The sequence below is a fragment of the Rhizobium favelukesii genome, assembly GCF_000577275.2.
GTDB classification, from domain to species: Bacteria; Pseudomonadota; Alphaproteobacteria; order Rhizobiales; family Rhizobiaceae; genus Rhizobium; species Rhizobium favelukesii.
The window spans coordinates 1,429,040-1,486,489 of record NZ_HG916855.1 but is presented as its reverse complement, the minus strand read 5'-3'; the positions used below and the strand labels follow the sequence as shown (position 1 = coordinate 1,486,489).

Annotated in this window: 51 protein-coding genes and 5 pseudogenes (1 of these 56 running past the window's edge); 25 read left to right on the top strand and 31 right to left on the bottom strand. The window is 59.8% G+C overall.

The window, feature by feature from the left end:
* Positions 1–484 precede the first annotated feature (484 nt).
* Both LPU83_RS70500 and LPU83_RS70495 read left to right on the top strand, forming a co-directional pair.
* Positions 485–685: a DUF2735 domain-containing protein gene (locus tag LPU83_RS70500; RefSeq protein ID WP_024317216.1), complete on the top strand. Its 201-nt coding sequence runs from the start codon at positions 485–487 to the stop codon at positions 683–685.
* Between the two features lie 209 nt (positions 686–894).
* A pseudogene (locus tag LPU83_RS70495) lies at positions 895–1,922 on the top strand (TIGR03862 family flavoprotein).
* A gap of 270 nt (positions 1,923–2,192) precedes the next feature.
* Here LPU83_RS70495 and panB read toward each other — a convergent pair.
* A complete protein-coding gene (gene panB / locus LPU83_RS70490) occupies positions 2,193–3,014 on the bottom strand; it encodes a 3-methyl-2-oxobutanoate hydroxymethyltransferase (RefSeq protein ID WP_024317218.1) in 822 nt (273 codons plus the stop codon).
* Positions 3,014–3,889, bottom strand: a complete 876-nt coding sequence (gene panC / locus LPU83_RS70485) for a pantoate--beta-alanine ligase (RefSeq protein ID WP_024317219.1) — start codon at positions 3,887–3,889, stop codon at positions 3,014–3,016. The genes panB and panC overlap by 1 nt, the downstream gene beginning before the upstream one ends.
* Before the next feature lie 541 nt (positions 3,890–4,430).
* Between panC and istA the strand changes: the two are divergent.
* Positions 4,431–5,186, top strand: a pseudogene (gene istA / locus LPU83_RS70480) (IS21 family transposase); the annotation flags it as partial.
* A gap of 3 nt (positions 5,187–5,189) precedes the next feature.
* Here istA and LPU83_RS70475 read toward each other — a convergent pair.
* From LPU83_RS70475 to LPU83_RS70465, 3 genes are all read right to left on the bottom strand, one after another.
* Positions 5,190–7,274 carry a recombinase family protein gene (locus LPU83_RS70475; RefSeq protein WP_037068928.1) on the bottom strand — a complete coding sequence of 695 codons (2,085 nt, stop codon included), beginning with the start codon at positions 7,272–7,274 and terminating at the stop codon, positions 5,190–5,192.
* Complete coding sequence (locus LPU83_RS70470) at positions 7,264–8,004, bottom strand: helix-turn-helix domain-containing protein (protein WP_082321367.1); 741 nt, start codon at positions 8,002–8,004, stop codon at positions 7,264–7,266. Before LPU83_RS70470 ends, LPU83_RS70475 begins: the two co-directional genes overlap by 11 nt.
* A gap of 182 nt (positions 8,005–8,186) precedes the next feature.
* The gene (locus tag LPU83_RS70465; RefSeq protein WP_231052163.1) at positions 8,187–8,396 is read right to left on the bottom strand and encodes a DUF5372 family protein; all 210 of its coding nucleotides are present in this window, start codon (positions 8,394–8,396) and stop codon (positions 8,187–8,189) included.
* 98 nt (positions 8,397–8,494) lie between these two features.
* On the opposite strand from LPU83_RS70465, the pseudogene LPU83_RS70460 reads away from it, so the two are divergent.
* From LPU83_RS70460 to LPU83_RS70450, 3 genes and pseudogenes are all read left to right on the top strand, one after another.
* Positions 8,495–9,277 (top strand): annotated as a pseudogene (locus LPU83_RS70460) (Mu transposase domain-containing protein); the annotation flags it as partial.
* Between the two features lie 11 nt (positions 9,278–9,288).
* Complete coding sequence (istB, locus tag LPU83_RS70455; protein ID WP_024317380.1) at positions 9,289–10,026, top strand: IS21-like element ISRel16 family helper ATPase IstB; 738 nt, start codon at positions 9,289–9,291, stop codon at positions 10,024–10,026.
* A gap of 294 nt (positions 10,027–10,320) precedes the next feature.
* Positions 10,321–10,986, top strand: coding sequence for a J domain-containing protein (locus LPU83_RS70450; RefSeq protein WP_024317381.1), 666 nt, complete (start codon positions 10,321–10,323; stop codon positions 10,984–10,986).
* Positions 10,987–11,006: 20 nt separating this feature from the next.
* Here LPU83_RS70450 and LPU83_RS70445 read toward each other — a convergent pair whose 3' ends face one another.
* From LPU83_RS70445 to LPU83_RS70435, 3 genes are all read right to left on the bottom strand, one after another.
* A complete protein-coding gene (locus LPU83_RS70445) occupies positions 11,007–12,002 on the bottom strand; it encodes a Tim44 domain-containing protein (RefSeq protein WP_024317382.1) in 996 nt (331 codons plus the stop codon).
* An 88-nt stretch (positions 12,003–12,090) separates the two neighbouring features.
* Entirely contained in the window at positions 12,091–12,549 is a 459-nt protein-coding gene (locus LPU83_RS70440; RefSeq protein ID WP_024317383.1) for a YbaK/EbsC family protein, read from the bottom strand.
* Between the two features lie 52 nt (positions 12,550–12,601).
* Positions 12,602–13,375 (bottom strand): DeoR/GlpR family DNA-binding transcription regulator, encoded by a 774-nt coding sequence (locus LPU83_RS70435; protein WP_024317384.1) that lies wholly within the window; start codon positions 13,373–13,375, stop codon positions 12,602–12,604.
* 501 nt (positions 13,376–13,876) lie between these two features.
* On the opposite strand from LPU83_RS70435, the gene LPU83_RS70430 reads away from it, so the two are divergent.
* The 6 genes from LPU83_RS70430 (at position 13,877) to LPU83_RS70405 (ending at position 20,094) form a co-directional block, all read left to right on the top strand.
* On the top strand, positions 13,877–14,656 hold the full coding sequence (locus LPU83_RS70430; protein ID WP_051166725.1) for a glycosyltransferase family 25 protein: 780 nt from the start codon (positions 13,877–13,879) through the stop codon (positions 14,654–14,656).
* Positions 14,653–16,023, top strand: coding sequence for an O-antigen ligase family protein (locus tag LPU83_RS70425; RefSeq protein ID WP_024317387.1), 1,371 nt, complete (start codon positions 14,653–14,655; stop codon positions 16,021–16,023). Before LPU83_RS70430 ends, LPU83_RS70425 begins: the two co-directional genes overlap by 4 nt.
* 5 nt (positions 16,024–16,028) lie before the next feature.
* Positions 16,029–17,954, top strand: coding sequence for a polysaccharide biosynthesis protein (locus LPU83_RS70420; RefSeq protein WP_024317388.1), 1,926 nt, complete (start codon positions 16,029–16,031; stop codon positions 17,952–17,954).
* Between the two features lie 46 nt (positions 17,955–18,000).
* Positions 18,001–18,912 carry an NAD-dependent epimerase/dehydratase family protein gene (locus tag LPU83_RS70415; RefSeq protein ID WP_024317389.1) on the top strand — a complete coding sequence of 304 codons (912 nt, stop codon included), beginning with the start codon at positions 18,001–18,003 and terminating at the stop codon, positions 18,910–18,912.
* 45 nt (positions 18,913–18,957) lie between these two features.
* A complete protein-coding gene (locus tag LPU83_RS70410) occupies positions 18,958–19,536 on the top strand; it encodes a sugar transferase (RefSeq protein ID WP_024317390.1) in 579 nt (192 codons plus the stop codon).
* A 120-nt stretch (positions 19,537–19,656) separates the two neighbouring features.
* Positions 19,657–20,094: a GFA family protein gene (locus LPU83_RS70405; protein WP_024317391.1), complete on the top strand. Its 438-nt coding sequence runs from the start codon at positions 19,657–19,659 to the stop codon at positions 20,092–20,094.
* A 32-nt stretch (positions 20,095–20,126) separates the two neighbouring features.
* Here the strand turns inward: LPU83_RS70405 and LPU83_RS70400 are convergent, their stop codons facing one another.
* Positions 20,127–21,185 (bottom strand): adenylate/guanylate cyclase domain-containing protein, encoded by a 1,059-nt coding sequence (locus LPU83_RS70400; protein WP_024317392.1) that lies wholly within the window; start codon positions 21,183–21,185, stop codon positions 20,127–20,129.
* 86 nt (positions 21,186–21,271) lie between these two features.
* Positions 21,272–21,718 (bottom strand): SRPBCC family protein, encoded by a 447-nt coding sequence (locus LPU83_RS70395; RefSeq protein ID WP_024317393.1) that lies wholly within the window; start codon positions 21,716–21,718, stop codon positions 21,272–21,274.
* Between the two features lie 306 nt (positions 21,719–22,024).
* Here LPU83_RS70395 and LPU83_RS70390 point away from each other — a divergent pair, with 306 nt between their 5' ends.
* From LPU83_RS70390 to LPU83_RS70370, 5 genes and pseudogenes are all read left to right on the top strand, one after another.
* Positions 22,025–22,852 (top strand): metallophosphoesterase family protein, encoded by an 828-nt coding sequence (locus LPU83_RS70390; protein WP_024317394.1) that lies wholly within the window; start codon positions 22,025–22,027, stop codon positions 22,850–22,852.
* Positions 22,849–24,021: an ABC transporter ATP-binding protein gene (locus LPU83_RS70385; protein ID WP_029710304.1), complete on the top strand. Its 1,173-nt coding sequence runs from the start codon at positions 22,849–22,851 to the stop codon at positions 24,019–24,021. Before LPU83_RS70390 ends, LPU83_RS70385 begins: the two co-directional genes overlap by 4 nt.
* Positions 24,011–24,940 carry a carbohydrate ABC transporter permease gene (locus LPU83_RS70380; protein ID WP_024317397.1) on the top strand — a complete coding sequence of 310 codons (930 nt, stop codon included), beginning with the start codon at positions 24,011–24,013 and terminating at the stop codon, positions 24,938–24,940. The genes LPU83_RS70385 and LPU83_RS70380 overlap by 11 nt, the downstream gene beginning before the upstream one ends.
* Positions 24,937–25,773: a carbohydrate ABC transporter permease gene (locus LPU83_RS70375; protein ID WP_024317398.1), complete on the top strand. Its 837-nt coding sequence runs from the start codon at positions 24,937–24,939 to the stop codon at positions 25,771–25,773. Before LPU83_RS70380 ends, LPU83_RS70375 begins: the two co-directional genes overlap by 4 nt.
* Positions 25,774–25,798: 25 nt before the next feature.
* Positions 25,799–27,063: pseudogene (locus LPU83_RS70370) on the top strand (ABC transporter substrate-binding protein).
* Positions 27,064–27,120: 57 nt separating this feature from the next.
* Here the strand turns inward: LPU83_RS70370 and LPU83_RS70365 are convergent.
* Positions 27,121–28,097, bottom strand: a pseudogene (locus LPU83_RS70365) (substrate-binding domain-containing protein).
* 216 nt (positions 28,098–28,313) lie between these two features.
* Between LPU83_RS70365 and LPU83_RS70360 the strand changes: the two are divergent.
* A complete protein-coding gene (locus tag LPU83_RS70360) occupies positions 28,314–29,444 on the top strand; it encodes a calcium:cation antiporter (protein WP_024317399.1) in 1,131 nt (376 codons plus the stop codon).
* A 179-nt stretch (positions 29,445–29,623) separates the two neighbouring features.
* On the opposite strand, the gene LPU83_RS70355 is transcribed toward LPU83_RS70360, so the two are convergent.
* From LPU83_RS70355 to LPU83_RS70340, 4 genes are all read right to left on the bottom strand, one after another.
* Positions 29,624–29,983 (bottom strand): SPW repeat protein, encoded by a 360-nt coding sequence (locus tag LPU83_RS70355; protein WP_024317400.1) that lies wholly within the window; start codon positions 29,981–29,983, stop codon positions 29,624–29,626.
* A 349-nt stretch (positions 29,984–30,332) separates the two neighbouring features.
* Positions 30,333–32,126, bottom strand: coding sequence for an alpha/beta hydrolase family protein (locus tag LPU83_RS70350; protein WP_024317401.1), 1,794 nt, complete (start codon positions 32,124–32,126; stop codon positions 30,333–30,335).
* Between the two features lie 148 nt (positions 32,127–32,274).
* Positions 32,275–33,693 carry a lipopolysaccharide biosynthesis protein gene (locus LPU83_RS70345; RefSeq protein WP_024317402.1) on the bottom strand — a complete coding sequence of 473 codons (1,419 nt, stop codon included), beginning with the start codon at positions 33,691–33,693 and terminating at the stop codon, positions 32,275–32,277.
* Positions 33,690–34,772, bottom strand: a complete 1,083-nt coding sequence (locus LPU83_RS70340) for an endo-1,4-beta-xylanase (protein ID WP_024317403.1) — start codon at positions 34,770–34,772, stop codon at positions 33,690–33,692. Before LPU83_RS70340 ends, LPU83_RS70345 begins: the two co-directional genes overlap by 4 nt.
* Before the next feature lie 200 nt (positions 34,773–34,972).
* Here LPU83_RS70340 and LPU83_RS70335 point away from each other — a divergent pair, with 200 nt between their 5' ends.
* From LPU83_RS70335 to LPU83_RS70325, 3 genes are all read left to right on the top strand, one after another.
* Positions 34,973–36,454 carry a GumC family protein gene (locus LPU83_RS70335; protein WP_024317404.1) on the top strand — a complete coding sequence of 494 codons (1,482 nt, stop codon included), beginning with the start codon at positions 34,973–34,975 and terminating at the stop codon, positions 36,452–36,454.
* Entirely contained in the window at positions 36,447–37,811 is a 1,365-nt protein-coding gene (locus LPU83_RS70330; RefSeq protein WP_024317405.1) for an O-antigen ligase family protein, read from the top strand. The genes LPU83_RS70335 and LPU83_RS70330 overlap by 8 nt, the downstream gene beginning before the upstream one ends.
* Before the next feature lie 123 nt (positions 37,812–37,934).
* A complete protein-coding gene (locus LPU83_RS70325) occupies positions 37,935–38,867 on the top strand; it encodes a glycosyltransferase family 2 protein (RefSeq protein ID WP_024317406.1) in 933 nt (310 codons plus the stop codon).
* An 11-nt stretch (positions 38,868–38,878) separates the two neighbouring features.
* Here the strand turns inward: LPU83_RS70325 and LPU83_RS70320 are convergent, their stop codons facing one another.
* The gene (locus tag LPU83_RS70320; RefSeq protein WP_024317407.1) at positions 38,879–39,739 is read right to left on the bottom strand and encodes a DUF6492 family protein; all 861 of its coding nucleotides are present in this window, start codon (positions 39,737–39,739) and stop codon (positions 38,879–38,881) included.
* Positions 39,740–39,756: 17 nt separating this feature from the next.
* Positions 39,757–40,536 (bottom strand): WecB/TagA/CpsF family glycosyltransferase, encoded by a 780-nt coding sequence (locus tag LPU83_RS70315; RefSeq protein WP_024317408.1) that lies wholly within the window; start codon positions 40,534–40,536, stop codon positions 39,757–39,759.
* Between the two features lie 265 nt (positions 40,537–40,801).
* Here LPU83_RS70315 and LPU83_RS70310 point away from each other — a divergent pair, with 265 nt between their 5' ends.
* Both LPU83_RS70310 and LPU83_RS70305 read left to right on the top strand, forming a co-directional pair.
* The gene (locus tag LPU83_RS70310; RefSeq protein ID WP_024317409.1) at positions 40,802–41,932 is read left to right on the top strand and encodes a glycosyltransferase; all 1,131 of its coding nucleotides are present in this window, start codon (positions 40,802–40,804) and stop codon (positions 41,930–41,932) included.
* Positions 41,933–41,989: 57 nt separating this feature from the next.
* Positions 41,990–42,202 carry a hypothetical protein gene (locus tag LPU83_RS70305; protein ID WP_024317410.1) on the top strand — a complete coding sequence of 71 codons (213 nt, stop codon included), beginning with the start codon at positions 41,990–41,992 and terminating at the stop codon, positions 42,200–42,202.
* Between the two features lie 138 nt (positions 42,203–42,340).
* Here the strand turns inward: LPU83_RS70305 and kduD are convergent, their stop codons facing one another.
* From kduD to kduI, 3 genes are read right to left on the bottom strand one after another with little or no spacing between them, the layout of a single operon-like run.
* Complete coding sequence (gene kduD / locus LPU83_RS70300; RefSeq protein ID WP_024317411.1) at positions 42,341–43,093, bottom strand: 2-dehydro-3-deoxy-D-gluconate 5-dehydrogenase KduD; 753 nt, start codon at positions 43,091–43,093, stop codon at positions 42,341–42,343.
* A 7-nt stretch (positions 43,094–43,100) separates the two neighbouring features.
* Positions 43,101–43,439, bottom strand: a complete 339-nt coding sequence (locus tag LPU83_RS70295; protein WP_024317412.1) for a cupin domain-containing protein — start codon at positions 43,437–43,439, stop codon at positions 43,101–43,103.
* Between the two features lie 9 nt (positions 43,440–43,448).
* Entirely contained in the window at positions 43,449–44,291 is an 843-nt protein-coding gene (gene kduI, locus LPU83_RS70290; protein ID WP_024317413.1) for a 5-dehydro-4-deoxy-D-glucuronate isomerase, read from the bottom strand.
* 245 nt (positions 44,292–44,536) lie between these two features.
* On the opposite strand from kduI, the gene LPU83_RS70285 reads away from it, so the two are divergent.
* Positions 44,537–45,304, top strand: coding sequence for a FadR/GntR family transcriptional regulator (locus LPU83_RS70285; RefSeq protein ID WP_024317414.1), 768 nt, complete (start codon positions 44,537–44,539; stop codon positions 45,302–45,304).
* 67 nt (positions 45,305–45,371) lie between these two features.
* On the opposite strand, the gene eglC is transcribed toward LPU83_RS70285, so the two are convergent.
* Genes eglC through LPU83_RS70270 form a run of 3 tightly spaced genes read right to left on the bottom strand, consistent with a single transcriptional unit; the run spans position 45,372 to position 49,922 of the window.
* On the bottom strand, positions 45,372–46,808 hold the full coding sequence (gene eglC / locus LPU83_RS70280) for an endo-1,3-1,4-beta-glycanase EglC (RefSeq protein WP_040680973.1): 1,437 nt from the start codon (positions 46,806–46,808) through the stop codon (positions 45,372–45,374).
* Between the two features lie 58 nt (positions 46,809–46,866).
* Positions 46,867–48,174 carry an HlyD family type I secretion periplasmic adaptor subunit gene (locus LPU83_RS70275; RefSeq protein WP_024317416.1) on the bottom strand — a complete coding sequence of 436 codons (1,308 nt, stop codon included), beginning with the start codon at positions 48,172–48,174 and terminating at the stop codon, positions 46,867–46,869.
* Positions 48,171–49,922: a type I secretion system permease/ATPase gene (locus LPU83_RS70270; protein WP_024317417.1), complete on the bottom strand. Its 1,752-nt coding sequence runs from the start codon at positions 49,920–49,922 to the stop codon at positions 48,171–48,173. The genes LPU83_RS70275 and LPU83_RS70270 overlap by 4 nt, the downstream gene beginning before the upstream one ends.
* A 685-nt stretch (positions 49,923–50,607) precedes the next feature.
* Between LPU83_RS70270 and LPU83_RS70265 the strand changes: the two genes are divergently transcribed.
* Complete coding sequence (locus tag LPU83_RS70265; RefSeq protein WP_024317418.1) at positions 50,608–51,189, top strand: L,D-transpeptidase; 582 nt, start codon at positions 50,608–50,610, stop codon at positions 51,187–51,189.
* A gap of 175 nt (positions 51,190–51,364) precedes the next feature.
* On the opposite strand, the gene LPU83_RS70260 is transcribed toward LPU83_RS70265, so the two are convergent.
* From LPU83_RS70260 to LPU83_RS70225, 8 genes are all read right to left on the bottom strand, one after another.
* On the bottom strand, positions 51,365–52,216 hold the full coding sequence (locus LPU83_RS70260; RefSeq protein WP_040680971.1) for a glycerophosphodiester phosphodiesterase: 852 nt from the start codon (positions 52,214–52,216) through the stop codon (positions 51,365–51,367).
* The gene (locus tag LPU83_RS70255; RefSeq protein WP_024318581.1) at positions 52,209–52,745 is read right to left on the bottom strand and encodes a TOBE domain-containing protein; all 537 of its coding nucleotides are present in this window, start codon (positions 52,743–52,745) and stop codon (positions 52,209–52,211) included. Before LPU83_RS70255 ends, LPU83_RS70260 begins: the two co-directional genes overlap by 8 nt.
* Complete coding sequence (locus LPU83_RS70250) at positions 52,732–53,073, bottom strand: helix-turn-helix transcriptional regulator (protein WP_024318580.1); 342 nt, start codon at positions 53,071–53,073, stop codon at positions 52,732–52,734. The genes LPU83_RS70255 and LPU83_RS70250 overlap by 14 nt, the downstream gene beginning before the upstream one ends.
* Positions 53,074–53,411: 338 nt before the next feature.
* On the bottom strand, positions 53,412–53,915 hold the full coding sequence (locus tag LPU83_RS70245) for a GNAT family N-acetyltransferase (protein WP_024318579.1): 504 nt from the start codon (positions 53,913–53,915) through the stop codon (positions 53,412–53,414).
* A 20-nt stretch (positions 53,916–53,935) separates the two neighbouring features.
* A complete protein-coding gene (locus LPU83_RS70240; RefSeq protein WP_024318578.1) occupies positions 53,936–54,814 on the bottom strand; it encodes a carbohydrate ABC transporter permease in 879 nt (292 codons plus the stop codon).
* Between the two features lie 2 nt (positions 54,815–54,816).
* Entirely contained in the window at positions 54,817–55,707 is an 891-nt protein-coding gene (locus LPU83_RS70235; RefSeq protein WP_024318577.1) for a carbohydrate ABC transporter permease, read from the bottom strand.
* Positions 55,704–56,813 carry an ABC transporter ATP-binding protein gene (locus LPU83_RS70230; RefSeq protein WP_024318576.1) on the bottom strand — a complete coding sequence of 370 codons (1,110 nt, stop codon included), beginning with the start codon at positions 56,811–56,813 and terminating at the stop codon, positions 55,704–55,706. Before LPU83_RS70230 ends, LPU83_RS70235 begins: the two co-directional genes overlap by 4 nt.
* A 94-nt stretch (positions 56,814–56,907) precedes the next feature.
* Positions 56,908–57,450: the final stretch of an ABC transporter substrate-binding protein gene (locus tag LPU83_RS70225; protein WP_024318575.1), read on the bottom strand. The gene runs 714 nt beyond the window's last position; the window shows 543 of its 1,257 coding nt (coding positions 715–1,257); its start codon lies off the right edge, out of view — the gene reads right to left on this strand; it ends in the stop codon at positions 56,908–56,910.

Sequence of the window (57,450 nt, the reverse complement as noted above, 5' to 3'; positions counted from 1 at the left end):
TTGCGATTCTCTCAAACATAAATCGTGAGCAAATCCTCAAGCGAACCCGACCGTTGAGGCGACCGGACCGCGAAGGGATGCCAAATCATATGCACGTTGCGTGCCAGTTTATCACGGGTAATTTGGGATCGTCCGATCGAGCCTGAGGGCGGGTCTGGCCGGCGTCAATTGCGGAGCGCGGAACTGACTGTAGACTCAATCAGTTAGTCACCGGAGGAATTTGTCGCGCGCGAGTCTTCCCACGCGCCAGCGAGAGCCGACCAAGGCTCGCAACATTTTTTCGCAAGTCCACTCAACTGATTCTTATTTGTGCAGATGATGATATTTTATGCTCCGTGAGATTCTGATTCAAACGACAGCAGAATTGCGTGCCCATAATTGCGACAAATATTGCATTTTTTTCAATCAGATCGCGCAATTCCTGTGCAAAGCTGCTATAGTCATGGCAACGTCCTTTGGCGTGGGATGAACAAGGAGGCATGGTATGGCCATTGGTGTGCATCACGAGACGGCAAAGATTTACGCCTTTCCGAAGCGCTTCGCTGCGACAGAGCGTCGCCCGGCGGTTGATATTGAACGGGATATCATCCCGTCCGTCTACGATAGTTGCTGGTATCACGACGAGGCGATCAAAGAAGCCGCAGATCCTGCACAGCCGAAGTTCACGCCTCGCATCGTGGATTGATCTTCCCTCTGATCGTGCCGTCGCCATGGTGACGGCAGATAAATTCCAGGCTCGACGCCTTGTCTTCCTTGAGAGTGGGCGCCGGGAACAATCTGCACATAGCACCTGAGAACCCGAGCGCGGGAGGTCGATCCCCGCGACGATACTCTTGCACATGGCGCTTTGGCGGGCCATGAGAGACCTTCGATATCGATCCTGGGCGATTTTTGATGGTCAAGAAGCAAATCGCGATCCTCGGCGGCGGCCCGGCAGGCCTGACTGCCGCCGAAAGCCTGTCATCGCTCGGGCACACGGTCACCGTCTATGAAGCCATGCCGACGGTTGCACGGAAATTTCTCCTTGCCGGCAAGTCCGGGCTGAACATTACCCATTCCGAGGATTACGACGGCTTCGCATCACGCTTCGGCGCGTCGAACGCCCGCCTTCGCGACGCACTGGATGGCTTCGAGCCGTCCGCGGTTAGGGCCTGGGCGGCAGGACTCGGTGCCGAAACGTTCGTGGGATCTTCGGGGCGGGTGTTTCCGACGGCGATGAAAGCGTCACCGCTTCTTCGCGCCTGGCTGCGAAGACTTGAGGCACAGGGCGTTCGGATCCTGACCCGGCATCGCTGGCTGGGATTTTCGGACGAGGGCTACGTGATCGCAACGCCCGAGGGTGCAAATGTGATCCAGCCGGACGCAGCCCTGCTGGCGCTTGGCGGGAAGAGCTGGCCGCGGCTCGGCTCCGATGCCGGCTGGCTGCCTTGGCTCCGAGCGAAAGGCATCGCAGTCGATGACTTTCAGCCCGCCAATTGCGGCTTCGATGTCGATTGGAGCGACTATCTGCGGCAGCAGTTTTCCGGTGAGCCGGTCAAATCGGTCGCGGCGACCTCGACGGCGGGCACCATTCCAGGAGAATTCGTCGTCACCCGGCATGGCATCGAAGGCAGCCTCGTCTACGCTCACGCTGCGGCGTTGAGAAAGAGCTTGGCGGCCGGGCAAACCACAACCCTTGACGTCGACTTGACGCCTGGACGCGCACAGGATCGCATCGCCCGTGCGCTTGGAAGGCAAGATCCGAAAGCTAGTTTGTCAAACCGGCTTCGAAAGGCTGCCGGGATCGACGGTGTGAAGGCGGCTCTTCTACGCGAGCTCGCAGGTGCCGGGAAGCCCCCACCGGTGGCTATCTGTTGACGGCATGCTTCGCCAGCGGGCGGGCCGCCGCCCTTGGGATCGGGGCCTGGCTCAGCAGGGGCTAAATTGTCCGACATTGGCTGCGGGCCAAGGGCCGCGTTCTCGCTTACATGACCTCCGGCAGGCGCTGAGACACCCTGAAGATAGTGGGCCATCGCCGGGCACTGCCCTTGCCATCGATGACATGGCAAGACTGGAGATTGAAGGCCGGCGTCTGCTTCTGAAGCGTCGCGGCTTGCCAGTGACATCGACGTGGTCATGATCAACGGCCATAGCTTCCCCGCCCACAAGGGCGGACCGTGCTCGTCGCTACAATCCGACCTGAGGCGAGAGCCCTACCGCTTCGGTTGAAACGTATGCTCCTTGGCTGGAAATTTCCCAGTTCGGACCTCCTCGGCGTAGGCCTCAGCGGCTTGAGAGACGAGCGGGCCAAGATTAGCAAAGCGTTTGACGAAACGCGGCATGAAATCGTTGAAAAGACCGAGCATGTCGTCCGATACCAGCACCTGCCCGTCGCAGGCAGGCGACGCGCCAATGCCGATGGTTGGCACGCCAAGCGAAGCAGTGATGTCGCGGGCAACGGGTTCGACAGTTCCCTCGACAACAACCGCGAAGGCACCGGCCTCGGCGACCGCCAGAGCGTCGCGCCGAATCTTTGCCGCCTCCTCATCTGAGTGTCCGAGCGAGCGAAAGCCACCGGCCGTGTTGACAAGCTGCGGCATAAGCCCAACGTGAGCGAAAACTGGAACCCCTCTTGCAGTCAGGAAGGCGATCGTCGCCGCCATTTCCTCCCCGCCCTCCAGCTTGACGCCATCACAGCCGGTCTCCTGCATCAGCCGCACGGCGCTGCGAAACGCCTGTTCCTTTGATTCCTGATAACTGCCGAAAGGGAGATCAACGATGACGCAGGCATGCGACGCGCCGCGCATGACGGCACGGCCGTGGGCAACCATCATGTCGAGGGTCACGCCAACTGTCGTTTCCATGCCGTAAAGCACCATGCCGAGCGAATCGCCGACAAGGAGAAGGTCGCAGTGGGGATCGAGCAGGCGGGCGATCGGCGTCGTGTAGGCCGTCAGGCAGACGACGCGGTCCTTGCCCTTCATCGCGCGGATCGAGGCCGTCGTTAGCCGCTTCTGCTTGCTATGGGTGCTCACTATGCCGCCCTCGAATTCTTGATCGATTTGGTCCCGATGACCCTGTTGTCGAGAAGCCGCGTGGTGCCGATGCGCACAAAAAGTGCAACAAGCGCAGACCCCGATTGCAGCGAGGACAAGCTCTCAAGGGTTTCAGGATGGCGTACGGCGACCACTTCGGGTGTGGCAAGCGGCTCTGCCGCGATGAACTGCCTCAAGGCGGCCTCCAATTCCTCGGGGCTATCGCAGCCCTTCGCATAAAGCCGCTCGGCTTCTGCCAGGGCATTTGGAACGACAACGGCCGCGGCCCGTTCGCGCGCGCTGAGGTAGACATTGCGCGACGAGCAAGCAAGCCCGTCCGCTTCGCGCACAGTCGGCACGGCAACGATGCCAACCGGCTGAGCGAGATCCTCGGTCATCCGCTTGATCAGCGCCACCTGCTGATAGTCCTTCTCGCCAAAATAGGCGCGATCGGGCTGCACGAGGTTGAAAAGTTTCGTGACGACGGTCGCCACACCCGCGAAATGTCCTGGCCGGACCTCCCCTTCCAGCTGGTTTCCGAGCGTTGGGACATCGACGAGCGTCAGCATCGGTCGTGGATACATTTCGCCGGCGTCAGGTGCAAACAGGACATCGACGCCGGCAGCCTCGAGCATTGCGCTGTCACGGGCCAGATCGCGCGGATATTGGGTCAGGTCTTCGTTGGCGCCGAACTGCAGCGGGTTAACGAAGATCGATACAACGCTCACTTCGTTTTCGGCGCGCGCGCAAGCGACCAACTCCATGTGACCGACATGCAGGAATCCCATGGTCGGCACAAAGCCGATCGTCTTGCCGTTACGCCGATAGGTGTCAAGCTGATCACGCAATTCTGCGATCGTGCGGATCGTGCGCATAAAAACCTCCTCCGAATTCCCCGAAGCCTGAGAGCAGGCCGGACAAATGGTGGCGGATAGAACGCGATTTGACGAAAAGCGTCAACGCGACTGCGTCATTATAACGATTAAGCAGCTGGCTGGGCATGTGTTATTCTTCCTATTTCGGCACTGGCCCCTCAGCTAGCCGTCGAGCTGGCGCACTCCATCACTCTTTCATGCGAATCGGCGACATTGCTGATGATCTGCCACGGCGCATCGGATGCCCGATCCGTTGTGGCGGCGTGACCTCCCGGACGAGGCATTGCGGCGATGGTCGCGCTAATCTGATGCAATTACGGGCAGTTCAAGCTTTTTGACATCTCGGACTGCAGATTCCGAGGCAATCCGCCCCCGCATTCCGAAATAATGCCGCCCCCCAATTCCGAGAATTAACCGCCCCCTTGTTCCGAGATGATGCCGCCCTCTGATTGGGGTGTTTGTCGGGGTGTTCTGCTGGTGAGACGTTCGTCCTTTCAGTTGCCTGAGAGGAAGGAACGCGATGCCAGCGGAGAGACTGAAGATGCGGCGTGTCCGCGAGATACTGAGATACAGATTTGAGGAAGGCCTTGGCCACAAGTCGATTGCGGTGCGCGTTGGTGCGGCGCCGTCGACGGTGCGTGAGACGCTGCGCCGTGTGGACATTGCTGGGCTTTCCTGGCCGTTGGGCGAGGACGTCAGCGATGCGATGTTGGAAGCGGCTCTCTACAAGGCTGCCGGCACGAAGACCGGTCATCGCCGCAGCGCTGAGCCGGATTGGGCTCTTGTTCACCGGGAACTGAAGCGCAAGCATGTGACGCTGCAGATCCTCTGGGACGAGTATATCGGCCTTCATCCCGAGGGATATCGCTACAGCCGTTACTGTGATTTGTATCGCGGCTGGGCGCTGAAGCTGCCGGTGACAACGCGCCAAAACCATGCGGCCGGCGACAAGCTGTTCGTCGATTATGCCGGCGACACGGTCACGGTGGTCGTCGACAGATTGTCGGGAAAGACGCGGCAAGCCCACCTGTTCGTCGCAGTGCTCGGCGCATCGAGCCTTTCATTTGCACATGCTCGCTGGAGCGAAACGTTGCCCGACTGGATCGAATGTCACCTGCTTGCGCTTGAGGCGTTCGGTGGCGCACCGGCGTTGCTGGTTCCCGACAACGCCAAGGTCGCCGTCATCAAGGCCTGCCATTTTGATCCGCAGGTCAATCGCACCTATGCCGGGATGGCGGCTCATTACGGAAGCGCTGTTCTTCCGGCACGACCGCGCCGCCCGCGCGACAAGGAGCGGACATCACGATGCACCTTGTTGGATTTGTTGAGCGCCAATCAACCGGGGTTGGCGGCTACCATAGCGACCGCCGACGCCTTTTGCGAGTCTGACGTTGCCTGGAGGCTCATACAGGTAACGATGGTTGGTAGCGTAGCGGTGGCGCTTGAGAACGCCATCGCGTCCGAGTTGGTGGACGGTTGTGGTGCTGACGCCAAGCTGGCGGGCGACTTCCTCGCCGGTAAGCATGCCGCTCTCGCGCAACCGTTCGAACCGGGTCTTCAGCCCATAGGCTCGACGAACGAGCATGACCTTCTTCAGCGTAAAAGGCTCACCGCGCCAGTTACGATGCCCGAGCGTATTGAGACGACTGGCAATCTGCTGGTCGTTGTCGGTCTCCAGCAGTTCGTTGATCAACGCTACGACCGCTTCCGGGGTCTTGCGGATCACTGCCATGGGCCGGGGACGAGCGACTGCCAGGCTTTGCGTGCGCCCTCCGCGCCAGCGTATGTGCATGTTGATCTGCTCGTCGACCAGCAGCGTCACGTCTTCGATGAGGAGACCAAGCATGCGTTTGCGCTCGACAGCGCTTGTATGTTCGTGGTTCCAGATGCGAGGAAAATCGGCGGCCAGCGCCCGAATCCGTTCCTGCGTAGGGCCATTCAACAATAACTGGTCTGTCTCGTTTTGACGCTCATGTTCGCGCTGAAGCGCATCGAGGTCGCGTAGTTTGCCATTCCAGTCCGCTTCGAGTGCGTCGACAACCAAGCGGTTGTCGGGATCGACCTTCAGATAGCGGCGACGTGCGAGTTCAGCCTCATACCGGGCGCGCTGTAGCTGCTTGTCGCGCAGCGAGGCGGCTTGCTCGACACGTTGTGAGATCTCCTGCTGTACCGCCAGCGCGACTTCTATCGCCGTCGGTGCCATTGCTTCAAGCAGCAACGCGCTGACCGCTTCATCGATCGCAGGTCCTCTTGCCCATTGGCAGGTCTTTCCAGCGTGACGAACGACGGCCTCGTTGCAGACGTAATAGGGACGAAGCTTGTCCTCGAACTGTTCATAATGGACCCGCATGCGGGCGCCGCATCGACCGCACAAAACTCGACCTTGCAACAAGCCGCTGCCCTGGCGAGGCATACGACCCCGCAGGCCCGGAGAAAAACCGACTGCATTTTGTTCCAGGCTTGATTGATTACGCTCGAACTCATCCCATGAGATATAGCCTTCGTGGGCCTGAGGGATGAGCACCTGCCAGTCGGACCTCGGCATCTTCTGCTGTACGGACTTCAGCTTGGCATTGTAGACAGTGCGTGTGCGTCCGTACGCGAAAGCGCCAGCGTATCGGGGATTGTGCAAAATCTGAAGCAGACGGGAGTGGTCTATCTCGCTCCAAAGGACATCACCCTTGCCGAGACCGCGCCGAATGCGCCGAGGAAACAGGATCTTCTCGCTACGCAGGCGGCGCACGACCGCACAAGCTGAGCCCGCCTCCCGGAAGGTATCGAACAGCATGCGCACCGTGTCCTGGATCTGGCGATCCGGATCGAGCACCACGCGCGTATCAGGCGTGTAAACGAATCCGATCGGCAACGGTAACTCGAGCTCCCCACGACGCGCCTTATTAAGAATGCCACCTTGCAGTCGAGACTTCAGGATGTGCAGTTCGGCCTCACTCATCGTGCCCTTCAATCCGAGCAACATACGATCGTTGAAGGACGCCGCGTCGTAGACGCCATCTTCATCCATGATGAGCGTGCGCGACATGGCGGCCAACTCAAGAAGGCGATGCCAGTCAGCATTGTTGCGAGCCAGGCGAGATACTTCCAGTCCCAGCACGATCCCTGCGTGCCCCATCGCGACCTCGCTCACCAAGCGCTGAAATCCGTCGCGGTCCTGCGACTGTGCACCGGAAAGGCCGAGGTCGTTGTCGATGACGTGGACGCGCTCAATCGGCCAACCCAGCGCCACCGCCCTGTCCCGCAATGCATATTGTCGCTTCGTGCTCTCGGTGTTCTCGAACACCTGACGAAGGGAGGACTGGCGGACGTAGAGAAATGCATCGCGCCGCAGGTGATCGGCACTAATCTTCATGGCGTTATCAGTAGACATGGCTTCCTCCTGTCTCTGCTGCCAGCACCATATTGGCGAGCATGTGCACGAGCTGGCGATCGTGCGCGACCACTGAAGTTGTCGTGGACCGAGGCGCCGACTGCTGTCGCGCTATCGTGGACTGCTCTGGCGTGATCAGCACGGCCAGGCCGCGCCATAGTCCGTGAAAGACGATGGCGCCCATCCGCCTTGCGCAAGCCGTGCCGCAAACAACATCGGCGCGGAGCGCTTCGTAAATCTCCTTGCCGTTCGCCGGCATGGTGATTGCGTGCGTCCGCCCGTCATCGTTTTTTTTACGCGCCACCGCGCGTTCGATACTGCGAGGATGGACGCTGATGCCCAGTCTCGAATGCACCAGTTCCGCCAGCGAACGGGCCTGCAGTTGGCCGTTCGCATCGAGATGCTCCTCGACGAGACGCATGACCTCGCCAGTAAGCTTGTGGGCTGACTTCGGCCCGCGGGTGCGCGGCAAGAGGCCGGCAATGCCATCGCGCTCGAACGCGGCCTCCGCTTGATAATAGGTCTGCCGGGACAGCCCGAAAAGCGCGGCCGCATCGGCTTTGTTAGTGCCGTCTTGGCGGGCGTGACGAAGCATCTCGTACTTCACTTGCACGAGATCGAGCGGATCAAAGAAACCTGCTTCCCGGAACCAGGACGCGTGGACGCCCTCGGGTCTGGGGTTGAGAGCGCCCATCTGGCGCAGGCGATCGGGCTTGCTTTCTTTGGTCATAGGCGCCTCCTGCATGTAACGTAAAATATGCCGCTGCCGACTTTAGTGTCAATTGAATTATATCGAGCTATTAGCCAAAGCGCTTGCATTATAATGATACTTCACATAAGGAAGCCGTCGCAAACATCGTAGTCGCGGCATAATTACCTTGACATTTGCGGCGTAATTTACTTGACGCATCTTCAATCTCCATGGTGGTCCTTGATGTGAGCAATCAATGACGCCAGCGCCGACAGATCGTCTGGGCGCGAGAAGGACCGACCTGCGGCTATCTGGCGGAATGCGTCGATCTCATCGACATCCGTCCACGAGGCCGGCAGCGAACGCAGTCGTCCTTGAACGTCATAGAACATGACGCGGTCTTCGCCCCAATTCTGCTTGCGCGTCGCCAGAACGAAACGCTGGCCACGCCAGGGATGAAAGGGGTGCGTTACTTCAAACTCTATGCGCGCTTGGCTAGTTGCACGAGCTGCAGTCCTGGACTTGAAAGAAGGCGAAGGTCGAAGCCGCGGTTCGCATTGTCGAGCGCTGGCTGCTGGGTCGACTACGCCACCGCGTCTTTTACAGCCTTGCCGACGTGAATGCGGCGATTGCTGAATTGCTCGCTGATCTCAACGACAGGCGCGTCCTGCGTCGCGTCGGGCGCACGCGACGGCAATTGTTCGAAGAGCTGGATTATCCCGCCCTGCGTCCGCTGCCTGTGGAACGATACGTCTTTGCGGAATGGAAGATACGCAGGGCCGGTCTCGATTATCATGTCGATATCGACAAGCACTATTACTCGGTGCCCTACCGCTTTGCGCGTGAGCAGGTCGAGGCCCGCATCACCGCCAATACCATCGAGATCTTCCACAAAGGTGAGCGGATTGCCGCCCACAGGCGTTCGAGTGGCAATGGCAAGCACACGACAACGCCCGAGCACATGCCGTCATCGCATCGCCGCTTTGCCGACTGGACGATCGAACGTATCAGCCGCGAAGCCTCCGCGATCGGCTCAGACGTTGCATTGCTCTGCGAGCGTATTCTTGCCGATCGACCGCATCCCGAACAGGGCTACAGAGCCTGTCTGGGCATTATCCGCCTCGTCAAAGCGTTTGAGCGCGAGAGGGTCAATGCAGCCTGCGGCCGGGCATTGGAAATCGGCGCTCGAACCTATGGCTCGGTGCGTTCCATTCTCGACAATCACCTTGACCGACCGTCGGCGTCATCAGGCGCATCATCACCCGAGCCGATCAACCACTCCAACATCCGCGGTCCCCGCTATTACCACTGAGGAGACGACATATGCTTGCACATCCTACCCTTGATAAATTGAATGCCATGGGCCTGACTGGCATGGCCAAGGCGTTCAACGAACTGCTGACCAACGGTGAGAGCGAACAACTCTCCCATGCCGAATGGCTCGGGCTACTGCTGGAGCGAGAATGGAGTTCGCGCCACGATCGCAAGCTTGCCGCCCGGCTGCGGTTTGCCAAGCTTCGCCATCATGCTGTGCCTGAGGATGTCGATTACCGCAGCGACCGCGGTCTCGATCGTGCGCTGTTCATGAAGCTGATCGGCGGCGACTGGATTGATGCCCACGACAACCTCGCGATTTGCGGGCCATCTGGCGTTGGCAAAAGCTGGTTAGCCTGTGCACTCGGGCACAAGGCCTGCCGCGACGATCGCTCAGTTCTTTATCAACGCGTGCCACGCTTGTTTGCCAATCTCGCTCTTGCCCACGGCGACGGCCGCTATGCAAGGCTGCAGCGAACCCTCGGCCACGTCCAGCTCTTGATCCTTGATGACTGGGGTCTGGAACCGCTCAATGAGCAGGCACGCCACGACCTCCTGGAGATCCTCGAAGATCGCTACGGACGCCGCTCGACGATTATCACCAGCCAGCTTCCGGTATCAGCCTGGCACGAGATCATCGGCAACCCAACCTACGCCGATGCCATCCTCGATCGCCTCGTTCACAACGCCCACCGCATCGACCTATCCGGCGAAAGCTTGCGGCGAAATCAGCGCCGGAAATCTTGACTCGTTACACGAATGAACTGACAACAATCACAGCCAGCAGGACCCCAGCCTCAAGGGGGCGAGATCATCCCGGAATCCGGGGGCGCAATCATCTCGGAACAAAGGGGCGGCTTCATCGGAATCGGCATCTCGGACCTTCCTATCAAAATGCCTGGCTCAGTCCGCCCTTCGTTCGTGCGACTTTGTTTATTCTTTTTGTCCAAACTCCGCCCCAGTGATGGTAGAAGAAAGCCTCGATGGACGGAATGCCCTTCACGGGTGTCACGGCAATGTCCGAACAGCGACGGAGGGATGGTGACCAATCCTTATGAGATTCTCGGCGTCCGGCGAGATGCAACCGACGACCAGGTGAAGGCCGCGTATCGGCGTCGCGCGAAGACGACGCATCCAGACTCCGGCGGTGACCCGGATGCGTTCAGCCGTGTCCAAAAGGCCTACGAGCTTCTGTTGGATCCAGTCCGCAGAAAGGTGTTTGATGACACGGGCTATGATGTCGAGCTCGCCGATCCGATTGACTTGCAGGCCCTTATGGTGATCGAAAAGCTCGTCAATCAGCTCACCTTGGATGAGCGCGAGCCAGGTACGTTTGATCCGCTGGCCCGCATGCGCTCCGACCTTTCGGAGGAAATGCGCAAGGCGCGTTTCAGCAAGCGCGAACTCGAGCGTCACGCCTCACGCATCGAGCATCACCTGGAGCGGCTGGAAAAGCGGCCGGCGACCGATATCCTCGGCTCCATGTTGCGTGCCCGTATCAAGGCAATTTCGGCGGCGATCGGCGAAACCGAGGCGAAGATCAAAGCCAACGAGCGCGCATGCGAAATGCTCTACGATTATACCTATGAAGTCGACGTTCACGAAGGCGAAGAAGGCCTCGCCGTCGAGGATCAGTCAGCGCCGGCCCTGCGCAACAAGCGGGACGATCGCCCGCTTTGGGTCGTCCCCGCGGCTCAAGAGGGTTGAAAGGCATTCGCCGCGTGGGGTTACGCGGCGCGCTGGTCGGTGCCTTGGATCGCGGCAAGCTTCCACTCGTCTGCGCCCCTGCGCACGAATGTCCAGACTTCCGTCGTTTCCGTCGGCCGACTGTTATCGCCGCTGACGAGTTTGCCGTTCGCCCGCTCGACGAGAGCGTCGATTGAGGAATAGCGCATGGCGAGGGTTGCGTAGTCCGCCCCATCTTCCCGCCAGGCTTCGGCAATATCGCCCTGCAGCAGCTTGACGTTCGACACGTCGTTGCGGACGCCGTTCGTCGCATTCTCCCCAAGTTCCTCGGCAAGATAGGACATGGCTTCGGGCGTCGTCAGGCGACGCAATGTGCCATAGTCTTCGGCCCCGTAGGCGGTCTGCACCGCGGTCAGCAGTTCCTCGAAGCGGTCGAGATCGCGCTTGCCCAGGCCGACCTCGTCGTTCGGCTTTGTGTTTGCCTGCTGCTGCCCAAAACCTGCCGCCGACCCGATCGAGGGAATCTGAAACGACGCGTTGCGGCTCGGGGCCATGTTGCTGGCTCCCCCGTGGCTTTGACCGCCATAAGCCGGTTGACGTCGATTGGCAAAGAAGCGCATGGCAAAGGAAATCGCAATCGCAATCAGGGCGATCTGCAACAGCATGCCGAGGAATCCGAAGCCGCCGCCAAAACCGTGGCCGAGCAACATCCCAAGCAGTCCGCCGGCAATCAGGCCGCCGATCATCGACCTTCCAAAACCATTGAACAGGCCGGGCCTTTGCGTACCGAGAGGCTGCTGACCAGCGTACGGCGCGTTGGTTTGCGAGCGAGGCGTCATCGAACGCTCAATAGGGGCGGCCGGCGAAGGCGCGGTGCTCGTGACGGGCGGCGCCTGGAAAGTCCGCGTGCCACGGCTGCCGAACCCGGAGCTGCCCGCACGGCGCGCATCGGCCTCGCCGATCGAGGCAAATACGCTAGCGCCTGTCAAAACGGCAATTGCCGCAATCTTGGCAAAACGCGAAACGGCACGAGGCATCCAATCTCTCCTGTCATGACAACCAGTGCATGTCAGGAGCTTATATAGGGACTGCTTTGCCGGTTTGAAGCTTGAGGCGCGCCGATCTTTATTGGCACACGTCGACCCAGGTCGCCCCTGTCAGTTCCGCCAGGCGCGCGGTCGATATGCGCACGGCCGAGTTGGCGGAACCGGCAGCCGGCACCACTTCATCAAATCGCCGCAGCGAAACATCACAGTAGATCGGCAAAATCCTTGGCAATCCGAAGGGGCAGACACCACCAACAGGATGGCTTGTAACCTCCACAACCTCCTCGGGCCCAAGCATCCGGCCCTTGCCTCCGAAGGTCTCCTTGAACTTCCTGTTGTCGAGCCGCGCCAGACCGCCGGCAACGACCAACATGGTTTCCTCACCGACACGCAGGCAGATCGTCTTGGCGATCTGGGCGGGATCGACGCCATGCGCCTGCGCAGCCAATGCCACCGTCGAGGAACTTTTTACGGTTTCGACAATCTCGATATCGGGAGCATGGGCGCTGAAAAACGCGCGAACGGTTTCTAGACTCATGGCCAAAGGCTAGCGCAGGGTTCCGATCAAATGAACCCCAAATTATCAGTGACTATGCAGGCGCTGACCCCGTCTCGATCAACTTCACGCTGTTTTCCTGACACAGACGACGGATCGAAGGCGTAATGCATCGATCGGTGATGAAGGTGTGCACTTGAGGAAGCTGCGCGATGCGCACCGGGGCAGTCCGCTCGAATTTTGTCGAATCGGCCACAAGGATGACATGCCGCGCGTTGGCGATGATTGCTTGCGCCACCTTCACTTCGCGAAAGTCATAGTCAAGCAGCGCGCCGTCCTCGTCGATAGCGGACGCGCCGATCACGGCATAGTCCACCTTGAACTGCCTGATGAAATCAACGGCCGCCTCGCCCACAATGCCGCCATCCGAACCACGCACCACACCGCCGGCTATGACAACCTCGATGGTCGGAAGCAGCCGCAGTCTATTGGCAACGTTGATATTGTTGGTAATCACCATCAGCTCGTGATGGTTCATCAGCGCCTCACCGACAGCCTCCGTCGTCGTGCCAATATTGATGAAAAGCGAGGCATTGTTCGGAATAAGGCCAGCTGCCGCGACGCCGATCGCCTGCTTTTCGGTCGCGGCGATCTGTCGTCTGGCCTCATACTTTACATTCTCGGTGCCGCTTGGAAACGTCGCGCCGCCATGAACGCGCGTGAGAATCTGTGCATCGCAAAGGTCGTTCAGATCCTTGCGGATCGTTTGCGGGGTGACAGAGAAATGGGTCGCGAGTTCCTCGACGAAAACGCGGCCGTTCGACTTGGCCATGCCAACTATTTCGGTTTGGCGATCGCTCAGGAACATGGGTTCGGCCTCTTTCATTTACGTTTCGTTTCCAAACATGAGAATGCTTAACAGAGGCGCCAGCGGGCGCAAGAGCGATTGGCAGCACCAACAGACAGCGACAGACTTTCGATCTCGTCTGCACTGCAGCTTCCGTCGTGATGCGCGGCCACCACCCGGCCCGTGCAAGCAAAATCTGGGGAGCCAAACCGCGAAATTGCTTGGAATTTGCCCATGCGATCCACATCGGGGTTGCAAAGATGCGCGAGTACGACGATAGGAGACATTGCGCTGCATTGCGCTTGAGCTTGCCACAGCAGGAGTTCCAAACCCTGGCGCCCTTGCTGTGCTTCACGCAATTGTCGCTGTTACAATTGTGGACACACACGCAGAAGCTGTTGTAGATAGGAATGGGCAGAAATATTATCTATTCAAGCCGTCGAAAGCGGCCCTCGACTTGCGGGTCCTATCATCTCCTGGGCGCGCAAGGGCCAAAAGAGTGCCACAAATGACGCGGATCAGATGCTCAAATTGAACACAGCAACAGGAAAGAAGCGTTTGCAACGTCTGATCGGCGCGTACGTGATCAATCTGGACAGCTCGGCAAAGCGATGGTCAGAAGTATCGTCGCAGGCGACATTGGCTGGCATGCAGATCGACCGAATCCCCGGTGTCGATGGGAGCGCGATCCCCGCAGCGCAAAGATCCGGATTCAACGAAAAAGAGTTCTTGCGCCGGAATGGCCGGCAGATGCTGCCTGGCGAATATGGCTGCTACCGTGCTCACATGAGGGCGCTGGAAGCTTTTCTCTCAAGCAACTTTGAAAACGCCATCATTATGGAAGACGACGTGGAATTGCGTCAGGATTTCACGCTGAGGGCAGCCGCGATCTTAAAAGCAGTGCCTTCCGCAGAGGTGGTAAAGTTGCTCAATCACAGGTCGAAGTGGTGCCGAACGGTGGCCATCTCGGAGTATGGCGATTCCATTGGGCGCTGTCTGCACGGTCCGCAAGGGTCCGCAGCTTGCTATCTGGTCACGCGCGAAGGCGCCCGCAAGCTGCTTGAAAGCGCCAACAATATCGAATTTCCCTACGACATGACCCTTGAGCGCGGATGGAAGACGGGCGTTAACATCTTTACCGTCCGGCAAAATATCGTCGAACTGTCCGAACGCTCAGCTGTGAGCCAGATTGCCAACAGGGCCCAATACCGCGCCGTGAAGTTGCGAGGCGTTCGTAAAATCGGAACGCACTTTCTTCGCTTAGTCGAGTATGCCCGCCGAATACGGTATGCACTATCATGACAATGCCTACATCTAACAGTCAGGTGAAGTCGGCAGCCCTTCACGTCGTCATCGCCATCTTATGGCTGGGTATGATGTCAGTGACGTTGATCGAAAGCGATTTCTATCGATACGCCGCCATCCTGCTCATGGGCCTATCCCTTATGCTTCGCAAGGTCCCTCTGCGGGCGTCCTTGACCGACTGGTTGGCGATCTTATGTGTCGCCTGGGGTGCCTTGGCTTTGTTGCGATTTCTCTTCGGATTGATCGTCGACGGTGAAAGAGGCGCATCCGAATGGCTCTACGCTTTTGCGATCTTTTTTCCTGCGATGGGCCTGGCGCTGCATATGAGCTGGAATCTGATCAAGCCGATTTTGCTGGCTTTCTTCTGCAGTGCGCTTGTCCTGTTCATCGTCTCGACGCCGTTTTCCGCGATCGTGGCAGGCGAGCGGATCTCCCCTGCCTTCCATCATAATTCGATTCATGCAGCCGTCGGGTGCGGCTTTATCTTCATCGGCGCCTTTTACTGGGCATTGCACCAGTGGGAGATTGGGGCCGCAGCGCGCACCAAGGCCGTTGTCTCAGCGGTCGCCGTGACCGTGATCGGCCTGGCGATTTTCAATATTTATGGCGCCAAGTCGAAGGGCGTCTGGTTGGCACTACTGCCAGCGCTTGGCCTGATGACTGCCGCGACGCTTTTCTACCTCAGGCGAAAGACTGTGCTCGTCGCCGCCACCAGCGGCCTTTTGCTTTTATCGTGGGGCGTCTACGAGGTTCGTGACAACGTGGCACACTTCGGGGCTGCCACGTTCAATTCAGTTGTGATGATCGTCGAACGGCTGGATAGCGGCGTTTCGTTGGAACGCGTCATGCAGGACGCAATCGCCTCGTCGGAGACGCCACAGTCACTCGATGAGCGGTTGCAGCTGTGGGCCAACGCAATCGATGTCATATCCGCGGCACCGGCCTTCGGCAGCGGCAATTCGTGGCTCACCATCTGGCAAACAACGCCTTATCGCGGTGTGACTTACACGCTGATGCACAATGGCTATCTTGAGATCCTGGTCCGATATGGCTTTACCGGTCTCGCCATATTGGCGCTGATCGTTATCTCGGCCATCTATCGTGTTTATCGGGCTTCGGCGGCCGGCGTGATCAGCAAGAGCGCTTTTGCTTGCTACCTGACGTTCGCGGTCTACTTTGCCTTCACGATCCTCAGCAATTCGAATAACCGGCTTGCCCTTGGCGAATCCTACGCCCTGCTATTTGCGGCCACCTGCTTTGCCTGTTCGATAAGGCTGCGTGCCGGCTCGATTGCCCAACGCGGTACCGTCGCTCTACCTACCGGCGAACCGTCCGACGCAATCCCAGCTCACCTGCAGGGATAGGGCCGATGCGGGCGGTTTCCGACAGATATGTTCAAAGCATTCTTGATCTGCCGAGACCGACCAAACGGGCGTTGGCGGTGCTGGTTGATTCGTGCCTTTGCATTCTGACGATCTGGCTGGCCTTCTGCTTTCGCTTGAATGACTGGGTGACGCTTTCGGGTATGCAGCTCGTAACAATTCCAGTCTCCCTTGTGATTGCCCTGCCGATCTTCATCACAATGGGTCTTTACCGGGCGATCTTCCGCTTTCTCGGCTGGTCAGCGTTCATCACGGTGATCAAAGCCATAACGATTTACGGCCTTGCGTTCATGGCCGTTTTTACTGCCATCAGCTTTCCGGGAATTCCCCGCACGATCGGCATTATGCAGCCGTTGTTGTTGCTGCTGGCGATCGGCCTAAACCGCTTTATGGCAAGATATTTCCTCAGTGAGGCCTACAAGCGGATACTGCGGCAGAACACGCAGACGAACATGCTCATCTATGGTGCTGGATCCGGCGGCAGGCAGGTCGCCGGCGCGCTGAGCGGCAGTGCCGATTTCAAGGTCGTCGGCTATCTGGACGATGACAAAAGCCTGCATGGAAGTCTCATTGGCGGCGTTGCGGTTTACGATCCGGAAAAAATCGTTGAATTGAGCACGCGGCTGAACGTCCGCACGATCCTCTTGGCGCTTCCTAAAATTGATCGGCTGCGTCGGAACGAAATTCTGGAGCAACTCAGGGGCGCGCGCGTTGCAGTTCGCACTGTCCCCGACCTGAACGCCCTTGCCGGCGGCCAGGCGGAGTTCACCGATCTGCAGGAACTGGATATTGAGGATCTGCTGGGTCGCACACCGGTTCAGCCGGATCAAGCGCTCTTGGAACGCAACATCCGTGGACGGGTCGTGCTCGTGACAGGCGCGGCCGGATCAATCGGCAGCGAACTCTGCCGCGGACTGGCTCGGCTGAAGCCGGCTGCATTGCTGATCCTCGACCAAAATGAATATGGGCTCTATGCCTTGGAGAATGAACTTACCGGCAACAACCCGGACGCCGGGCTCCAGATTGTGCCGCTGCTTGCAAACGTTTGCGATGAGCTTCGAATCCAGAAGATTATGGAGACCTGGCGACCAAACACCGTCTATCATGCGGCAGCCTACAAGCATGTACCGCTGGTCGAAAAGAACCCGGTCGAAGGGGTCAAAACGAACATCTTTGGCACTGTTGCGGTCGCGCGAGCAGCGATCGATACCGGCGCAGAAAGGTTCATACTGATCAGTACGGACAAGGCCGTCAGGCCAACCAACGTCATGGGTGCCACCAAACGGCTCGCGGAAATGGCGCTTCAAGGATTGGCGGCCGAAGGCGCCTCGACCGTTCTCACGATGGTGCGGTTTGGCAACGTATTGGGATCTTCCGGTTCGGTCGTTCCCTTGTTTCGCCAGCAAATTCGCCAGGGTGGCCCTATCACGTTAACGCATCCCGAAATCACACGCTTCTTCATGACGGTGCCGGAGGCGACCGAGCTCGTCATTCAGGCCGGGTCCATGGCCAAAGGAGGCGATGTCTTCGTCCTCGACATGGGCGAGCCGGTCAAAATTATCGATCTTGCCCGACGCATGGTGGAGCTATCCGGTTTGACCATCGAAGACGAACGAAATCCGTCGGGAGATATCAGTATTGTTACTACCGGCCTGCGGCCGGGAGAAAAGCTCTACGAAGAACTGCTGATCGGCGACAATCCCGAGCCCACTGAACATCCCAAAATCATGCGTGCGCGGGAGCGGTTTATCGAGTGGGAGATACTGACGCCGAAACTTCGGCAATTGAGCTCGGCCGCCGACGAGGGAGATGTCGAGGGGCTGCGCCGCATTCTGAGCGAGCTTGTGAGAGACTATCGCCCATTCGACGGCGTGGTTGACCTCGTCTCCATTCGGCAGGGAGCGACCCAGTGACGGCCTGTGTCACGGCGTCCGTGCTGCCGTCTGTTGGGAGCTGAGTATGATACTCGTTACCGGCGCGACAGGTTTTGTCGGTCAGGATCTTCAGCACGCACTTCGCATCCGCGACTTTGCATTCAGGGCGGCCGGCCGCTCCGCTCAAGCGGGATGTTTTGCCGTTGGCAATATCGATGGTGGGACGGATTGGAAAGCCGCTTTGGTTGGCATTGAAGCCGTCATTCATCTTGCGGCGGCAAATCAAAATGTCATCGATGGATCAAACTCAGGACCTGCAGTTTTCCGAACGGTGAACACCGAAGGGACAATCAACCTTGCTCGGCAGGCGGCCGCCTATGGGGTCAAGCGGTTCATATTTATCAGCACGATTAAGGTGAACGGCGAACGATCGGTCAGGGGGCGTCCATTCACGCCGCATGACCTTCCTCATCCGACGACTGAGTATGCCGTGTCAAAATTTGAAGCAGAACGAGCTCTGATCGCATTGTCCAAGACAACTGGCATGGAGATCGTCATCATTCGCCCGCCGCTGGTCTACGGGCGCGGCGCTTCGGGCAGCTTCCGCGCTCTCACGCAGCTCGTTCGGAGCGGAATTCCGCTGCCCCTGGCTTCGATCGACAATCGAAGGTCCATGGTCTACGTCGAAAATCTTACCGATCTCATCGTGACGGCAGTATTTCATCCCGCCGCGCCTGGCCAGATACTGCTGGCAGGCGATGACGTGGCCGTCTCGACGCCCGAGCTGCTGCGGCGGCTGGCAGCTGCCATGGGGCGCCCGGCGCGATTGCTTCCCTGTCCTTGCGCCGTTCTGCGTATTCTTGGCCGGGCAATGGGCAAAGGAGAGCTCGTAAGCCGCCTTACCGATTGGCTGGAAGTGGACATATCGCATACGCGCAGGCTATTGGACTGGAATCCGCCTTTTGATATGCGAAACGGCTTGAAGCGCTCACTTTGAGAGCTTTTGGCGTCAACATTTGATTACAGGAACTTGAATCTTTCGATGCTGAACGGCTTTAACCGATCTTTGAAGCGACTGTTTGATATCTGCGCTGCGTGTCTCGGACTTCTCGTTCTCGCGCCGGTCCTGGTTATCCTCATGGTCCTCGTGCGGCGATCATCCCCTGGCGGCGCGCTGTTTCTTCAGGAGCGGGTCGGCCGGGCCGAAGTACCGTTTGTTTGCATCAAATTTCGCACGATGGCGGCAGGTTCTCCCAGTGTCGGCTCTCATGATGCAGCTTTATCCTGGATCACACCGCTCGGCCGAAAACTGCGGGCATACAAACTCGACGAACTCCCTCAGCTCATCAACGTTTTGCGCGGAGAGATGAGCTTCGTTGGCCCTCGCCCGTGTCTGCCCACGCAGCAAGACGTCATCGCTGCGCGACGCAAGCGCAACGTATTTTCCGTGAGGCCTGGCATAACGGGACTGGCTCAGCTTCAAGGAATTGACATGTCGACGCCCGAGGCGCTCGCTGAAGCCGACGCCCGCTACATTCAAAAAGCAGGTTTTTGGCAGGACATTGTCCTCGTGATCAGCACTTTGGCCGGGCGGGGAACAGGAGATGCGGCCGCGAAGTAGGAGCTGGCTGGGCAACCTGAAAACGTCAGACGGACCGAGCAGCACGGCCGGGCGTGCGTCGCTATACACGCCTTGGTTCATCTGCGTTAGAATGACCGGCAATCGTCGGGGAGGATTTGCATGACCACAGACGAAGCATATCGCGCCGTCCCCAAAATTACCCGCGGCTCCTGTCATTGCGGGGCCGTTCACTGGGAGTTTCGCGGCACCATTCCAGATGCCACGATCTGTAACTGCACGGTTTGCCGACGCTACGGCGTGCTGTGGGCCTATGACTATGATGGCCAAGGAATTCACGTCGAAGACGAAACCGACGCACTCGCCGCTTATATTTGCGGCTCGCAGAGCCTTTCCTTCAACTTCTGTCGTCGCTGCGGCAACCTCGTCAGCTGGCGCGCGTTGAGGCCAAGTCGCAACGGAGAGACAAGAATCGCCGTCAACCTCCGTCTGGCCGAACCAGCTGAGGTGGCTGACGTTCGGCTGCAGCGGTTTGATGGTCTCCACAGTTTCGAGGATCTGCCGCCGGACGCGCGCACGGTCGCAGATGTTTGGTTCTAGGCAAGTAGCTACAGCCCATCGTCGCGGCAGTCTCAGTCGCCGGGCAGCGTGAAGACCTCGCAGGGTTCAGCAATCCCGCGCAACCCGTGGCGGCCCACAGGAACCAGCGTGGCAGTTGTCTTTTCGGCGACCGCGCCGGAAAGCAACACGGTCAACCCCAGAGGCTTGCATAGCCCTTCAAGCCGGCTGACCAAATTGACGGCCGGCCCGATCGCAGTGAAATCCAATCGGTCGGCGGCGCCGATATTGCCCCAGAGGATCTCCCCGAAATGGAGTGCCACACCGAAGGGGAGTGGCGGCAACCCCTGGTCTTGGCGCACGGTATCGAGATGGGCCATGCCGGCGCGGGCAGAGGCAACCGCGCGTAATGCCGCCTCGCATGCCTCGCCGGGCGTAGTCGTGACGGGGAAGATTGCCAGTACCCCATCGCCCATGAACTTCAACACCTCACCGCCGAAAGCGTGGACCGCACCGGCGATGCGATCAAACCAGGCGTCGAGCGTGGCGATCATCACCGCAGGTTCCGTCGCCTCGGAGAGCGCCGTGAAGTCGCGCAGATCCGCGCACAACAAAGCCGCCCGTATCGTTTCGCCGGTGCCGCGAGACAGAGCACCGGCCCGCACCCTGGCGGCGCTTCGTCGACCAAGATAGGCCTCGAGCAGCGCGGCCAACCCTGCCCTTGCCGCCAGCGCCACCAGGGATGGTAGCGCAAATCGTGCCGCCTCGTGCAGTTTGCCGGCCTCGGCCGCAGTAAACGCCCGCGTTCCAGCCCACCCCAGAACTGGGCTATCGGCTGCCGAGCCCACCGTATCCTCCTGGACTGGTCCAAGGCCAGCCAACCATTCATGCCCGGCCTGATTGTGTGAAACATCGGTGAAGCTTAAAGCCTCGATCACAGCTCCGGTTTCGGCCCGCCACAACCACGTGCGGCGGGCGATGATGGGGTGCGGTGCCGCCAGTGTCAGGGCGCCGCCTGCCAGCGGCAACCCGTCTGTCAGCAGCCTGCGGCCCAATTCGGCCAGGAACCACTCGGGATCCGGCGATGCGCCGGCTTCGTCGACCAGCCATGCAAGGGAGGGGGGCAGATCCATGCCTAGATCATGCCATGTCGACTGAAACCTGTCACTCGCGGTTCAATCTGCTCATCGCAGAGCCGACGGGAACTGGAGAAGAGCCATCAAACCCGACCGGACCAGGGATCTGGGCCCGGATCGCGCCCGGCGGCGTATTGCGCCAGTCTGCCGATATAATGCTCCCAGCCTTCCGCATGTCCGGCACACTGTTCGGCATTCGGCAATCCGGTATGGGTCAACCGCAACAGGGTCCCGTCCGGCTTCTCGATCAGGTCTATCTCCACCAAGCTCGACCCGGGCGGTACAATCTCGCTCCCGTCCCAGCCAAAGCTGTAGGCGAGCCGGTGGACAGGCACAACCTCCCGGAAGGAGCCCCGCGCGAAGCGAGCGCCGGTCACGTTGACGAGATAAAGGCCACCTGGCTGAGGCTCGACTTGCGCCTCAGTCCCCATCCAGCGCAGGATTTTTTCGGGATCGGTGAGCAAAGCAAAAACCGCAGAAGGCGGCGCCGAAATGTGGGTCTCGCGGTGGACGACAAGGGGATCTTGCATCAACGTCTCCTCTGGCTGCTGCAATCTGATCCGCCGACGGGCTCATCGGCGCCTTTCGTGAAATCTCACCTGAAGGGAGATAGGCACGGGAGTTGCCGTAACAAGTACACCACCGCGCCCTGATTGCACCGCTGCGCACCAGTTCAATTCCGAACAGAACACCGTCATCTGCGTGACAGTTGTGCGACGAAAAAGAAACGGCGTTGGAAAACGATGTTACGGGCCTGACACAGGCCAGTATTAAAGAGGCTGCAAGCAAGCGTGCCTCATGGTCCGGCACGCTCCCGAACCGGAGAGCGGCCCCCTGTGAAAATCATCCAGATCACCGACACCCATTTCAGCCCCGAGAAGGCGCATTTCAATGGCAACTGGGCGCCTCTTCTGAATTGGATCGAGGCTACGGATGCTGACCTCGTCGTCCATACCGGCGACCTCACGGTCGACGGCGCCGACAAGGAAAGCGACATCACCTTCTGCATGGATCTTATGCGGCAGACGTCGATCCCGATGCTCATCGTGCCGGGCAATCACGACGTCGGCCACCTGCCAGGCTCGGATCAGCCGGTGAATCAAGAGCGCCTCCAGCGGTGGCGCGCGCTTGCCGGCGACGACCGCTGGATCGAAGACGCGAATGGCTGGCGCCTCGTCGGCCTCAACTCGCTGCTTCTCGGCCACGAGGACGATGAGGAGGAAGCGCAGTTTGAGTGGTTGCAGACCGTGTTCAAGGAACGCAACGGTCGCCGTCTGGCGCTGTTTGCTCACAAGCCGCTTTTCGTCGACGAGCCGCATGAAGGCGATACGGGCTACTGGTCCGTCGGGCCAAGCCAGCGCAGGCGGCTCTACGATCTGATTGCTGCCCACGACGTACCGCTCTTTGCCAGTGGTCACCTCCACTGGGCCTGGCAGGGACGCTTCGAAACCACATCGCTTGTCTGGGGTCCGTCGGCTGCCTTCATCATCGACAAGATGGAGCGTGCAATGCCGGGCGAACGTCTCGTCGGTGCTGTCATCCATACACTTCGCGAGGATGTCACAAGCGAGATCGTCACCGTGCCGGGCATGACAGCGCATGTGCTCGATGAAGTGGTGCACGAGGTCTATCCGAAAGCCGTCAAGACGGAGATGGCTGAATGAGCGCCCTATCCATTCGCGGCATCCATAAATCCTTTGGCAGCAGCCCGATCCTGAAGGGCGTCAGCCTCGATGCGGAGCCGGGCGAATTCATCGCGCTGATCGGTCCATCCGGCTGCGGCAAAAGCACGTTGCTGCGCATCCTGGCTGGCCTCGAGACCGCCGATGGCGGCGAGATTAAAGTTGCGAACAGGGACATCAGCACCCTCAAGGCGGCCGAGCGCAACATCGCGATGGTTTTCCAATCCTATGCACTTTATCCGCACCTGACCGCCGCCCAGAATATCGCCGTGCCGCTCGTCATGCGCCGGCTGACGCGCACCCAGCGCCTGCCCTTCATCGGGTCACTGATACCCGGCCAGCGCAAGGCGATCGCCGACATCAAGCGCGATGTGCGCAGCATGGCGGCTTCTTTGAAGATCGATCACCTTCTCGACCGCAAGCCGGGCCAGATGTCGGGCGGACAGCGCCAGCGCGTCGCTCTCGGCCGTGCCATGGTGCGCCAGCCGGCGGTCTTTTTGATGGACGAGCCGCTTTCCAACCTCGACGCCAACCTGCGTGTGCATGCCCGTGGCGAGATCGTCGACCTGCATCGCCGCGCCGGAGTACCGACCCTTTACGTCACCCACGACCAAGCCGAAGCACTTTCCATGGCAGACCGGGTCGCCGTGATGATCGGCGGCGCACTCCTCCAGCTTTCGCCACCGCGGGTCATCTATGACGATCCGCTGCATATTGAAGTCGCAACGTTCATCGGCCAGCCGCGCATCAATCTTCTGCCTTCGCAGATCGAGACGGATTCGACGGTGGCTCTCGGTAACGTGCGCTGTGCGCTCTCCAACCGCACTCTTTCGGCCGGCGCGGCAGTGACGCTCGGCATTCGACCGGAATTTGTCCGCATTGCGCGCGGCGGTGATAGCGGCCTGCCGGCCCGCGTCGAGCGCGTCGAATTCCTCGGCTCCGAGATCATCGTCCATAGCCGTCTGGATGCGATCGGCGAAACCATGATCGCCAAGGTCTCGCCCGCTGAAGGCACCGGCCTTGCCGCCGGCATGCCGATCCGCCTGCATGTTGCCTGCGAGCATATTCTCGTGTTCGGCCCCGACGGGGCACGCCAACCTGCAATGGCGCAGACGACCAGCGTTGCGCGGGAGGCTGCGCATGGCCGATAGTGCCGCAGCCTCGGGCGTCATCGCACATGCCCCGTCCAGGACCGCCGAGCGCCATGAAGCCCGGACGGCTTGGCTGCTGTCCCTGCCGGCGATCGTGCTCGTCTTCCTTTTCATCCTTGTGCCGGTCGCAGCAGTGATCGCGCTCGGCTTTTCCGATTTCGAGCTCGGTTATGCGGGCTTCAAGTTCGTCGGCGTCGAAAATTACGCAGAGCTCTTGACCGATCGCACCTTCAAGCGCTCGCTCTGGAATACGACGGTCTATACGGCGATCGTCACTCCGGTCTCGATTTTCATGGCGCTTGGCCTTGCCATGCTGATCGAAGCCGAGGGGTTCGGCCGCGCCTTCTTCAGGACAGCCTATTTCCTGCCCGTCGCCTCGTTGCTCGTCGCCATGGCGACGGTCTGGCAATATCTCTTTCATCCGACCATCGGCCCGGTCAACGCGATGCTGTCGCAAATCGGCATCCAGGGCCCGAACTGGCTCGGCGCATCGAGCACCGTACTCTATGGCCTGTCGATCATCGGCATCTGGCAGTCGGTGGGCTTCAACCTGGTGCTCTTCCTGGCAGGCCTCACCGCCATCCCCCGCGAACTCTATGCTGCAGCGGCAGTCGATGGCGCCCGCTCAGGCTGGGATCGCTTCCGTCTCGTCACCTGGCCCATGCTCGGGCCGACGACACTTTTCGTGACGACGATCAGCATCATCAACTCGGTCAAGGTCTTCGAAACGGTCAAGACGCTGACCGAGGGCGGCCCCAACAAGGCCTCCGAAGTGCTTCTTTTTACGATCTACCAGGAAGGCTTTGTCTATCTGCGCGTCGGCTATGCCTCGGCCATGACCGTCGTCTTCCTCGCCATTCTGGTCGTCCTGATGTTCCTGCAGTACCGTATCCAGGACCGGCAGGTGCACTACACATGAGCGCGAACACCTTCCCCCTCGCCCGGATCGTTCGGCTGTCAATCCTGAGCCTTGGCGCGCTCGTTTTCCTCGCGCCCTATATTTTCATGGTCTCGACGGCCGGCAAGGCACAGAGCGACATCTTCACGTCCTCGTTGTCGCTCGTCCCGCAGCAATGGTTTTATGTTCAGAACTTCACAAAGGCCTTGTCGCGCGTCTCGATGGGCAACCTGCTTTTCAACGGCGTGATTGTCTGCCTGCTGATCCTTGCCATCCAGGTGATAATCGCGGTCCCCTGTGCCTATGCCATGGCGAAGCTCAAATTCCGGGCGGCCCGCGCGATGATGGTGCTGGTCATGCTCGGCCTGCTGGTCCCCATCCATGCAACCGCGCTGCCGCTCTATGTCGCCTTCGATAAGGTGGGTGGCCTGAACAGCTATTTTGCGTTGGTTGCGCCCTTCACCATCTCGGTCTTTGGCATTTTCCTGTTCCTGCAGTTCTTCCGCTCCATCCCGGACGATCTGATCCATGCAGCCCGCCTCGACGGCATGATGGAGGTTGGCATCATCGCGCGCGTCATCGTACCGAACGCGTGGCCGGCGATCACCGCCTTTGCGATCTTCTCGGTCGTGGCGCATTGGAACGACCTCTACTGGCCGCTGATCGTCATCTCGAACCCGGCCTATGCCACACCGCCGCTCGGGCTTCTCTATTTCCGCGCCGCGGAGGCCGGAGACGACTACGGCGCGCTGATGGCAGCCGCTCTCATCATCACCTTCCCCCTCGTCGCCGCCTTCCTGCTGGCACAGAAACGCTTCGTCGAGGGCATCACCATGACCGGTCTCAAGGGCTGACCGGTCTGAACCCAGGAGCCACCCGATGAAGCATTTCACCCAGATACTCGCCGCTGCCGCGGTCGCCATGACGGTGTCGCTTCCGGCCCATGCCGAGACGACACTGACCGTGCATTATCCGATGCCGGGTTTCTTCAAGGACGTGATGGACACGATCTCGAAGAAGTTCATGGAGGAAAACCCTGACATCAAGATCCAGTTTGCAAACCCGTCGGCGACCTACGAGGAAGGTATCCAGACGATCATGCGCCAAGTCGGCACGCCCGAGATGCCGGACCTGACCTTCATCGGTCTCAACCGCCTGCGCATGGCCAATGAACGCGACATCCCGGTCGACATGGACCCGCTGATCGCCAAGGACAACAGCATGGCGGAACAGGGCTTCTCGAACAACATCCTGAAGCTCGCGCAGGTGAACGGCAAGCAGGTCGGCCTCGCCTTCGCGACCTCGAACCCGATCATGTATTACAATGCCGACCTGGTGAGGGCCGCAGGCGGCAACCCGGACAATCCGCCGACGAGCTGGGACGAGGTCATCGAACTTGGCGCCAAGATCAAGGCGCTTGGCAACGGCGTGATTCCATCGACTTCCGCTGGCAGGGCGACGACTGGATGTTCTCCGCGCTTCTGTTCGGCGCCGGCGGAAAGATGCTGAGCGAAGACGAAAGCAGCGTTGGCTTCAACGGTCCGGAAGGCCAGAAGGCGATGACCATTATCGACCGCATGGTCAAGGAAGCCGGCATGCCTGTCTTCACCAAGGCCGCCGGCGAGCAGGCCTTCGTTGCCGGCAAGGTTGGCTTTGCCTTCCAGACGACCGGCGCGTTGCGCAACACGATCAAGAATGTCGGCGGCAAGTTTGACCTGCGCACGGCCGAAATCCCGCTGATCGATCCGGTGAATGGCAAGTTGCCGACCGGCGGCAACGCGGTCGTCATCCTGACCCATGACGCCGCCAAGCAGGACGCCGCCTGGAAATTCGCCAAGTTTGCCGCTGGCCCCTATGGCGCCTCAGTCGTCGTGCCCGGCACCGGCTATGTGCCGAACAACGAGCTGGCCGCGAAATCCCCGGAATATCTCGGTGACTTCTACAAACAGAACCCGCTCTTCCAGGCCGGCCTGAAGCAAATGCCGCGCATGATCGCGTGGTACGCATTCCCGGGCGCAAATGGTGTTCGCGTCACACAGACGATCGTCGACAACACCTCGCGTGTCGTCGACCAGTCCGCGACGCCGCAGGAAGCGCTGGACGACGCTGCTGATGAAGTAAAGCGTCTGCTGCCACGCAGCTGATCGCCAAGCTGAATGAGGACGACGACCACCGCTCCCGTGTAGCGGTGGTTTTGCTTTTCAGATCGCGCGAACTGTTCCGCCGCGCCGCAGGCAATAGGCGATATCGAAATGCCGGGCAGGTGCCGCGTTCTCGGCCATATCCAGGAGCAACGAGGCGGCCGTTGCCCCCATGCTGGCGTCCGGCATTTCCATCGTCGTCAGCGGCGGATCCATCATCTGGCCGATTGCGATGCCGTCGAAGCCGACCACCGAGACATCGCGCGGCACGCAAAGTCCCTCGCGCCGCAAGGCCCCGATCACCCCGAAAGCCAAAAGATCGTTGGAGGCAATGATGGCGGTTGGCGAAAACCTGGCCAAGACGGCGCTCAAATCGAGCTGGTCATAGCCGCCAACGAAGGCAATCTGTACCGGATCCACCGCTGCGACACCGTCCTCCAGCATCGCCTGCCGGTAACCCTCATGCCGCAGCCGCGCCCGATCGGAAGCGATAAAGGTGCCGGAGACAAACAGGATTGCTTTGTGGCCAAGTGCGGTGAGCATTTTCGTCGCTTCGTATCCCGCCCCGAAGTTGTCGACGGTGACGGCGGCCGGAAACATCTCTGTCGGAAGGTTGCCGAGGAGGACGGTCGGCGGCATGGATGACGGTAAGTTCTGGTGCTCAACGGATCGCACAAAGTCAGGATCAGTCCCGTCGGCCGGTCGTTCAACAACGCCTGTATGGCATCCGCTTCCCGCGCGGGCTCATAGTGTGATTGCGCAATCAGAACCCCGTGACCTCCAACCAGCATCCTGTTCTCGATACCGGATAGGGACGAGGAGAAGACGGGATTGGTGATGCTCGGGATCAGAACGCCGATTACGGGACGTCTGCCAACCTTGCCACCTGCAGCTGTCGATCGGTAGCCGAGCTCGGCGGCAGCGCGCCGAACGCGCCGGCTCATCGCGTCGCTAACGGAACCATTGAGCCTAAGGGCTCGGCTCGCCGTCGCAAGCGAACAACCAGCTCTTTGCGCCACTTGCTGCAACGTCGTCATGTGCGCTTCCCCAATTATCGAACCGACCAATAGTCGGGCCTATTTCGACTTTTGAGATGAAGGATTTATGTCAGCGGGAAACGGTTGCGCACCATCAGCGGCAATCAAGGCGACCGGTGGCCGCATCAACCCAGTGAGGCCCGGCTTGAGTGATGGGAGTGGACGGACGGGCCGGGGTGTGGCGTATTCTTCGAAACGACTAGGAGGACCTGCAGAATGAACCCGGAAGTGGCCGTGCCGCAACGTCCCAGGTTGGCGCTGATACGCCGGGAATGGCTGCTTTTGGTCAGCATTGCGACGAGCGTCGTGTTCCTCCTTTTCGGTGAGGTTTTCTTCGGGTTGCTTGCCAATCCGATATGGCTGGCAGTTATTTTCGTTTGGCTGTTTTCAGTCGTGCTTGGTTCTGCACTATCAGTCGTGCGCCACGCCGATCATCTTGCGGAGCAACTGGGCGAGCCGTATGGGACGCTTATCCTCACGCTTGCCATTACGTCGATCGAGGTGATGGCCATTACTGCGGTCATGCGGCACGGCGAAAGCAACCCGACGCTGGTGCGTGACACGCTTTTTGCCGTCGTGATGATCATCCTCAATGGCATGGTTGGCCTGTCCTTGCTGATGGGAGGCTGGCGGCGGCACGAGCAGCACCACAATCTGCAGGGCGCCAACGCCTATCTCGGCGTTATCGTGCCTCTGGCAACCCTCAGCATGATTATGCCGAATTTTACGCATCCGACAAATGGACCGCCCTATTCCCCCGTCCAACAAACGGTTCTCGCCTTCATTTCCGTTGGGCTCTACGGCGTGTTCCTGACGCTGCAGACCGGTCGCCATAGAGGCTTCTTCATCGATGATGCCGGTGAGGCGGCGGGTGGGCATGGCAGAACCACAGAAGGACCTCTATGGCCGCCCGTTATTCTGTTGGTTGCCTACATGGCTCTCGTCGTTTTCCTGGTCGAACAGCTGGCTGCGCCAATCGATTATTTTATCGAGACACTTCGCGCTCCCGCAGCGCTGGGCGGCGTCGTCATGGCTGTCCTCGTCGCGACACCGGAGGCAATCAGCGCCGTGCGAGCCTCGGTCGCCAATCATCTGCAGCGGTCGGTCAACATCTTCCTGGGATCGGTTCTTTCGACGATCGGACTGACCGTACCTGCAATGCTGGTCATCAGTCACCTCACTGGCCATCCAGTCGTGCTCGGCCTAGAGCGCACCGATGCCGTGATGCTCATCCTGACGCTCGCTCTCAGCATCATCACATTTGCGAGCGGTCGCACGCACCTGATGCAAGGCGCCGTGCACCTCGTTCTCTTCGTCGCCTACTTCCTGCTGATATTCGAAGTTTGAGGGGCCTTGCCTGCTGATGATCCGTCCTGCTCATGATCTGTCGGCGCCACAGCACGATCGGTATTGGGTATTGCTCTTCGCGAATCAATGCCGATCGCGAATCGAACTTCACCATCATTTGAGCGGTGGACACGTTCAGTTCACAGGGTCCACCGCTGCGGCGACCGGATCAGGCCTGGCTAAGCGTGGGCGTGCGGATGATGAACATCCCAGACTGCCCACAGCGACACGGCGGCAACGAGCACACCAAGCACGATAACCGTCCACATCGCGCTCGCATTGGCCGCAAAGCCGAGCACCCAGGGCGACACAATCAACCAGAGGCCGAGCACGAGATTTGCCCATTCCTCCCATTCGGAAAACGCCGACAGCGCCGCTGTGGCTAGCGCAGCAAGCATGACGGCAACGATCCAGGCATTCCAGCTCGGCATCGCCTCGGCCGCGAAACCGACAACCCACGGCGAGACGAACAAGCAAACCGCCAGAACCAGATTGGCCCAGTCCTGCCTTTTCCTTCCTTCCATCAAGGTGATTGCCATGATGACCTCCCAATTTGAAGCTTATCAGGCGTCGCGTGAACTTCACGCTTAAGTATACAAATTGGTAAACCATAAGACTTAATTCAAGATATGACCAAACAATGCCTAAACCCTTGCGCCTACAATGGCGCTCGCGAAGCCCATTCCGTCAGGCCAACCCAAGCGACTTCCCGCATAGATTGCAGTTTGTCGATCTGCACCTATCAACGTGGGTTATCGTTCGAGCGGCAGAAATACAGCCGAGGTTCTGCGATTCCGATCGCCATGAAAGCCCGAGATCACCTCAGCGGGGCCGCGCATGTTGAGCAGTGTGACGTTTGTAACGACAACCGGAGCCTACCGATCCGCGTCAGCCGTGAGCCGCACGTTGCTCATGACAACGGTTGACAAGTGAAAGAGCTTGCAGCTTTGTCAGCTCAATCATCCTTTCACGCGCCGGCAGCGGCGTGAGATTATGGTCGGCATCCGGAAACAGATGCAGTTGCACATTGGGGTAGGCAGACAGTTTTTCACCCGCATCGCCAAAGTTGACCCGGAACATCTCCTGCCCCTCGTCACCTTCCGTATAGATGATCGAAAGCGGGGTGCCACGGTTGGCCAGGGCCTGAAAATCGCGATGAACGTGGCCCGTGAGCTGCGTGATCGGCATGGCTGGCGCAAAGACGGGAGACAGCCCGCCGGCCATCCGATCGACGAGGCGCATGGAGATATTCTTGGTTACCGCGGTCAGATCAAGGTCGCCGGCCCAAAGGCGGCGAACCGTCTCGATATCCAGGGCATTCCTCATATAGGCCTTGAGCGTCTTCGGGAGCCCCTTGAAGCGCCAACGGAACGCGACCGGATTGACGATCATGCACGCGTCCCAGCGCGGATCGGCAAGGGCGCTTCTGAAGGCGACGTAGGCACCGCTGCAGCGTCCGATCAGCAGCGTGCGTTCGCTTATGCCAAGACTGTCAACATAGTCGCGGGCCATGCCGGCATCGGCAATCTGGGCCTCGTCATAGAGAACCTGTTTGCGACGGGTTGCGACCGGCGGGCTGTCCCCGACGCCGGCGCTGTCAAAGCGCAAGGACGAAACGCCGACGCTCGCCAGCTCGCGTGCAAGCGCGACCGAGGAGCGGGCCCAACCTGCCGCATGATCATAGGCCGTCGTCAGAATAACGGCGGTCACGCCGATCGAATGACCGGTTGGCTCGCACAAAACCCCGTAGAGCCGGTCGTTTGGACCGAAGCGAACGCCCGTCTCGCGAATTGCACCGGCACTGACCGATGCAATCGGCGAAGGCTTCTTGGCCGGTAGCGTACTCCGGCCCTGATATTGTGGCAGCGATTGCAGCCACCCGATCAGTTCATCGATGAGCGCGTCAGGGATTTCCTGGTTCAGCGGGTTGGATACAAGCGCATCATATCCGGCAAAGGGTGTCGCGCGCAGCTGGCAGCCTGCGGCTTGGAGACGGTCGCGAAACGTCGTGTCGGCTTCCAAGCCTGGGCGCTCGGCCAAGAAGGCATGTGGCTTGATGGTAATTTCGAGGCCGTTGAGGTCGACTGCCTTGAGGTCTTCTGCCACAGCGCGCGGCATGCGCAATCCAGCAATCGACCCGGGCGCGCTATCGCGCAGCTCCTGCTTTATGCCGAGACCATCATCAATGAGCCGCGAAAACAACGAAAGTTCGCGCAGATAGGCACGCCCTTTGAGCACCGGCGCCAAAAGGGCAATCGCCGCAACTGATGGCTCAAAATGCGCCTGCATGAGGGCGAGACTGGCGCCGATGCCCTGGCCGATGAACACGAGGTTTCGGGCGCCCGAAAGCATCTTGAGTTCTTCGGCGGCCTTGCCGATCACCTCGGACCACACCGACAAGCCGCGTTCGGCCGACGTCTCGTCGAGCGAATTCACAGTTCCGGGATAATCAAAGCGCAGGCTCGCGACGCCGACTTCTGCGAACCGTTCCGCCAAGATACGGTAGAACCGGCGCGTGCACATCTCCTCGATCCCCCAGGGGTTGAGGAGAAGCACTGCGAGATCGCTCTTGGGGGCGTTATTATCGGCTGGCGTAAACAAGCCAGCATGCGACCCGAAGACCGTCGGCTGCGAGGCAGAACGCCCCTTTCCTTCGTCGGAGTTCATGCCAGTCTGATTCACCACGGCCTCCCTTGCCTAGCCTTCCGATTGCGTGCCCGCCGAAGGTATCTCCCGCTGATATACTTGAGGCGTTAAGAATTCGCGGAAGCTCAGTGGCGTTATCTTACCTTTTGGTCCGTGCTCGATTACAAGACCCCAGTGTCCCCGATCAGGCTGGCCGCAGTCGCCTCGTCAGCGCGATGCGCACGCCGGCGAGGTTCAGCGCAAATGCGGCTGCCGCATAAGCGACGACGCCCGTGACGATTGGCACAGTCAAGTCGAAGACAGCATTGCCGGTCGGATGCCTGACGACGATGAAGGTCGGTGCCGCCATCGTAGCGGTTGCAAGACTGACCTTGACGATCGGGCGCAGGTCGAGTGGCAAGCGATGGGCGCGGTAGGACAGGAAGTACCCGGCGATCACGCCACCTATCTCTGCGATCAGCAGCGCCCATGCCGCGCCGACAAGCTGAAAACGCGGGACGAGGACGAACATGCCGATGATGTTGATTGCCAGAATGATCATGCCTTGCACGCCCATAAGGCTCGGCTTCTTCGCCAGCTGAAAGCTGACATGGACGAACTGGTAGGAGATCGAGCGAAACAGCCAGGCAAAGACAAGGATCGGGATGAGGATGGCAGCCGCATCGCGAAACTCGGCCCCAAGGATCAGGCTTGCAAAACCAGGCGCCACCAGAGCCAGTCCAACGACCATCGGCATCAGCACGGTCAGCAGCACCTCTGACGTTTGCATCAGATGCCGGTTTGTGGCCTTGTGGCCATCCTGCGCCAGCAAACGGATTGCCAGCGGAATCGTTGCCGAGCCAATTGCGACACCGGGAAACAGGATGATCTGCCGGACGAGATCGGCAGCAGCACCATAGACGCCTGCGGCCGTCTCGCCGATAAAGGTTACGATGATCATTCGGTCGAGAACCGTGTGCAGCACGAAGACGAAGGACGAAGCGGTCATCGGCAGGCCAAAGCGCAACATATCTTTAAGCAGCCCGGTATCGAACGGATGGCGCGGCTGGCGCCAGACATCTCGCGCGTAGATCAAGAGGGTCACGAAATAGGAGCAGGCCACGCTGACGAGCAGGCCCTGCCCGCCCATGCCGAACACCGTCACCAGGCCGGCGGAGAAGATGAGCGTCAGCACAGCACGCAGGATGACCGACCACATGTAGGCGCCGGTCTGCTGGCGTGAGCGGAATACCTCCTGCACGAACTCGAACAGCCCGACCATGAAGGCAACGAATACAGCAGGCACGACATAGGTCGACGAGTCCTCGGCGATCAGCCAGGTTGCGAGAATGACGAGCGGGCTGAGAAGCATCAGTCCCGCATAGGCGCAAAGCGCGGTGGTGCGGACATCCTTCGATCCACCTTCGGAATCGAAACGCAGCACCGAGAATTTTATCCATCCGAACAGCAGGGTCGATATGACGCCGGCGACACCGGTGCCGACGACATAGATGCCGTATTCGTGCGGGCTCAGTATGCGGGTGAAGAGCACGACCGAGACGAACCCGAACAAAGCCGAGACGGCGTTGGCAATCATGTATGTCGAGATCTGGCGAAACATCATTCGGCAGCACCCGTGAATTCGTCGATCACCTTCATCAGCGCCTTTGGGCGGCACCCGGCATCGAGCGGCAGCGGACGGTTGGGCTTACCGTCGTCGCGCTTGAACCACGTCGGCACCCATGTATAGCGATCGGTGATGCCCCAGGTCAGAATTGCACTTGGCCGCGCCACGTCAGAGATCGCTTTGAGGAAATCACCCGCCCGTGCCGCGACGATCTGGTCCCGGTCATATTCCCGGGCGGGCAGCTTGTTGTCGATCACGTCGAGTTCGGTCACGAGAACCTCGAGCTGCATTCCCTTCACCGCCTCGACGAATTTCGACAGGCCTTCCTTGTCGATTTCCATGTCGCCCGGAAGATGTCCCTGAATGCCAACGGCATGGAGCGGCACGTCGCGATCCTTCAGATCGCGCAGCAGGTCGAGTAACGCCTGGCGCCGGTCGCGGCACTGCTGTGTCGGGTTCTCAATATTGTAGTCATTGATCACGAGCTGAGCGGAGGGGTCGACATCAGCAGCAGTGCGCAGGGCAAGCTCGATGTAGCGCTTGCCCAGCCGCTCCTGCCAGATCGAGTTACGGATCGTCGCCCCACTCTCGGGATGCTCGGCGATCGCCTCGTTGACCACGTCCCAGCTTGGAATCCGCCCCTGGTAGCGTCCGACGACGGTGGTGATGTGATGGACGAGCTCGCGTTCGGCTTGCGCCGGGCTCGCAATGGTCTGAGTCCAATCCGGCATGGCTCCGTACCAGGCGAGCGTGTGGCCGCGCATCTGCATGCCGTTCCGATCGGCAAAATCGATCAGCCGGTCAGGTTGATCGAACACGAACTGGTCCTCACTCGGACGCAGGTCGAACCATTTCAATCCACCCTCGCCGACCACGAGTTGGCAGTGGTCGACGATGGCTGCCTTGTAGTCGAATTCCGTATCGAGAAGATCTGTACGCACTGCCGTGCCATAAGGGATCACGCCTCTTACAGGCGCTGCCTTGGCAGTCGGGTCACTCCAGACAAAAGGATCGAGCGCACCGGAGGATGCCAGTCCGGCACCCAATGCGCCGAAAACGAAGTCCCGCCTGCGCATAAACTGAAATCCCTAGTGTGTATTAATGAACCAGAATTCGACCGCGCACGCGGGCAAGGCTTTCAACGTCTGCTCTTTAGTGGAGACTTGCTTCGCGCGCACGCGACAATTGAAATCGCTCTTAATGGATACTTAAGGAAAATCAGGTCTCTTAACCATAGGTTCGCGCTTTGGCGCCGTGTCAATAAGATCTCGCCGCCATGTATGAAGCCGCTCCCCGACATCAGACTCCGGTCATCAGTACGCGTGGCTGGGCAACGAATCGGGAGCAGCTCGATGTTGCCGTTCCAGGGCGGCCGGTACTGAAGGTTGCCGAGCCCCCTGCCGCAGAAAGCCGCTCTTTCGTCCTTCAGGAGCTGCTTCAGTTTGACCTTGCACGCATCTTTAACTGGTTGCGCTCCGGTCTTGTGTGGATCATTGCGTTTGCCATCTTAGGTGCTGTGGCCGGCTATGCCGTCGTATTCGTCGTAAAGCCGCGCTTTACGGCCGGAATCGACCTTCTCGTCGATCCGTCAAACCTGCGGGTCGTCGCTGACGACATCTTCTCCGAAAGCATGCAGCGAGACACGCAACTGCTGGATGTCGAGAGCAAATTGCGGGTCCTGACATCAGGTAACGTGTTAAGCCGCGTGATCGACGACCTGAAGCTCACCGTGGATCCCGAGTTCGTTTCACCGACATCGAAGGATCCGACCAGCGACGCGCTGCGCGCGCTTGCAAAACGCGTCACCGCCCGCCGGGACGAGCGCTCGTTCATCGTCAACGTCGCCGTATGGACGCAAAGCCCGGCTAAATCCGTTACCATCACCAACGCCGTTGCAACCGCCTTCCAGGAGGAACTCGCCAAGGCGGAATCGGAAGGAGCCGGCCGGGCAGCAAGCTCGCTGTTTGCGCGCCTCGGCGATCTGAAGGTCGAGGTCGCCAAGGCAGAAGCTGCCGTCGAGGCGTTCAAGCGCGAACAGGGGTTGCAATCAAGTTCCGGGGAACTTGTGAGCACCCTGATGTCAAACCAGACGAACACACAGCTGATCGACGCCAAGGCGCGCCTCATCCAGGCGCAGTCGCGTTATAATGAACTTGTATCCACCAACCCGAAGAACCGTCTCAACGCCGCTGCGCTGCAGTCGGAAACGATGACGATGCTGCGCACGCAGTATTCGACCCTCAGGCAACGCGTGACGTCTCAATCGGCCGTGCTGGGGCCGCGTCATCCGATGATCCTGGGGCTCGGGCCCCAGCTCAGAGCGCTGGAAGGCCAGATCGACGCCGAGACGGCACGCATCGTGCAAGCCGCAAAGGCCGAACTCGACCAAGCCGGATCGGCGCTTGACGCGCTGAACTCGGAAGCCAACCAGATGAAATCCTCAGTCTTCCAGGATACCGCAGCGCAGATCCACCTGCGCGAACTGGAGCGCGAGGCGCGCGCCAAGGCGACGGTCTACGAAGCCTTCATGGCCAGGGCAGGAGAAGCCGCTGAGCGCCAGCAGATCGACACGACCAATGTGCGGATTGTTTCAGCGGCAGTCGTCCCGACAGCGCGCAGCTTCCCGCCGCGCGGCTATGTGCTTTCTGGTGCTGGCGGCGTCGTCGGCCTTTGCCTCGGCCTTGCCGTCGCGGTCTTGTTGGGCCTCTGGCGAGACTATCGCCGGCTGAGCGCAGCTTTCGGCAACGCCTATGGCTGACATTGGCAGGACTGCCCGGGTCAGAAACGGCGGCGCCTTCGCAGCCTTTCTCTTCCTGGCTATCTTCAGCTACTTCTGGGTCGGATTGAACCCGTTTCCTGATCCGAACGCCGCCAGCCTTTCCACACCCTATGGCGGCAGCTCGAACGTCCTCAATCAGTTAATCGTGATCGCCATGTCGGGTGTGGTGCTGGCCACAATATTGCAGAACCCGGCGCGTCACCTGCTGCTGCGCCCCTATGGCCTCCTGATTTGTCTGCTCGCGTGGCTGCTCTTCACCGGTCTCTTTGCGGGCGATCCGAGCGCGGCCTTCCGGCGCATCGTTTTTGCGATCCTGGTCTGCCTTTGCGCAAATGCGACGCTGCTCATTCCAACAAATGGCGCGCAGTTCGCAAAACTCATGTGTATTGGCCTGACGTTTGCGATCGGCCTTTCCTATTTTGGCGTCCTTGTCCTACCGCACCTTGCCGTCCATCAGGTGACAGATGCGCTGGAGCAGTCGCTTGCGGGTGACTGGCGCGGTCACTTCGGCCATAAGAACATTGCCGCCGCGGCAATGGTTTATGCCGTTTTCTTCGGCCTCTACATCGCAAAGGCGGGGCACGCCCGGCTCGGGTCCCTGATTGCGCTGTCAGCGGGCTTCTTCGTGCTTCATGCTGGCGGCAAGACCTCGGCGGCGATGCTCCCGGCAATCCTTCTGCTCGCCTGGATTTTTGAACGCTGGACCAGGCTCGGCATGGTGATGCTGGCCGGCGGCCTCGTCAGTTTGAACCTGATCTTGCTTTCGGCGGCGGTATCGCCTTCCTTCAGCAGTTTGCTTGCATCGGCCGGCATCGATCCAACCTTCACCGACCGCGGCTCCATCTGGCGCCTTGCACTTTCGGCAATCGCGGAGCGACCGATCATCGGCTATGGTTTCCAGTCGTTCTGGCAGACCGATGCCCTGTTCAACAGCGGCCAGGCGATGACCACCTGGGCGGTAACTGCCGCCAATTCACACAACGGCTATGTCGAGCAGCTGATCAATGGCGGCATCCCAGCGCTGGCAATGACGGTCACCTGGCTGGTGATCCTGCCCATTGGCTACGCCCGCCGTGCACTTGCCGGCAGCAACGACATAACATTGACGCGCCTGTTCTTGCGGATCTGGCTGTTCTCGCTGTTTCTGGCCTGCCTCGAAAGTCCCTTCTTCGGCAACAGCGGACCGATCTGGTTCACGATGCTGCTTGCTGTTTTCGGTTTGAGATTGCAAGCCAATGCCGGTCTTGTCGTCAGCGCACCTGCAGCGCCGGTGCTGAAGGTGGATCTTTGCTCCGCGCCGCCGGCCAAGGCGGCGGTTTCGGGAAAAGCCCGTTAACCTCATCCTTAGCCCCCGATTGTAGAATGCCGGCCAGCCAACTACAGCTTCGCCGCCGACAGTGGACAAAGTCGCCCAATGCGGCAAGGCCAACAATCCTTGGCACCGATCGAGGTTTGGATGATGCAGGAAAATAAGGGGGCCGTTGAGGCAGTCGTTTGCATCCCGACGTTCCGTCGGCCGGCATGGCTTGCGCGCACCCTTTCATCGCTCGTCGATCAAGTGACCGATTTTTCTTTCGCCATCGTCGTTGTTGACAACGACGCGGCCAATCCGGCCGGCGCGCGCTATGCCCGCGATTGTCTCGCCAGGGCCAACCTGCCATTCTTGATCCTCACCGAAGAGCGGCAGGGCAATTGCCACGCCATCAACCGAGCATTCGGCGAGGCGATGACGGCCTTTCCCGAGGCCGAGTTTCTGCTGATGATCGATGACGATGAAATGGCGCTGCCTGGCTGGCTTGCAGCAATCGTCGGCACAGCCCGACGCGAGAGCGCCGACATCGTCGGCGGACCAGTCGTCCGCGAGTTCGAAGTGCCAGTATCCGACGCTGTCACCCAGCATCTGCTTTTCGGTTCGATAGAGGGTTCGACACGCGCAATCGATCAGATCCACGGCTCCGGCAACTGCCTGATACGGCGGCGCGTATTTGCCGGCCTTACCTCGCCACTTTTCGATGTCCGCTTCAACTTTCTGGGCGGCGGCGACATGGAATTCTTCACCAGATGCCGCAAAGCCGGTTTCAAGAGCTGGTGGTGCGCCGAAGCCCAGATCCGCGAATTTGTACCGCAGGAGCGCGTTTCGGCCCGCTTTCTGATGAAGCGCTCGCTGCGCACCGGAAGCATCAACTATGTCATCGACCGGATCCACAGCACCTCGGCGATGCGTGTCGTTGCGAAGAACGCCTTAAGCCTTGGTGCAGGCTGCCTGCGATCGATAGCCCTGTTTCTGCGGACCGGGCGGTTGCTGCCGGCAAGTCACCCGCTGCTGGTATCGCTCGGTCGTACCTTGGCAAGCCTCGGGTTCCTGCCGACCCCCTACCGGGCCAACAACTAAACTAGGCTGCGTCAGCCAAGGGCGACCTCGCGGATGACCTCGATTGGCGTGCACGTATGCGACTGAATCGCGATTGTCGTCTGATCTGGCCTCAATCCATCGACGAATGCCGCCAGTCCTGCCCTGTCGAGAGCAGGCCCCTGCCAGTAGGTCAGGCACGGGCTTTGCAAAACACGTTCGTGCCGCTCGGCGAGTTCGGCGTCATTGGCAACAAAGATACCATAGATCAGGTACTCGGAAAAATGCCTGATGCGGGCAAGAGCCTGCCACCACCCAAGGCCGCTTGCTGCTTCGATCCGCTTCACCATCGCCACCACCGTCCGCCGCTCCCAAAGGACCATCTGGCTGATGAAATCATCACCCGGCAGCGCCGGGGCGCTCAGGCCAAGCAGCCGATGCGCATTTTGCCACCAGCGGACATGGCTCGGCCGTGAGCGATTGACGTCCCCCGGCGCTGAATAGTGAGCAAGCTTCGGCGTCGACGCGGTCGCGCTCAGGTCCAGCGGACGGCAGAAGCAATTGTCGGAATCGATGCACATCACCCGCTCGCTCGGCTGCGCCAGCGTCATCGCGATCTTGCGCATCTGCTGCAGGTGCCAGCCATAGATCGGCAGGCGAAGCTGCGGCGCCCACCAGTAACGTCGCCCACGCCATTTCGGCAGTGACCAGAGTGGTGGAAGCAGGCTGGACGAGACAATGACGCGGCGTCTTTTTCCTTCGAAACCGGCGAAAACGTCGGCGTCTTCGTCGCCGATCACGAGGTAGTGCACGTCGTAGCCGGTGACGTATCGATCGATCGAGTCGCAGAGAAGGCGGCAACTGTCGAGGTCACCACGATAGCTCGGTGTGATGAGCGAGATTGAGGAGCCCATATGATCGTCGTTCCCGATCAACGACCTGCAGCGAGAGCCCGCAGTGAATGCCGGAGCATCGCATAGATCGCAACCGGATTGGTTGTCAGATAGCGCTTGGCCAGCCGACGCGGCTCGAGGATCATGCGATACAGCCACTCAAGGCCCATCCTCTGCATCCATTGGGGCGCGCGGCTCTTGCTTCCGGCCAGGAAGTCGAACAGGCCGCCGGAGGTCTTGATCAAACCGACATTGTGCAGTCTGTTGATGTTACGAACGACGAATTGCTGCTCCAGCGGCACGCCGAACCCGATCCAGAGAATATCCGGAGCGGCCGCATTGATTGCCTCGACGACCGCCTCTTCCTCGGCACGGTCGAAGTAGCCGTTGCGCCGCCCGGCGAAACCAAGCCCAGGGTAGGCGTTGGAGATATTCTCGACCGCTCGGGCATTCACCTCTTCGCTGGCACCGAGGAAATAGAAGCTGACACCGGCCTTCGCGGCGCGCTCGGCGACGGCATGCACGAGATCGGTGGTGGCAACACGCTCCGGCAAGGGTTCGGTGGAAGAAAGCCTGGAAAACAGCACCACCGACATGCCGTCGGCATGGATCTGGTCGGCCTGACGTGTCATCGAGCGAAAATTGGCATCGTGCTCGCACAGCGCGATGACATGACCGTTTGCGGAGGTGGAGTAGAAAGGACGCCCGCCGGCGCCCCTTCGCTCGAGCGCCAAGCGAATAAAGGCGTCCGCAGACTCCTCCATGCCGGCCCGCACGATCGGCAGGCTTCCAAGCCGGTTCGTGGGCCATTCATTCATCGAATAGCTGAGACGCGCTGACGCACTACTATGCCTTGCCATTCACGCACCTTCGAAACAGGCATCAGTTTAAGCCCGATCATTAGCTGTTTCGGCGGAAGGTCGCTGTAAAACCTCGCGCTATAGTTAATCCCGCTCCGCACGTGATGGTCGCAGGCGCCCTCCATGAAGACACGCCAGGCATCGAACCTAAAATTGTAAGCCGACCTTTACGAAAAGACGGTATCACCGCGATGTGGCGGCCCGCCCATTCAGAAGGTTCGATATGCTGAAACGTCGCTATCTCGCACTCGTCTCCGACGCCTCCCAGACCTGCGGTGTCGAGGAATTTGCACGGCAGACGGTGTTACGCCTTGCTGAGCGGGCTGATCAGCATGTGCTTGACGACGAAATACGCCGGCTCACGTCATCGCTTGCTGATGTGGACGCCGTCATCGTCAACTTTCCCGTTGTGGCCTGGAAGAAGAAGCTCACGCAGCCGATCGCGGCGGCACTTACGACCCGGCTGCATCGCAAACAGCTTGTCGTGGTACTGCACGAGTGGGACGCTCTGGACTGGAAGCGCCGCCTGGTGTTGGCTCCGGTGGTGATGCTCGCAACACAGATCTTGTTTTCAGCGCCTGAGGTGGCTGCCGAGTTTGCCAGAAGTCCACTGTCTGCCCTGTCAACCAGCCGGCGCGGGGTCATTCCCATCCCGCCGAATCTTGCTCTGCCGACTGTGCTGCATGACGGCTTGGTTGCCCGCACACTCGAGGAGCAGCGCAAGGCAGGGCGGCTCATCCTTGGGCAGTTCGGCTCGATCTATCCCAAGAAGCAATCGACGGCGGTTCTGGAGATTGCCGCGCGCCTGCTGGCACTCGGTCACGACGTCGGCGTCGTGTTCGTCGGATCGTTCATCCGCGGCACCGATAACGTGGAGCGCGATTTTTATGCGCTCGCAGACAAGCTTGGCATTTCGGGTCGGGTCACTGTAACCGGCTATGTTGCCAATGCAGAGGAACTCTTCGGCATCTTCAAGCACGTTGACGTGTTTTGCTATCTCTTCTCCGAGGGGCTGACAGCGCGTCGGGCAAGCGTGCTTGCGGCAAGCTTTTCGGGAAAGCCCCTCGTCGTCAACGCGCCGCGACAGCCTGACGCCGTCGCCCATCATGGGCTGTTTCGCAAGCTGATAGACGGCGGCGCGATACGTCTGGTCGACACACAAGCCGACGCAAATGCTATGGCCGCTGCCGCGTTGGAAGCGAGCCAAAGCCCTGTCGTATCGATTGACGCGAAAGCGGAAGTCGACGCCTTGTGGAATGCCGTCATCGACGCACTTGATGGCGAGAAGGTCATGCATTTGTGCGGTCCCGGCGCCGCGACGGACGCCGGGAATGGGAACAATGGCGCGCGATGATCGTTCTTTTCATCAGCGGCAGATGGGTTGCCGCCCGATGAAAGGACGTGATTAGAGATGGAAATGACGGAGGGCCGCCGGCTTGCGGAGGAATATCTGCGGCTCGGCGGGAAGAGACGCGTCAAGATCGACGATAACCAGCAGACGGTTCGCGCATGGGAGGCGGATCCGCCTGCCGCCGAGCAGTTCTGGCATGATCGCGTAGAGGGTTTGGAAGCACGCCGCCGGAAGGAAGTTGAGTTCTTCCTGCCGTCGATCAACTCCCCGTGACCGGGGAGAAGATGTGAAAGACGCCCTCATTTGCTGGCCCGGATGCTGGCCCGGACAATCGAGCCTGGCCTGGGTTAAACGTGTTGCGCGATGTCAGCGATGGGCACAATCCAAGTAGATCCGCTTCCATCTGCGCGCTCAGCGCGCAAGCCATCCGCCATCCACCGGCAGCACCGTCCCGTGGACATAGTCCGAGGCCTTTGACGCCAGAAACACGGCGGCACCTCCAAGATCTGCCGGATCTCCCCAGCGCCGTGCGGGAATGCGGGCAAGGATGCCGGCGCTGCGCTCAAGATCCTCGCGAAGTGCCACGGTATTGTTCGTGACGACATAGCCAGGGGCGATGGCGTTGACGTTGATGCCTTTGCCCGCCCACTCACAAGCCAGCAGGCGCGTCAATCCGGCTAGCCCGCTTTTTGCCGCCGTATAGGATGGAATGCGAATTCCGCCTTGGAACGACAGCAACGAGGCAATGTTGATGATCTTGCCGTTCCCTCTTTCCAGCATGTGCCGGGCAGCAGCCTGCGACAGGAAGAAGACGGTCTTCAGATTGACGTCCATGACTGCATCCCAGTCGGCTTCCGTGAAATCGATAGCGTCGGCACGCCGGATGATCCCGGCATTGTTGACGAGAATATCGAGCCTGCCGAATGTCGCCACTGTTTCGTCGACAATGGCCTTGACCGGTTCGATCGAACCAAGGTCTGCCTTGATCGCGTGAAACCGTGCACCAAGGGTTTGGACAGTCGCCTGCGTCTCGTCCATGGACGAGCGACCGACAGCGACAATCGAGGCGCCGGCACCTGCCAGCGCCACGGCAATGGCCTGACCGATGCCGGTGTTCGCGCCGGTGACGACGGCGACCTGCTCGGAAAGATCGAACATGGTCATAGGCACCTCATTTGAGGAATTCGGCGCGATGTGGCGTGAACGTATCGATCAGCCGACCCTTGGCAAGAGCCCTGACCCCGTGGACCAGGTCGGAAGGAACGATGAAGCTTCCTCCCTGGTGAAGCGTTTCGGTCCTGCCGTCGATCGTCACCTCGAAGCTGCCTTCCGCAACATAGCTTGCCTGGATGTGCGGATGAGAATGCAGAGCGCCGACGGCGTCCTTTTCGAAGACGACCTCGACCATCATCATTTCAGGCAGATAGGCCATGATGCGACGAGTGACGCCCGGCTCCGGGTTCTTCCACTCGGCACCGTTGCCCGATACGAAAAGATCACTCGCTGTCATACAGCCTCCTCACTTCAGATCTTCGATGGCGACGAGATCGACGTCGGTATAGTCGACATTATCGCCGGCCATTGCCCAGATGAATGTATAGTTCGATGTACCAACACCGGAATGGATCGACCAACCCGGTGACAGAATGGCCTCCTCATTCGCCACGATGAGGTGGCGCGTCTCGTCGGGCTCTCCCATCAGATGCACGACGCGGGCCCTGTCCGGCAGATCGAAATAGAGATAGGCCTCCATCCGCCGGTCGTGAACATGGCAGGGCATGGTGTTCCAGACGGAGCCCGCCGCAAGCGTCGTCATACCGACGACGAGCTGACAGGTCTTTGCGCCTTCGGGGTGAATGAATTGAAAGATCGAACGCTCGTTGCTCGTCGCCTGCGCACCGACATCGAGACGCTTGGCATCGGCGATGCCAATATGCCTGGTCGGGTGGCGCATATGGGCTGGCGCGCTCAGCAGATAGTATTTCGCCGGCTGTTCCGCGCAGGCAGACTCGAACGTGACCGAGGTGCCGAGCCCGGCATACACCATGTCGCGCGTCCCGACCAAGAAGCGCTCGCCATCGACCACGACGGCGCCGGCACCGCCAATGTTGACCGCGATCAGCTCGCGGCGCGCCAGAAGCGCGTCTGTTCCTGCCGGTTTGATCGTTTCCAATGCGAGCGCTTGCGAAGTCGGCATGGCACCGCCGACAATCATGCGGTCGTAGTTGGTGTAGTGAAGCTGGATGCGCCCAGCCACAAATAGCGGCGGCAGCAAGAAATTCTCGCGAAGTTCGCCAGTTCCAAAGCCGGCTGCGGTCTTCGGATCAATCGCGAAACGATTGGTGTCGTCGGTGTGACTCATGATGCCTCCCAGAGCCTTCAGCTGAAGTCATCATACATATTGATCACACTTCGGCAACACATCGTTCTCCATTCATCGGCCAACACATCATCCACATTCACCGACTGCAAAAAAATATTCAACATTTCCAATTCGATAGATCAAGACCCTGTTGTCATCATATTTGTATGATGATTTCGAGAATTGTTGCCTTTTTGCGCCGTTGGCGATATGGTTAAGCACCCTTCACGGAGACGACGATACTCTTGAACTCCATCCCTCCTCAGGTCGATCTCACTGCATCCCGACGGCAGAAGCTCTCCGAACGGATTGCCGCTTCCCTTCGCCAGGACTTCCTTTCAGGCCAGGTCTCCCTTGGCCAGAAGTTGCCGACAGAGACCCAGCTCGCCGGGACCTTCGATGTCAGCAGGACCGTCATTCGCGAGGCAGTCGCAGCCCTGGTGGCCGATGGATTGCTGGAAACCAGGCAGGGGGCAGGTATTTTCGTGATCGGCCATCAGACGTCCGGTCCGATCAAAATTCAGGACAGATCAAGCAACATATCGCACGCATTGAACGTGCTCGAAGTTCGCATCGCGCTTGAAACTGAAAGTGCAGCACTGGCCGCAACCCGCAGAAACGCGTCACAGGAAGCGCAAATCCAGGAGCGCTTTTTCGAATTCGATCGCCTCCTGCAGCTTGGCGAACCGACCGGCCAGGCTGACTTTGCTTTCCACCGATCCGTTGCCGAGGCGACCAACAACCCTTTCTATGTCGAGGTTCTCGATGCGCTCGGCGCGCGCACCATCCCGTGCGACGTAACGTCACCCTATGCAGCGGAAGACGTGCTCTCTTTCAGCTATCAGGCCGGACTACAGCGAGAACATCTTGCAATCCTCAATGCAATTTCTGCAGGCGACGCTGCTGGCGCGCGCGATGCCATGCGCGCTCATCTGTCGGCAAGCCAGGAACGATATCGCGAACGCCTGCGGGATCGGCGAACGCGATACCAAAGCGATATCGAAGCGACCTAACGGATAAAGACGCTCGAATGGCTCGGATTGACTGATGTCATCGTCCTCCTGGCCGGGCTCCGTTCCATTAAATGTGCCAATCGCTGCTCGCGCTGGCTGTGGTGGCGGCGTCCACCGGAGCGTCGCCAAGGGCATATGCCCTGATATAGTCGATATGCATTTCCGAACCATTCGCCAAGCCGTTCAACGGCGTTCCGGCGGAGCCGCCGACGGCAAGGTTGACCAGCATATACATGGGGTCGTGCATGTCCGCGGGCGTATCAGTTTGTGCCACTGCGACGTCATCGAAGTACCATGTGACATGATCTTCGTCCCACAGGACGCCATAATTGTGGAATCCGTCGGTGCTCGGCACCTTGACGGGAAAGGACGTCATCGTATGCGCTCCGTTATGGTCGCTGTGTACCGTGACATTGACCGTGTTGGGGTCCTGCCCGCGCATCTCAACAACATCGAGTTCAGGCGGCCAGGACCCGTCCTCCGGAAGCAGCCAGAACGCCGGCCAGACGCCCTGCTGTGAAGGCATATCGGCGCGGATTTCGAAATAGCCATAGGTCTGGGCAAAGGAGGAATGGGTGTTCAGAAGTCCTGATGTGTAGTCGTAGCCGTCGATCTGCGCCTGGATTGCCTGCGAGGCAGGTTCGGCCGAGATCGTCAGCACGCCATTGTTCACCGAGAACGGATTTGCCGCTGCCGTCGGCGCGTAGGACGGATTGATGTACCACTGCAGCTCGCCGTTTCCGGTCAATGAGCTACCGCGTTCCGGAGCCCACCAGAACTTCGCATCCCATGTGCCCTGATCTCCGCTTCGCAGAGACAGGCTGTTGAACTCGTCATCGAAGGTCAACGCCAGATGTGAGCGGTCGAGCGTCAACTGGAATTGGCTGGCCTGCAGATCGGAGGCATCGGTATTGGCAAAAACGAGGCTCTCGCCACCGCCGAGATCGAGCCGCAGATTGGCGCCCTCCTGCGTGGTATGAGCTAGAACCTGTTGGAAGGACGAAAGCCCATAGCTGTTCAGCCGCACGGTATCGTCGCTGCTGAAATCAACGATCAGGTCGCTGCCGTTGCCCCGGGAGAAGATGAATGTATCGGCCCCACCTCCGCCGATCAGCACGTCATTGCCCGCGGCGCCATCGAGCGTCTGGCTGCCCGAGGCTCCGGAGATGATGTTGTCCTGCGCATTGCCGAAAGCATAGCGCCCGTTGCCGGTGACGGTCAGGTTCTCGAAATTCTCAGGCAGCGTGTAGCTCATCCAGGTGTTGATCGTGTCGATCCCTGCTCCAGGCGCCTCCGCCGCGCGATTTATGCTGGAATAGAGATAATAGATGTCATCGCCAGTGCCGCCGTGCATGGTCACATTGACGGAACTGTCACCCCATATTGAATCGTTGCCGGAGGTTCCGTTCAGCACTGGGCCGGAACCGGTCGCGGAAAACCATGCAGTCGAGGCGCCACTGTAGTACAGCGGTTGGCCGACGGCGTTTTGTATCGACTTTGCCATTATCAACTCCTTCGGGTTTTGATATGTCTCAAGGGTCTTGCTCCTCCCATGGCTGCAACTATTCCTCCCGAAATGCACGGGCCAGCTGGTCCGTGAACGGCTTTGCGAGATAACCGAGTGCTGTGCGCTCGCCGGTCTCGATAAAGGCTTCGACGGGCATTCCAGCAACCGGTGCCAACGCGCCAAGCCTCTGCCATTCGGTTTCAGGCACTGCGACCCGAAGCGTGTAATAGGATTGACCGGAATGTGTGTCCGTCGTCAGGTCAGCGGAGATGGACGCAACGCGTCCCCTCAGTTCCGGCGTCGTCCTGTAACTGAACGCGGAGAACCGCAGGCTGACATCCTTGCCAACAGCGACCTGGTCGACATCCTGAGGCGACAGCTTCAGTTCGGGCGTGAGCACATCGTGATCAGGCACGATCTGCATGATGGCCTCGCCGGGCGAAATCACGGCCCCCGCTGCATGGACGGCGAGCTGGTGAACGATACCGTCTTGCGGCGCTCTGAGGTCGACGTGTCGCAGCTCATCTTCTATCGCAATGCGGCGCTCGGCATATTCGCCGCTGTCGCCCTCGGCCTGTCTGAGCTGCTCGGATACCTCACTTTTATGATCGTCCCCCACCTGGATAATCTGCAGCTCTGTTTCGGCGATCTTGCCCTTGCTTTCGGCAGTCGAGGCAACGAGGCTGCCGAGCTCTCCCGTCAAATCGGCCGCATCACGCTGCAAGGCGTAGACCCGTGTTGCCGGAATGGCTCCCTGTCGAAGCAGCGGCTCAAGGCTTGCGAGTTCCTTGTCGATGATGCCGATCGCTCGGCGTTTGCCGTCCTGCTGGGCCGCCAGACCTTCGGCCTGCTGTTCGAGCTGGCGTACGCGCTCGCGCAGTTGCGCCGTGCGTCCGCGAAGCGATGCGCGGCGGTCATCGAACAATCGCTGCTCGGCGCTCACGAGGGCGGCAGCCTGAGCGGCATCGTTGCCGCTGACGACCGCCGGAAAAGCGATGGTATCATGGCCGTCGCGCTCTGCTGCAAGCCTGGCGGATCGCGCCGCAAGCTCTCTTAGCCGTCGCGATATGATCGCAAGGTTCGCCTTCGTCTGCGTGTCATCGAGATGGACGAGGATCTGGCCAGCCGTGACGCGATCACCGTTGCGGACGAAGACCTGCCCCACGGTACCGCCCTTCTGGTGCTGCACCGGCTTGACATAGCTGTCGACGACAAGTGTTCCCTGCGCGATGACTGCGCCGTTTATGCGGATCGCCGAGGCAAGCCCGCCAAGCACGCCGACAAGGAGGATGCCGGTTGCCAGAGCGAGCAAGGTGAGGCGGCGGATTGCCCGTTCTGTCGATGTCACGGCTGCTCTGATCATGACGACATCTCCCCGCCGGCACGCAGCAGTCGGACGAAGGAGCCGGTGGCAGCGGCTGGCTTTGGCCCGGTCCTTAAAACATCGCCCTTGGCACCGAACGCCTTGGCGCGGCCACCTTCGAGTACCAGCACCTTGTCGACGCCAGACAGCACACTTGACCGGTGGGCAATGACGAGCACCACCCCCTGGCGCGATCGAACACCATCGATCGCCTGCGCCAGCGCCAATTCGCCCTCGACGTCGAGATTGGAATTCGGCTCATCCAGCACGACGAGGAACGGATCGGCGTAGAGTGCCCTTGCCAACCCGATGCGCTGCCGCTGGCCTGCGGACAGGGCCCTGCCCTGCTCGCCGATCCGTGTATCGAACCCTTCAGCGAAGCCGACGATCATGTCGTAGACACCCGCGGCTTTAGCGGCAGCGATGATCAGCGCCGAAGAGGCCTCGGGGTCGAAGCGGGCGATGTTTTCGGCAATCGTCCCGTCGAACAACGAGACGTCCTGCGGCAGGTAACCGATATGGCGGCCGCGCGCCTCCGGCGCCCATTGGGACAGCGACGCACCGTCCAGCCTGATATCTCCGCCAAAGGCTGGCCATAGCCCCACGATAGCGCGCGCCAGCGAAGACTTGCCCGAGGCGCTTGGGCCGACGACACCAACTGCCTCGCCCGCTCTCATCTCGAAAGACAGTCCGCGAATGATCGGCATTTTCGAGCCTGGCGCCCCGAGATGCAGGTTTTCCACCGTCAGTGATTGTCGCGGCGCCGGCAGCGCGACGTCGTGGCGCGTGTCTTCCGTGAGCCGGACGTCCCGGTCGAGCCGCGACCAGGCCTGTCGCGCTGCTGCAAATCCTCGCCAGTGTGCGATGGCAAGCTCGATCGGTGCGAGAGCGCGGCTGACGAGAATGGAGCTGGCAATCATGATGCCGCCGGTGGCTTCCTGGCGAATGACCAATATCGCACCAACCGCCAGCACCGCGGACTGCAGCAGCATGCGCGCGGACCGCGATAGCGTCGACAGCGAGTTGACGAGAGTGGCCGTGCGCAAGTGACTGTCGAGGTGGCGCTGGTTGATCTCAGCCCATCGCGCCGAAAGCATTGCCGCAAAGCCCATTGCGACGACGACTTCCGAATTGCGCCTCGCTGTTTCGGCAAATGCCATCCGTTCTTGAAGGATCGCGACCGTCTGTCTTGTCGGTTCGCGCGACCTGAGCTCGGCAAGCAACGCCAGCCCCGTCAATATCAGGGCGCCAGCTGTGGCCGTTAAGCCAATCCAGCTGTGAAAAAGGAAACACAGCGCAAGATAGAACGGCATCCAGGGCAGATCGAACAATGCCGACGGACCCGGGCCGGACAGGAAGCCACGCACTGTGTCAATATCACGGATTGTCTGCAGCCCATCTCCCGGCGAGGGCTTGCGCGATGCCGACAAGGCGACGGAAAGAAAAGCACGCCCTGAGAAACGCTCGTCAACAGCCCGTCCGACCCGACCGAGCAGCAGCGACCGCGTTAGATCAAGCAGCCACTGGAAGGCGAAGAGAGCAACAACGATGACGGCCAAACCGAAAAGCGTCGGCAGGCTGCGGCTCGGAATGACACGGTCATAGACCTGAAGCATGAAGAACGAACCAGTGAGCGCAAGCACGTTGACGAGGCAACTGGTCACGCCAAGACCCAGAGCGGCGACGCGCAATGACGAAAAAAGGCCAAGCAGAGGTCGCGGCTGTGGAAGGGATTTGACTTCAGACAACTGGGCTCCTTGTGGTCTTAGCGCAGGCGCACCGTTGCCGAAGCGCCGGTGGCCCGAGACATCGAGATAGTTTGCCTAGACTGAGCCAAAAGGGATTGGATGACGACTGCAAAGGGTGGAATCTGTTCCATTGAGCACTAACACACCAAACCAAGCGTTAAGCGCGAAGTCGTAGTCCAGTTACGTCGTCAAACGACTGTCTTCATTCGAGCGCGACAGCGCGATTGCCGGCCAATCTACTAATACGGATGAGCGCATTTCAGGAATTATAAAAAATGCTGGTTGCATTTGCGCTTGGATTTGCGTTTCAGTCTGCGACCTCAAAGGCAGCGCAAGTCTCGTCGAGCGCGGTCCCGTTCATTTGATCTGCGCCGTGCAGCTGATCGGCAAGGAAGAGGCGCTAGCACCGAATGATTGGACAAGTTCCCAGCATTGGATCAAGTATCGCGCTGTATCCCGAAATCTTTGACCAGCAAACGCGCCGCAGGCGTATGGCTAAGAACTTTGCTCAACGCCCGGAGCCGACAATTGGCATCGCTTTGTGAGGTTAGCGAACATCACGCCCTCCAAATGACCGAAACGCGGAAAAGCACTTGAGTATGGCTCCACCGTCAGAACCACGGGTGCCACAATGCCGCCATAGATTTCGAGGCTATCTTTCTTGCAAAACAAGCGGATAGCGGAAATGAAATTCCTGGCTCTATTTGCTACAGCGCTTTTGCTTATCGTCTTTCAGGCGAAGGCTCAGATTTACGGACCGTATGACGACTACGGCGACTACGACTATTATGACCCGTATGGACCATATGGACCGCCGCCGATTTACGACGAGCCAATGCCAGAACGCCAACCACGGATGAGGAGTGGAAGGGGGACAATTGTCATCGCCACGCGGGAGCACACGCTCGTTTATACGACGCCCTGGGGTCAGCAGCTGGCCTATCCGATTGCTGTCGGGCGCGCCGGGAAACGATGGTACGGCACCACACACGTCACGTCGAAGCGCAAGCATCCTGAGTGGCGACCAACGGCTGGCATGCGCCATAAGAATCCCAAGCTGCCGGCCGTCGTGAAGCCGGGCCCGTCCAACCCACTTGGTACGCGGGCCATTTATCTTGCCGACGGCCTATTGCGCATCCATGGCACCAATGATCCCTCTTCTATTGGCACCAATGCATCGAGCGGTTGCTTTCGCATGTACCGAGAGGATGTCGAGGAACTCTACGACATGGTCGGACCGGGAACGCGTGTGATCATCCGGCGGTGACTCGAGGGCAAGGACACCCCTGATCCCTCAAGGTCCAGGACAGCCGCTTTTGGAGCTCGATTGGCAAAGCAAAACCCAGCAAAGCGATCCCGCCGTTGCACGCAACGCGCCAACCTCAATCCGGCGTTTTGTCATCAAAGCTTCATCGTTCTCCACCCTCGCTCCTCGAAGGTTTTCAGGCCTGATCGTCCATCAGAAGCCGTTCCAAACCGACCGGGTCATCCGTCGTGATCTGGTCAGCTTTCAGCTCCAATAGGCGTTTGACACCCGGTAAGGCAGACGGCACGGCCGAGTTGATGGTATAGGCGTCGACGACCCGTCCGGCCTCGTGAAACGCGCCAATCAGGTCATAGCCTGCCTGATCGGCACAGAGCACCAAACGGCGATCGAGATAGATCATCTGCGCGCGTGGCACTGCGCGCAACGTACCGGCAACAAAGCCCGCGAAATCGCGGGTTTCCATCAGCCGCTCCATGGCGCCATCGTGGCACGGGTCGTAGCCGATTGCCATCTCGGGCACAGCCTGCGAGAGCCGCTCGACGGCAGCCGAGTCGCCGCCTGAAAGAATAACCGAACCCACAACAGGGGAAATGGCAGCCGCGAATGCGGCGATGTCTTCGTCGGAAATGGCATCTGCGTTTTCTTTCAGGTCAAGCTGCAGGCCAGCTCTGGGATGTCGGCTGATTTGACCGAGCAGTTGCGCAAGATCCTCAAGCATCATCACCTTGTGCCCACTCGGCGCCCCGAAAGGGTCGCGAAGATAAAGACCTCGCAAATAGGCCTCGGATGCCTCGCGAACCGGACCGGAACCGGTTGTCGCGGCATCAAGCATCTCATCATGCAGTACAGCGAAGCCGTCACCGGCAAAGCGCACGAGATCGATCTCCACGCTGGCGCCGAGTTCCATGCCATCGACGATACGTTCGCCCGTGAAGGAAATGTCGCCGGCAAAGCGGTGTCCTCGGTGCCACTTCAGCCAGGTGCGATGCCCGGCGCTTTCAATCGCAATTCCGCGGTCCTCAAGCATGCCCAAACACCCGATTGTTCTGTCGTGCCGCTATCGCACCGGACTCGTGAATGAGCCGGTTGTCCCAGAACGCCCTGAAGGCAGAGGCTACCGGCTCCACTGACGCGCCCTTCGCCAAGGCGCTGTTGCTTGATGTCATTGCTTTCACCCTCGTTGCGTCGGCAAGATCAACCTCGACGATCGTATGGGTACCAAAATCGATGCTGCGATGAACGATGCCGCCACCCATCCCCTTCGCCGCGACAAGCGACAGCGCTTCCGGTCGAACGGCAAGCACCACGTCCCCGTCTGCGACCGGAACGGAAAGCGCAAAGGCTGCATGCCGGCTGACACCACCCCTCACAGTCGTTCGAATGAAGTTCATCGAGCCGATGAAGCCGGCGACGAATTCGATCTCTGGCTCGCCGTAGATGCGATCGCGCGGCGCGATCTGTTCGGTGCAGCCATCGCGCATCACGACGATCCGGTCGTCGAGCGCCAGCGCTTCATCGACGTAGCACTCTGACGGATGGCGTTTAGAAATTGTCATTCAGCGCACTGTCTTGCCTTGCCCGTTTTGGCGATCGTGCGCTCTCAAGGGACTTTCCTTCTTGGTCGGTTTCGGGATCGCCCACGTGAAAGAACTGATCTACCAAGCCGAATACCCAAAGCATGGCGGCATAGACGGCGATGCTCGTGGATGCCTTCCCTTTTTCAGCAGCAGACACCACATGTCTGTCGGCGCCAATTTTGTCGGCCACCTCCTGCAACGTCATATTCCTCCGAATACGCGCGGTTCTTAGATTTGCGCCGAGCGTCGTCAACGATTGCTCAACGGCATAAGGCGGAGCCATGGTCACCGTGCTTCTACGGGTCATGGTGCATTAATCCTCCCTTATCCGACCTAATGGTAATTAAAAGCACCATAGCACTTCCTCAAACACTGTCATGGTAGTTTAAAGCGCCTCTATCTCGTTTAATGGTGACGTTATCTACCATCGCGCTTCTGAAAATCTTTGACCATATCAGGTGCCAACTCCGCAGCCGAAAATGAACGCCCTCTGGGAAGATCGTTGATTTGCACGGAGAACGTCCTTGACTAGATGCTCTCTCCTTTGAGTGACGTTGCAGCAAACATCACTTTGGCACACTGCGATGCCGTCGGGAGGTGGCGTCCACTCCATTGGTTCTCAATGCAAATCAACAGTCAGCAGGCCTAGACGTGCGATTCCGAGATTTCGTCTGGCTCGGCCTCGGCCAACATGCCGCGATAGATTCCGGGAATGGATCCCTCGATTGGCACGGCACCGACGCTCCGGCGGTAGAAATCCATGGGTCCAGCACCCCCGATGACGCCATAAGCGTAGCCCTGCGCATACATGTCGAGGAGCGTCGTCAGGAGTAACGCATGGCCCGCACCTTGGCCGCGGGCTGCGCTATCGACGCCAGTTGGCCCGAAGAAGCCCTTTGCCGTCGCCTCGTGGCAGGCAAAACCGATCAGCGTGCCATTCTGGATGGCGACGAAGCATGTCGGCGGCTGCCGCATGACGGCAGCCGTGGCCTCGGACGACCATCCGACACCGAAGCGCGGGGTAATCCAGTCGGTCAAGGCCTTCAGCTCCGGCGGCAGAACGCGACGGATGGTGATGCCTTGGCGTTCCATTCTCGCATCAAGGGCGGCGTCCGGCTTGAGATCGTAGAGCTTGACGAGCATATCCATGATTTCGTTCCTTTCGATCTTCAGCCCTTGACGGCACCGGCGGTCAGCCCGGCGACGATGCGCCGCTGGAAAACGAGCACGACTGCGATCAGCGGCAGTGTCACGGTGACGGACGCTGCCATGATCTGTCCAAAAGGATATTCATAACGGTTGGTGCCCGCGATTAAGCCGATCGCCACCGGCACCGTGCGGTTTTCGTCCGTCAAGGTAAACGTGAGGGCAAAGAGGAATTCATTCCAGGCGAGGATAAAGGCGAGGATGCCGGTACTTGCGAGCGACGGTCCCATCAGTGGAAGCAATATCTTCAGAAGAATGCGCAGATGCGAGCAGCCGTCGACAATCGCTGCCTCCTCCAGTTCGCGTGGAAACTCGCGGATAAAGGTGGTGAGGATCCAGGTCGTAAACGGCACGGTCGACAGCAAATATGTCAGCACGAGCGCGCTTGGCCGGTTGAAGAGCCCGAGCCAGTTGATGAGCTCGAACATCCCCGAAAGCACGACCACCTGGGGAAAGATCGAGATCATCAAGATGACCATCAGCACCGCCCGGCGCTGCGGGAAGTCGATCCGCCCGAGCGCGTAGGCTGCGCTGACGCCAATCACCAGAGACAGGAAGGTCGTCGCAACCGCCACATAGGCGGAATTCAGCAGCGAACTCATAAAGACCGGATTGTCGATCAACTGCCGATAATAGGTGAAATCGAGTGCCGGCAGGAGAACGGACCGGTAAAGCGCTGCCCCCTGCTTCGTCGATGAAACGAAGGCCCAGTAATAGGGAAACAGCGTGTAGATGAGGACAAGGAACAGCGCGAATATCTGCAAACCGCGCAGTACGCGGCGCCGCAGCCTGTAATAGGCGCTGGATTTGCGGACCGGGAGGGGAAGCGCCAGATCGGTCATTGTCAATGCCCCGCCGCCTTATCGAGCCGCAATGCACCGATGATGATGATCGCCACCAGAGCCACCAGCAGGAAGACCCAAGTCGAGGCAGACGAGCCGACTCCGAGTTCCTGGAAGCTGATCAGCCGGTCGCGGGCATAGATGGATACTGTCATGACCTTTTCGTTGCTGCCGGCAAGCACATAGGAAAGGTCGAACATGCGTAGCGCATCGAGTGTGCGAAACAGGACCGCAACACCGATCGCAGGCCTCAGCATCGGAAGGGTGATGGACCAGAATCGCTTCCAGGCTGGAATGCCATCAACTTCGGCGGCCTCGAAGATCTCCTGGGAAATCATCTGCAGACCCGCGAGGATCAGCAGCACCATGAACGGGGTCGTCATCCAAACGTCGATAAAGATCACCACCCCCATAATAAGCGAACTGCTCGCCGTCCAGGCCACACCATGATCTATGAAGCCAAGTGCCACCAGGATCTTGTTGATGACGCCGAACTGGTCATTCAGCATCCATTCCCAGATTCTGGTAGCAACGACCACAGGGATGGCCCAGGGCACCAGGATCGCGGCGCGGGCAAGTCCACGGCCGGGGATGGCCTCGTTGATCAGGAGCGCGATCGCAAGGCCCAGCACCGTCTCGATCGCAACCGAAACAACGGTGAAGATCAGTGTATTCCTGACGGCGAGCCACCAGCTGTGGTCGTTGAAGACCTCGATGAAATTGTCGAGGCCGACCATTGAATAGACGCTGGGATCGTCGAGATAAGCGTCGGTAAAGGCAAAGAAGAATGTCCGTCCCAGCGGCCAAACGGCGACCACCAGCATGGCGATGATGACTGGCAAAAGGAAGAGCCAGGCGGCACGGTGATCGCGGCGGGCGAGGCGCGCGCTCATCGTATCGCTCTCCTAAACCCTGGCGGTTCCGCCGTCTGGCCAAGTCGCCTACCGTCGGCGGCAAAGAGAAATACCGCCTGATCATCGAAGGAAAGCGCGACCGGCTGGCCGATTGTCTCCGCAGCCGGAGCTGCCGCGAGGCGGATGACCCAGAGCGCCTCACCGGCGATCCGGCAATAGGCGAAGTGTTCGTGACCCAGGTCCTCGACGCGTTCGAGCACGCAGTCGAGACGGCCCTTTCCGGTTGGCACGATGCGCACGGCCTCCGGCCGGACGCCGATCTCGGCAATCGGTTCTCCATCGCCAGCCTTCGGCGACAGCGACAGGCCGCCTTGACCGATGACGCTTGCGCTATTGTCGCCTGTCTGCGTCGCGATCGGGAGAAAGTTCATGCGAGGGCTGCCGATAAAGCCGGCGACGAAACGATTGTCGGGCCGATGATAGAGCTCCGAGGGCGTGCCGATCTGCTCGATCCGGCCATGATTGAGGACGACGATCCGGTCGGCAAGCGTCATCGCCTCGGCTTGGTCGTGCGTGACATAGATCATCGTCGTCTGGAGATCGCCATGCAGCTTGGCGATCTCCATCCGCATTTCCATTCTGAGGTCCGCATCCAGATTGGAAAGCGGCTCGTCGAAGAGAAAGATATCGGGCTGCCGGACCAGCGCCCGGCCGATGGCGACGCGTTGGCGCTGGCCTCCCGACAACTCCCGCGGTCGCCGATCAAGAAGATGGTCGACCTTCAGCATGCGGGCGACCGATTGCACCTTCTGCGCAATTGCGTCGCGGCGGATGCCCATCGTTTCCAGCGCAAAGCCGATATTCCGGGCGACGCTCATATGTGGGTAGAGCGCATAGGATTGAAAGACAAAGGCAACGCCACGCTTCGAGGCTGGGACGTCGGTTACGTCGTCGCCGCCAATCCTGACCGTTCCAGAGGATGCGGAGATCAGCCCCGCCACGATGCGAAGGAGCGTTGACTTCCCGCATCCGGATGGGCCGACGAAGACGATGAACTCGCCATCGTCGATCTTCAGATCCACATTATGAATGACACTCTGTGTTCCGAAACTCTTCGAAACAGACTCCATCGAAACCGATGCCATTTTTCACCTTGGCTTGCGCATAGGGGCACGGCCGGCGCAGCGCCGGCAGCGAAAAACGAGGGAGCCTTGAGGTCGCAGCCCCCTCGCCTTGCCATCAGCGGCTCTCTTTGAGCTTTTCCAGGCGTTTTGACAGCGACGCAAAGCCCTCCTTCGGGTCGCCGCTGCCCGATAGCATGTCGTGGGTGGAGCGATAGAAGGCTTGTGAGACGCGGTTGTAACTGGTTCCGGTGTAGCCTGACGGACGTACGGCGCTATCGGCAAAAGCCTGCTGGTTGTCCTTCAGGAAGGGGATCTTTTCCAATACGTCCGGGTCACTGTAGAGCGACTGGATGGAGGGGTTGAGGGTAGCCTCGACAGCGCGCATCTTCTGCATGTCCGTGCCGGTGATGAAGTTCACGAAGTCGGCTGCGACTTGCGGCTTGGCGCTGTATTTCGAGACGCCGTAATACATCGGCCCGAGGCAGCCGCTGGACTTCTGCCCGTCCTTGCCGACCGGAAGCGGCATGACGCCGACCTTGTCGATGACCGAGCTGCCTTCCTTGTGGGAGGTGCCCCAGACATAGGGCCAGTTGCGGTGGAATACGGCATCGCCGGATTCGAAAACGGCGCGTGATGCCTCTTCGTCATAGTTCAACAC

Coding starts and splice junctions, on each gene's coding strand:
- LPU83_RS70500 (WP_024317216.1), top strand. CDS start 485: ATGGCCATTGGTGTGCATCACGAGACGGCAAAGATTTACGCCTTTCCG.
- panC (WP_024317219.1), bottom strand. CDS start 3,889: ATGCGCACGATCCGCACGATCGCAGAATTGCGTGATCAGCTTGACACC.
- LPU83_RS70475 (WP_037068928.1), bottom strand. CDS start 7,274: ATGTCTACTGATAACGCCATGAAGATTAGTGCCGATCACCTGCGGCGC.
- LPU83_RS70470 (WP_082321367.1), bottom strand. CDS start 8,004: ATGACCAAAGAAAGCAAGCCCGATCGCCTGCGCCAGATGGGCGCTCTC.
- istB (WP_024317380.1), top strand. CDS start 9,289: ATGCTTGCACATCCTACCCTTGATAAATTGAATGCCATGGGCCTGACT.
- LPU83_RS70445 (WP_024317382.1), bottom strand. CDS start 12,002: ATGCCTCGTGCCGTTTCGCGTTTTGCCAAGATTGCGGCAATTGCCGTT.
- LPU83_RS70440 (WP_024317383.1), bottom strand. CDS start 12,549: ATGAGTCTAGAAACCGTTCGCGCGTTTTTCAGCGCCCATGCTCCCGAT.
- LPU83_RS70435 (WP_024317384.1), bottom strand. CDS start 13,375: ATGTTCCTGAGCGATCGCCAAACCGAAATAGTTGGCATGGCCAAGTCG.
- LPU83_RS70430 (WP_051166725.1), top strand. CDS start 13,877: ATGCTCAAATTGAACACAGCAACAGGAAAGAAGCGTTTGCAACGTCTG.
- LPU83_RS70425 (WP_024317387.1), top strand. CDS start 14,653: ATGACAATGCCTACATCTAACAGTCAGGTGAAGTCGGCAGCCCTTCAC.
- LPU83_RS70420 (WP_024317388.1), top strand. CDS start 16,029: ATGCGGGCGGTTTCCGACAGATATGTTCAAAGCATTCTTGATCTGCCG.
- LPU83_RS70415 (WP_024317389.1), top strand. CDS start 18,001: ATGATACTCGTTACCGGCGCGACAGGTTTTGTCGGTCAGGATCTTCAG.
- LPU83_RS70410 (WP_024317390.1), top strand. CDS start 18,958: ATGCTGAACGGCTTTAACCGATCTTTGAAGCGACTGTTTGATATCTGC.
- LPU83_RS70405 (WP_024317391.1), top strand. CDS start 19,657: ATGACCACAGACGAAGCATATCGCGCCGTCCCCAAAATTACCCGCGGC.
- LPU83_RS70400 (WP_024317392.1), bottom strand. CDS start 21,185: ATGGATCTGCCCCCCTCCCTTGCATGGCTGGTCGACGAAGCCGGCGCA.
- LPU83_RS70395 (WP_024317393.1), bottom strand. CDS start 21,718: ATGCAAGATCCCCTTGTCGTCCACCGCGAGACCCACATTTCGGCGCCG.
- LPU83_RS70385 (WP_029710304.1), top strand. CDS start 22,849: ATGAGCGCCCTATCCATTCGCGGCATCCATAAATCCTTTGGCAGCAGC.
- LPU83_RS70380 (WP_024317397.1), top strand. CDS start 24,011: ATGGCCGATAGTGCCGCAGCCTCGGGCGTCATCGCACATGCCCCGTCC.
- LPU83_RS70375 (WP_024317398.1), top strand. CDS start 24,937: ATGAGCGCGAACACCTTCCCCCTCGCCCGGATCGTTCGGCTGTCAATC.
- LPU83_RS70360 (WP_024317399.1), top strand. CDS start 28,314: ATGAACCCGGAAGTGGCCGTGCCGCAACGTCCCAGGTTGGCGCTGATA.
- LPU83_RS70355 (WP_024317400.1), bottom strand. CDS start 29,983: ATGGCAATCACCTTGATGGAAGGAAGGAAAAGGCAGGACTGGGCCAAT.
- LPU83_RS70345 (WP_024317402.1), bottom strand. CDS start 33,693: ATGATGTTTCGCCAGATCTCGACATACATGATTGCCAACGCCGTCTCG.
- LPU83_RS70340 (WP_024317403.1), bottom strand. CDS start 34,772: ATGCGCAGGCGGGACTTCGTTTTCGGCGCATTGGGTGCCGGACTGGCA.
- LPU83_RS70335 (WP_024317404.1), top strand. CDS start 34,973: ATGTATGAAGCCGCTCCCCGACATCAGACTCCGGTCATCAGTACGCGT.
- LPU83_RS70330 (WP_024317405.1), top strand. CDS start 36,447: ATGGCTGACATTGGCAGGACTGCCCGGGTCAGAAACGGCGGCGCCTTC.
- LPU83_RS70325 (WP_024317406.1), top strand. CDS start 37,935: ATGCAGGAAAATAAGGGGGCCGTTGAGGCAGTCGTTTGCATCCCGACG.
- LPU83_RS70320 (WP_024317407.1), bottom strand. CDS start 39,739: ATGGGCTCCTCAATCTCGCTCATCACACCGAGCTATCGTGGTGACCTC.
- LPU83_RS70315 (WP_024317408.1), bottom strand. CDS start 40,536: ATGAATGAATGGCCCACGAACCGGCTTGGAAGCCTGCCGATCGTGCGG.
- LPU83_RS70310 (WP_024317409.1), top strand. CDS start 40,802: ATGCTGAAACGTCGCTATCTCGCACTCGTCTCCGACGCCTCCCAGACC.
- LPU83_RS70305 (WP_024317410.1), top strand. CDS start 41,990: ATGGAAATGACGGAGGGCCGCCGGCTTGCGGAGGAATATCTGCGGCTC.
- kduD (WP_024317411.1), bottom strand. CDS start 43,093: ATGACCATGTTCGATCTTTCCGAGCAGGTCGCCGTCGTCACCGGCGCG.
- LPU83_RS70295 (WP_024317412.1), bottom strand. CDS start 43,439: ATGACAGCGAGTGATCTTTTCGTATCGGGCAACGGTGCCGAGTGGAAG.
- kduI (WP_024317413.1), bottom strand. CDS start 44,291: ATGAGTCACACCGACGACACCAATCGTTTCGCGATTGATCCGAAGACC.
- eglC (WP_040680973.1), bottom strand. CDS start 46,808: ATGGCAAAGTCGATACAAAACGCCGTCGGCCAACCGCTGTACTACAGT.
- LPU83_RS70275 (WP_024317416.1), bottom strand. CDS start 48,174: ATGATCAGAGCAGCCGTGACATCGACAGAACGGGCAATCCGCCGCCTC.
- LPU83_RS70265 (WP_024317418.1), top strand. CDS start 50,608: ATGAAATTCCTGGCTCTATTTGCTACAGCGCTTTTGCTTATCGTCTTT.
- LPU83_RS70260 (WP_040680971.1), bottom strand. CDS start 52,216: ATGCTTGAGGACCGCGGAATTGCGATTGAAAGCGCCGGGCATCGCACC.
- LPU83_RS70255 (WP_024318581.1), bottom strand. CDS start 52,745: ATGACAATTTCTAAACGCCATCCGTCAGAGTGCTACGTCGATGAAGCG.
- LPU83_RS70250 (WP_024318580.1), bottom strand. CDS start 53,073: ATGACCCGTAGAAGCACGGTGACCATGGCTCCGCCTTATGCCGTTGAG.
- LPU83_RS70245 (WP_024318579.1), bottom strand. CDS start 53,915: ATGGATATGCTCGTCAAGCTCTACGATCTCAAGCCGGACGCCGCCCTT.
- LPU83_RS70240 (WP_024318578.1), bottom strand. CDS start 54,814: ATGACCGATCTGGCGCTTCCCCTCCCGGTCCGCAAATCCAGCGCCTAT.
- LPU83_RS70235 (WP_024318577.1), bottom strand. CDS start 55,707: ATGAGCGCGCGCCTCGCCCGCCGCGATCACCGTGCCGCCTGGCTCTTC.
- LPU83_RS70230 (WP_024318576.1), bottom strand. CDS start 56,813: ATGGCATCGGTTTCGATGGAGTCTGTTTCGAAGAGTTTCGGAACACAG.